Source organism: Methylocaldum sp. (genome assembly GCF_035627495.1).
In the GTDB taxonomy this organism is placed as follows: Bacteria; Pseudomonadota; Gammaproteobacteria; order Methylococcales; family Methylococcaceae; genus Methylocaldum.
The window spans coordinates 1-57,671 of sequence record NZ_DASPLO010000197.1 but is presented as its reverse complement, the minus strand read 5'-3'; the positions used below and the strand labels follow the sequence as shown (position 1 = coordinate 57,671).

Here is a 57,671-nt window from a genome sequence, read left to right as displayed (position 1 = left end):
CCGGCAGCCCACGGCGCCGCAGCCCGTGCAGCGGTACAACTGTCCTCGACAGGCATTGGCATACCCGCCGACTCGCGCACCATCGCAGATCGACATATCGTTTTTTAATTTTTCATAACTCGCCATAACAGTTCTCCCAAGACGAATAAAAAGACCAAAAACTCGCGCGGCCGCTCTCCGCTTCAGGTCGGGGAGCCGGAAGACAAAAATCCCGAGAGATCCACCTGGACCATCCCGTCTTCGATCCGCAGCGGATACTCTTCCAGCGCACAGCCCGGTGGGCTCAAGCCTTGGCCGGTACGTGCATCGAACACCCAGTTGTGAAGGACGCAAGTGAGAATCCGGCCGTTGAACCCGCCATATTTCAAATGGCCGTTCTGATGCGGGCAGGCGCCTTGAAAAGCCTTGAGTTCCCCGCCATCCGCCCAGACCAGCAATATCTCGTGGCCCTCCACGGTAAAAGGCACCATTTCGCCTTCCCCGAGGTTTTTGTATTTGCATACGGAGGTGTAATTCATCACCGCTACCTACCAGGGTACCGAGGCATCCACCAGATTGGCCTTGATCCCGGCCGCTTCGATGTCCGCCAGGGTTTTGTAATAAGTCCCCTCATGGATGAGCGCGCCCTGTTTGGAAAGCACCGCCACGTAGCGGGCCACGGTGTCGACCTCGCAGCGGTAGCCGCCGCCCGGCTCCTCGGTCCGGCGGGCATTGCCGGCCCAATCCACAAAAAAACCCGTCGCAACCGTCATGCTCTTGTTCTCCCAGAGTTAAATTGCCAAAGCCGCCCGCAACACCCGCGCGAAGTGCGCGCTTTCGCGCTGCGCGCCGTCGCGGATCTGATGGCGGCAACTGGTCCCATTGGCGATCAGCAGTGTTTCCGGATCGGCCTCCCGCACCTTCGGCAACAGCGCGAGCTCGGCCATTCGCATGGATATGTCGTAGTGCTCGGCCTCCAGACCGAAGGCGCCGGCCATGCCGCAGCAGCTCGATTCGATGAACTCGACCCGGAGTTCCGGCACCAGGCCCAGCACCTTCCGCATCGCTTTCAAGGCGCCGAAGGCTTTTTGGTGGCAATGCCCATGCACCATCGCCTGGGCGCCGGGCATGGATTTAAAAGCGAGGTCCAGGCGCTCGGCGTCATGCTCGCGGGCCAGAAACTCTTCCAGCAGGACCGCCGCCTTGGCGATCTTATCGACTTTCTCGCCCAGCCCGAGGGCGTAATACTCGTCGCGCAGCATGAGGAGACACGAGGGTTCCAGCCCCACCACGGGCACACCGCGTTCCACGTAGGGCCACAGCGTATCGACCATGCGCCGACCTTCGGCCCGCGCCTCCGGAATCAATCCGTGGGAAAGGAAAGTCCGCCCGCAGCACAACGGACGTTCACCCGCCGCGGGGCGGGCGATGTGTATCCGGTAGCCTCCCGCCAGCAGTATTTCCAGCGCTGCCTCTGCGGTTTCCGTATCGAAATGGTTGGAGAAGGTATCCACCAGCAGGACGATCTCGCGTCCCTCCGCAGCGCCGACGACTTCCCCCGGCGCGGAAGAAAGAAAACTGCGGGTGGCGCTCCGCGGCAACGAGCGCTTGGCCGAAATGCCCAGCCAACGCTCGGTCAGCCGGGCCAAAAGCGGCACGCGTTCCCGGAGACGCAACACCCCGTTCAGGCCCGCGAGCCGGTGCGCGAAGCGTGGCAGATGGGCCAAGAGACGCTCACGCAAGGGCGCTCCGCCCAGCGCGGCCCAGCGTTGAGCGAGCGCTTCGATGCGCAGGAGCGCCATGTCCACGCCGTTGGGGCATTCGCGCTTACAGCCCTTGCAGCCCACGCACAAATCCATCGCCGCTTCCAGTTCGGGGCCGACAAAGGGTTTTGAACCAAAATCGCCGTTAAGGGCGGCCTTGAGAGTGGCGGCGCGGTGTTGCGTCGAGTGGGCTACGTCCTCTGTGGCGCGAAAGCTCGGGCACATCACGCCCTTGTCGGTGCGTTGGCACTGACGGTTGCCGATGCAAACCGCCGCTGCCTTGCCGTAGGCGCCGCCCGTGGCGGGCACAGCCGCGTAGGCGTCGCCGGCACCGTAGCTGTCATAGACCGACCAGTCGAGTTGAGTATCCATATACGCTGAATTAGCATCGATACGCTTTGCCAAGCAATAACGATGCCCATCCTTGATGGTAACGCATCAGCTTGTTTTACAAAGACAAACTGGATGTCGTTAACGGCTGGCTGGGTATTTCGCTATGTCAGGTTTGCGACAAAAGCTACGTGGAGTCGGAGCATGGCGAGTTGAAGCCGATGAATTGTGTCGGGTAGGTACGTGCCGATCGGCGAGGACGATGTCTGGAGCCGTGCCACACGGATTGAGTGGCGATTCGCTGAATCCAAAGCCAGGGTTTCGGACCGAGTCGATCAGGCGGACGAGGCACCCCGACGAGAGAGCCCGCCATGACCGTTCAGTGGACAGGGATCTGTCCGACAAATTTCGGGAGCGCGCTATTGCTCCGGTGAACTTTGAGAACGGATAGGAGAGGTTTAAAGCTTTTTGATCTCGATATTGTATTTCTGAAGGGCATAGTGCATCTGCCGCGTCGTCATCCCGAGTAGCCGCGCTGCCTTGGCTTGTACCCAACCGCACTCCTCCATGGCCGAAATCAGCCGTTCACGCGTGGATTTCAATTCCGGCGCCCCGCCTCCAGCTTGCGAACCGTGACCGAAGTCGACTTCGGCGGAAGGTATCGGTGGCGCGACCGTTACGGGAACCGGACTCGAAATCTGAGAAACCGGTTTCAGGGCCAGCGAAAAACACATGTTTTTCTGGCAGGGCAGATTGATGTCCCGAATCGTCTTGCCGCGGGACATGGCCGCGGTCCGCTCCACGCAGTTTTCCAGCTCCCGGACGTTGCCGGGCCAATAGCACTCCGCGAGGATATGCATCGCCTCCGGCGACAGCGTGAGTTGGCGTTGATTGGTGCGATTGAACCGTTCCAGAAAATGATTGGCCAAGGGAAAGATGTCGTCGCGCCGTTCGCGAAGCGGCGGCAGAAGGATGGATATCACATTGATCCGAAAATAGAGATCGGCCCGGTATTCGCCCTTAAGCACCGCGTCTTCGAGATTGCGGTTGGTCGCCACGATCAAGCGTACATCGACCTGTATCGGCTTATTGCCGCCCACCCGCTCGAATTCCCGTTCCTGCAGCACGCGCAGCAGTTTGACCTGGAAAGCCGGGGAAACATCGCCGATTTCATCGAGAAACAGCGTCCCGCCGTGCGCCAGCTCGAAACGACCCTTACGTTCCTGGGTCGCGCCGGTGAAGGAGCCCTTCTCATGGCCGAACAGTTCGGATTCGAGCAGCGTTTCGGACAAAGCGGCGCAATTGACCCGCACAAAAGGGCCCTCGCTGCGTGAACTCAGGTGGTGAATCGCGTGCGCGATCATTTCCTTGCCCGTCCCGGTTTCGCCGCGCAGCAGCACCGTGGAATGGACCGAGGCCGCTCGCTCCACTTCGGCGAACACCTCTTGCATACGCTGGCTTTGGCCGATGACGTTGACCAGTCCTTGACTGGGCTTCGCCACCTTTTGCAAGCGATGCTGCTCGATCATCCGCTGTTCGCGCTCCGCGGCAACGATCTGATGAAGCCTTACCGTCTGGCCGACCAGATTGGCCACCATTTTGAGCAGGCGGACATCGTATTCCAGATAACCATGATAGGTGGTCATGTCGCGATCGGCGCTGAGTACTCCGATAGTCTCACCCATAGCCTTGATCGGAATGCCCAGGAACGCGATCGTTTGCCCGCTCGAAAGATCGCGCGAACCCGTCCTGTTCAGGAATTGTGACTCTTCGGCGATATTCTGGACGACGATGGGAACCCCTGTTTTTATGACTTTTCCGATGATTCCTTCACCCTTTCGGAAATGTCCTCGCGAGATTTCATCCCGAGACAAGCCGCTTGCCCCAATGACATGCACGTCGGTATTGTCCTGCACCAAACTGATCATGCAGCGACGCATATGCATGTGGGATGAAAGGACGTTGAGTGCCTCCCGAAGGGTTTTATGAAGATCCAGGGATGAGCTTAGAATCTTGCTGATCTCGTAAATCGTGATCAGCTCCAAATTCCTTTGTTTTTCCAAAGGTTGAGTTAGCTTTCTTGCTGACATAGCTGGCCTCATATGGTGGGAGCCATTGCTAGCGTTTCCCTGACAGGCTTGGATACAGCTCTGATGAGCCTCCACTGGCAAATAACTAAGAAGTTGATCAAAGGTCCATTGCAAGATGTATGCCCGATTTCGGCTTTGGGAAGAAGAACCAAGCCCTCGCGTCCGACCTGTAACTGTTGACGAGGACCAGAGCGTTTTTCATCACGATTTAACGGCGTGGATCGGGACGCGTCTCGCACACCCAAAATGTAGTTTTCGTCCATCGAGCGCCGGGAACGGCTAACGCCTTATCCCGGCCTACCATCCATTCCCGTCGATGACCGGATCGGTCGTGGCCCGGAAACTTGCAAAAAAGCTTCTTCGATCAAGCTATGGGGAAAAAATGCATTCCGTATATCGGCGAAGGTGTCACCGTATCCGGATCTAGGGATATGGCCGAAAACAACGTTCCGATTCATGTTTCTGGTGTAGGGTGGGTTAGGCGCGCATCGCACCGAATCTAAAAAGTTCCTGTGGTGTTTCCGCGCGCCGTAACCCACCAGGCAAGACCGCGGAACCGGTGGGTTACGGCGCGCGGAGAGTCCTGCGGCCACGGCATGGTTCGTGGCAGTGCGCGCCTAACCCACCATCGATGGGTTTCGCTTCGCTCTACCCATCCTACAATCGTTTTCGAGTAGAACGGGATGTATTGGCGGCCAAATCCTAGGCATTGTCTCGACCTCATCCCCCTCTCTTCGTGACGTCAGTCGAGTCGGCGCTAAAACGGTCGGCCTTAACTATTTCCAATGCTTCGTAATGCGTACATAGAACGGTTATTTTCAGGGGGTGTCGTTGCGGCAACAAGATTTTCGAGAGTCTCGATGCGAGCCATCATGTCGGCCATAGTCTGATTTACGACATCCGGGATATGGTTATGGTCGAGATCGATTCCGTGCGGATTCATAGTCACGCCTTCCTTGGGCTGTATGACCCTGCCGGGAATGCCGACGACGGTCCGGTTTGGGGGCACATTTTTGACTACGACCGAATTGGCGCCTACGCGCACGTTGTCGCCGAGCGCAATGGGGCCGAGAATCTTGGCGCCGGCACCGACCAGAACACCATCGCCCAAGGTGGGGTGGCGTTTGCCCTTATTCCAGCTCGTACCTCCCAGCGTGACCCCATGGTAAAGCGTGACATCGTTGCCGATTTCCGCCGTCTCGCCGATGACCACCCCCGCTCCGTGATCGATGAAGAAGCGGCGGCCGATGGTTGCCCCGGGATGAATGTCGATATTGCTCCAAAGCCGTGTCAAAAAAGCCAGCAAGCGTGCCGCGTAATAAAACCCACGGAGCCACAAGCGGTGGTTCAGTCGGTGCATGAGAACGGCATGCAATCCGGGGTAAGTGGTCAATACTTCGAAGCGAGTGCGGGCAGCCGGATCGCGACCAAAAACGCAAGCCACATCCTCCCGCCATTCCGCGAATAGATTCTGCGCTGGAGGATGGGCGGCTGGTTGCGGCGACGGGGCCGATGCGGACTGAGTATCGGAATTTGAGGGATACTCGACTTTGCGGTCCAGGATGTTATGGCTAGCCCGATTAATCATTGTCCCGCTCCCTCTCTCGCTCGTGTGTCTTTAACGGCTTGGAAAAACACTGGCATGTTGCTCTTGGCCTTCACCACATTGATTATTCCGCATTCGAGTACAGTTATTTTGCGATCACTTCTATTGCTTATTGAGAAGCACGCGTCGTGCCATAGCCAAACTCGATAACACTTCTTTTTTATCAACGAGTTATGTGGCTATGCCAACCATGATTATTGGTGGCAAACACGACAAGTCCGTACTTTTTTGTGAGACTCCTTACAATCTCGACTGATGAATCCATTAGGGTGGCTAGCCGTTTTCATCACGATTTAGCGGCGTGGATTGGGACACCCCTCGTACACCCAAAATATAGGAATGTAGGCCGGAATAAGCCCTTCGACTGGGCTCAGGACAGGCTTCGCGTTTACGCCATTCCTGCTGTTCGCCGGGAACGGCTAGCGCCCCTTCGGCGGGGGCTCAGGACAGGCTCATCCCGGCCTACCCTCCGTGATCGAATGCGCCGTGCTCCAGGTAGCTGACCTAGGCGAGCCCTGAGAGGAGGGACCGAGGAATTGAAGCGGCGGGCGATCGAGATGTATGCCCGCGAGCTGTCGGTACGGGATATCGAAGACCGGTTTAATTCTGATTCTTGTCCTGCCAGCGTTGAACCTGAATCTTCCAATTACCGTCCGACTGTCGCTTGAAGACATTGTACAACAGCCCGTTGTAGTGAAATCTCATCGACTGGTTCAACTCGCCCAGCCTCTTCGTGTCCGTCAAAACAGTACTGGCGAGAACGGTATCGTCCTTCTCGAAATGGACTCCAACGATTCGGAGGCTGTAATTCCCTGTCTGGCTTTTAACGAGGGGTTGCCAAAAGTTACGAATATCCTCGCTGCTGCTGGAGAAAGCTCCATTCGGCTGGATCAGTATTGCGTTCTTGGCATATAGAGAAAGAATTTCCTCTACAGAGCCTCTCGCGATGGCGGCATTCCATTTTGCTATCTCTGTCTCGGCGATTTGCTGGACAGACCCCGAATCTCCGATTACTAAACCAGGAATGGTCAGCGAAGCCACCAACACGAGGATGGTTATCCTGAGTCTCATGGAAACACTCTTGTTTGATAAGGCTAAAAACCGTATGGAAGTATCCGGGGTGTTAGGTCAAGATCCCTCTTCCATAAGAATCCCTAGCATCTAGGCAAGCTTCGGACCACACCCCATCTGCATGAAAAGCAAGAGATTTTACGAAACCAAGAATGTCCGAACCGTAACAAATTGTCGGTTGTTTGTAAGACTTGCAACAATGCTGCCTCGCCTGGGGCATCCCTATTCCCCTGAATCAACACCCGATCCATGGCATCCACTTTTTCGAGCCTACCTCAGTTCACTACGGCGCGATGCTCCAAGAGGTTTTCCCCGGAATCGGCGGTTCGGGAACGATATAGAAAGGCAGTTCGTTGGAATTCGTCGTCTCCTCGACACGCGCTGCCGGAGGCTGGGGGATTTCCGATGAATCGGACTCTGGTTTGGCAATCGATTCGCTGTTCATAATGCTTGGCCTTTCTGCTAAGGGTTTTGATGCAACTGGCCAACGCGCCGGATCGGAAACGCCGGTAAATCGGTTTACCGTCTTGATGGCGCTATCGGTCAGGGTAACGGTGAAATACCTCCTGAGGCTGAGTGGTATGGTCTTTGTAATGACTCTTCGCAACCCTTGTGCCATCTTGATTAACGATTGCATGCCATTGACAACTAAAGAAAGTTTCATAGCAGCGTCAGTTCCGGCCAGGGCGGAATACTAACAACGCCGATGCGTTTTGTAGGCTTTGCGACAAATCTAAAGTGGGGTCATGCCGATCGTTGACGTTGAAATCCCGGAAGTCGGTTACCCCCTTTATTTTGGAAGCCAAAGCTGCTCGACGAACGATCGCAGTCTCTGCCGCCATATGCCCACCGGAAACGCTGAACACAAAATGTCGAACAAGCCCTCATGCCATATCCGTATCGCCACGGAATCGGACATCCCCGATCTGGTCGCATTGCTGCAGGATTTGTTCGCGATCGAAGCCGACTTCAATGGCGACCCGGTCAAACAGGAACGTGGTCTGCGCCTTTTGCTGGAAAGTCCCGGCGGCAAGATCTGGGTTGCGGAGGAGCGGGGACACATCGTCGGCTTGTGTACCCTGCAAATATTGATTTCTACCGCGGAAGGCGGTCCGGTCGGCTTAGTCGAAGACGTCGTGGTGGTATCCGACCGGCGCGGCTTCGGCATCGGTCGGCAACTGCTGGCGGCGCTGGAAATCTGGGCCGTACAGCATGGGTTGAGCCGACTGCAACTGTTGGCCGACCGCGAAAACCGCTCGGCGCTGGATTTTTACCAGCGGCTAGATTGGAGGGAGACGAAGTTGATCGCCTTGCGCAAAACCCGCCTAACCGATTCACCATAACGGCCATATGGGACACCCCGGCCGTTTGTCGCATTTGTGACATTCGCACGCACACTTGCAGCCATTGGCACATCGGCCGTCCTTCGGTACCGCTTAAATAGAACACGGCATTGCCATCCGATTTCCTTGATTACAAGGACATAGCAAAGGCAAAGCCAAATCCCACAACATTGGCCCGGTTTTTGGTTGTCTCAAGATAAATACGACAACTCCGCTTCATCAGAAAGGCGGATTCAGGATTTCTTCCACTTTAATCGAGGTTAAAACCATGGGGAAAATAGGCATCTTTTTCGGCAGCGACACCGGCAATACCCGTCGCGTCGCGAAATCCATTGCCAAGAAACTTGGGAACGACGCGGCCGATCCCGTCAACGTCAACAAGGCCAGCATCGACGATTTGCTGGGGTACAGCGCACTGATACTCGGAACGCCCACTCTCGGCGAGGGCGAGCTGCCCGGGCTTTCGTCCGGCGCAGAGGCGGAAAGCTGGGAGGAATTTCTCCCGCAACTGAAAGGCAAGGACCTGTCGGGAAAAGTCGTCGCGATATTCGGGCTCGGCGACCAGGAAGCGTACGGCCATGAATTCGTCGACGCGATGATCGAGATTTACACGGTAGTGACTGACGGAGGTGCGAAGGTCGTCGGGTTCTGGCCGACCGATAGTTACACTTTTGAAACTTCCAAGTCCATCGTTGATGGGGAATTCGTCGGCTTGGTCGTCGATCACGACAATCAAAGCGACTTGACCGACGAAAGGCTGGATACCTGGCTGAACATTGTCAAACCCGCATTGCTGGCGGCTTGAGACCATCGTCCTCTGTATCAACGGGTTAACCATGGCCATTCAAACCATCAAGGCATTTTCCGAACACGCGAATCCGACCGAGATCTCAAAGCCAAACTGCAGGTATGCGTGAAAGTCGGGGAACCTATAGGAATTCGGCTTCGAGATCGACGACGCGGAGCACTATCCACCGAACGAAACTCAGTTTGCCGCCGAACAATTTTTCGAGAAACCCGGAAAGGCGTTGTTGTGCGCCTGATGTTCTCTGCCAACCGGCCCCGAGCGATCGCGGGGCCGCTGGCTATAGCGTTTTTCAGTTTTGATGTACGGTCTGAGCAGCGTGAGGCGTTGTATAGAAAAGGAAGCCGCCATTGGCGGCGACTTAGTTTGGAGCGGGTCTCGCCCCGCAGGCGAGTTTCTTTCTTTTGCTTGCCCAAAAGAAAGAAACCAAAGAAAAGGGCACCCGGATGGCGCGCCCGAGCATCGCCGCCTGGAGCCGGGGGCGACAAAAGGCACCCTCCCTGTGCCTTTGTCGCCGCGCGCGATCCTTCGCGCGCCCCTCTGGGCTGATCCGGCTCCAGGCGGCGATGCTCGGGCGCGCCATACGGGGTAAGAGAAAACCCATACATCGGATTCGAAAATGGTCTAGTGGTATGTAGTCGCTCATCTCGGATTCATCAAGCCGCTTGACCGGACGTTTGCCACACCCCGTGCCAGTACCACCCTACTCCGTCATCCGTCTATTCGGCGCGGCTTTCTCCGGAAGACCAGGTGCTGGAGACGTGTCGCGGTGGCACATCCGCCCTACCCGTCTCCGTCTTTGTCGGTCTTGCCATAAAGCCGTACCGAAAACCCGGAGATATCGGTTCGGCCGAATGCCGGCGGATAGGATGCCAAGGCTCATAGAAGCTGTATTCAAACGTCACGAGCGACGTCGGGACAAGGCGCGAAAGGGCGAAAAACCGGAGTGTACAGAGGCGTACATGAGGATTTTGAGCCCTTGAGCAACGCCGGCATGGCGGCGCGCAGTAGTTTGAAAACAGCTTCTCAGGGCAATACACGGATGCGGCATATGTCTTGCTATGCCAATGAAAATTGCACCGAAGAGACGCACATGTCCAAACATCCTCCCAGCCACCCGTCATCCGAGCCATCCGCCGAACCCGCACCCACCGAGGATCGGATGCTCGCCCTATTCGCGGAAACCGTCGAACAGGCACCGGTGGCCATCTCCATCACGGACGACAGAGCCAATATTCTGTATGTGAACCAGGCATTCTCCCGTATCACCGGCTATGCACCGGAAGAGAGCATCGGACACAACGAATCCATGTTGTCCGACAAGAAAACGCCGAAAGCGGTGTATGAGGAGCTTTGGAGCCGTTTAAAAGCACAACAGACCTGGCAGGGCTATCTGCTCAACCGCCACAAGGACGGCCGCCGCTACTTGGCGGATCTGACCATCGCCCCCATTCTGAACGCCCGGCACGTGACCACCCATTACATCGGGATGCACCGCGATATCACCGACACGTACCGGCTGGAGCAACGGGTCAACCAACAAAAGGTGCTCATCGAAACCGTGGTCGATTCGATTCCCGTAGCGACCGTGCTCCTGGATGAGACCGACCGCGTGGTACTCGACAATCAGATGTACAAGACCTTGTCCAGCGATTTGGGCCTCAACGATCCGGCCCGGACATTCATCGACATCCTGCGGGAAGACATGGCGGAAGACTGGGAGCGGATGAAACAGAAACAATCCGGCTTCCATAACCGTGAAGTCCGATTCGATCGGGGCGGCCATCACGCGCCCCGTTGGTACGCCTGCGCCGGCACCTGGTTCAGCCAGGAAGACGATCGTATCGAAGCGTTCTTTCACGAAAACCGCCATACCTATCTGCTGCTGACCCTGACGGACATCACCCAGCAGAAGAAGCATGGCGAGGAAATCCGCGTCAACGCCCTTAAAGCGCTGATGGCGGAGGAGGAGAAAATTCAGCGCATTCGCGAAACCCTCTCGGGCGCCATTCATCACATCCAAGGCCCCATCAATTTGCTCAACGCGGCCACGACCATGTTGACGCGGCGGGGACCGGATCCGCGAAACAGCGCTCTCGCCGACATCCTGGACCAGATTCGACGGGCCGGCGAACAGTCCATCGCCCTCATGAAAAAATGCATCCCGGAAAACAACACATCGGCCATGACGCCGGTCAACCTGAACCAGCTTCTGCACGAAACCATCGTGCTGCTAACCGAACGCCTCCTGGCCAGCGGCATCGTCGTCGACTGGAAACCGACCCCGGTTCTGCCCGCTTTGATGGGACAGGAGTGCCATCTGCGCACTATGTTCAAGCAAATCATTGAAAATGCCATCGAGGCGATGAACCAAAGCGGCATCGTCACGCGTGAACTGCGCATTTCCACCTGGTCCGACGATCATTTGCTGCATGTCTCTATCGAGGATACCGGTCCCGGCATTCCCGACGAGCTGCGCATCAAGGTCTTCGAGCCGTTTTTCTCGACCAAGAACGATGGCCACGCGGGGCATTCCGGCACAGGCTTGACCATGGCCCAGGAAGTCATCAATCACCACCTCGGTCTTATCCGGATCGACCCGAGCTATCGTGACGGCTGCCGAGTGCGTATCCAGTTCAACATCCACAACACGCCGTTCGCACCGATGAGGCCGTCCGACCATGGATGAACGTACCCAACTGATCGAACGCGAGCTGGACGCCCTCTACCAGGTCAGCCAGGTCCTCAACCGCCCCTCGGGGCTGAAGGCTAAACTGGAAGGCATTCTGGAGATATTGCAGGAGCGCGCCGACATGCGCTCCGGAATGCTGGCTTTGCGGGAACAGGAGAGTGACGCGCTGGAGGTCTGCTGCGTGCTGCGCAGCGACGGCGTCGAAACCCGGAAACCGGTTCGCTACGAGCCGGGGGAAGGACTCATGGGCACCATTCTGGACGCGGGTTGCACTATTGTGGTGGAACGCATTGCCGACGAGCCCCGTTTCCTGGGCAGGCTGGGCCTGTACGATCCGGCACTGCCGTTTATCGGATCGCCCATCCGGGTCGGTGAAGACGAATTGGTCGGCGTATTAGCGGCGCAGCCCGTGGATTCGAAATTGCTCGGCACGCGCGCCCGCTTTCTGGAAATGGTCGCCAACCTGATCGCCCAAAGCGTGGGTCTTCTGCGCAGCATGGAGCAAAAGCAGCTTGATCTGGCCGCGGAGCGCGACCAATTGAAACAAAGCCTCCGCCGGAATTACGGCTTCGACAACATCGTCGGCCGCACTCCCGCCATGCTGCGGGTTTTCGAACTGGTCCGGCAGGTCGCGAAATGGAACACCACCGTGCTGATACGCGGCGAGTCCGGCACCGGCAAGGAGGCGATCGCCAACGCCATCCATTACAACTCGGCCTGCGCCGGCGGTCCCTTCGTCAAGCTCAATTGCGCCGCGCTCCCGGACAATCTGCTGGAATCGGAGCTGTTCGGCCATGAAAAAGGCGCATTTTCCGGCGCCATCAGCCAGCGCAAGGGGCGCTTCGAACTGGCCAACCAAGGCACGATCTTCCTGGACGAAATCGGCGAAACGTCCCCCACGTTCCAGGCCAAACTGCTGCGCATCATCCAGGAAGGAGAATTCGACCGGGTGGGGGGCTCCCAGACGCTCAAGGTGCAGGTCCGCGTCATCGCCGCCACCAATCGCAATCTGGAGGAAGAAGTCGAAGCCGGCCGTTTCCGGGAAGATCTCTACTATCGCCTCAACGTGATGCCGATCTTCATGCCGGCGCTGCGGGAGCGGCTCGAAGACATTCCCGAACTCGCGCAGTTCCTGCTCACGCGCATCTCCCAACAGCAGGGCGGCCGGCCGCTGGAAATAAAGGAAAGCGGCATCCGGCTACTGATGCGTCATGATTGGCCGGGCAATGTCCGGGAACTGGAAAACACCCTGGAGCGTGCGGCCATCATGAGTCCCGACGGGGTCATCGACCGCGAGATCATCGCCATGACCGGATTGGAAGACGAAATTTCGGTTGCCGGACCGTCCGGACAAAAGCCGGAATTCAATCTCGACGGGATGGACGAAAGAGAGCAGGTCATCGCCGCCCTGGAACAAACCGGCTGGGTGCAAGCCAAGGCCGCCCGGTTGTTGAACATGACGCCACGCCAAATCGCCTACCGCGTACGAATCCTCAATATCAAGATGAAGCGGATTTAACGGCGTACCATCAAGCCGTACCGCATCCCTTTTGCAAGCCCCGGACTCGGGGCTTTTTTATATCGGTCAGTCCAAGTTCTTTCCAATCCTGAAACGAGCCGAAAGGATGAGGACGAGCAGAGCCTCATCAAGACGCAGGAAACCGCACGGTCGGTTAGAGTATTTTCCGGTTCGGAGTAGCGCCCCCGCGCAGCTTGTAGGCCGGGATAAGGCGCCAGCCGTTCCCGGCGAACCGCGGGAATGCCGGAAACGCTGACGCTTATTCCAGCCTACAACTCCTATGTGAACTTGTCTCGTAAACTGGGATAAGACGGTAGCGTCGTAGGGCGGGTTAGCGTACTCGCGTAACCCGCCTTTTCGCGGTGTGCGGCGGGTTACGGCGGAGTACCGCCTAACCCGCCCTACCGTGCTCTCCGCGCCGGAATAGTCGATGCCGATGTAGCGGGCGAAGGCCGGGACCACGCTACCATTCAAGCCGCTTCCTCCGTGGCTAAGGTCAACGTCGGGGCCAGCTCCTCATGCAGCACGGCTTCGAGCAGGCGGCTGCGGGTGGGGGACATAAGAATCAGGTTGCCGGATATAGGGACAAGAAATCTTCCGGCGTAATGGCCGGAACAGGCGAGCCCGCAAAATCGCGGCCATTGCGGGTAATGATATAAGCCGCACCGCACGCCAGCGCTGCGGAGGCTTGCAGGGCGTCTTCAAAATCGGACATGGGCCACTCCAGGGCACGCAATGCATCATCGTGGCTAGTGGTTGCAACCCGCGCCCAACTCAGCAAATCCGCGATGAACGCGCGGGCTTGGTCTGCCGATTGCTGACGCTCGATCAAATAAGCCAAGGTCGCCGCCGAATGCCAAGCCAACCACGCCTCGTTGGTCTTGCCGCAACTGGCGATCAAGGCCGACGAAGCCGGTTCGCCGGGGCGCTGGCACGCCACGTCGAGAAAAATGTTGATGTCGAGCAGCAGGCGCATGACGGTCTCAGCGCAAGTGCTTTTTCAACAGGTGAGCCAAGCGCGCTTCGTCGTCGGCTTCCGGCATATCCCGCAAGCTTCCGCGCCAGCGCGACAACCATTGACTGGCGGCGGCAGGTTGCTCTGCTTCCGAAGCCAGAGCCTTTTCCAATACCTCCCGCACCAAGGTCGATGGATGCACGCGTCGCCTCGCGCTCGCCGCGCGCAAAGCGGCATCCAGTTCCTCGGGAATTTCCAGCGTCAGCGTGCTCATGGCGTGATCCTGTCGATACGAAGATTAGATTGGATCATACCGCTAAACACCGGTTCCGCTCTACGCCAGTGCCCCATGCAGCACGGCTTCGAGCAGGCGGCGGCTGTCGGCTTCGGTGGCGGTGAGTTGGGCTTCCAGTTGGTCGCACAGGGCCATCAGTTCATCGACCTTGGCGACGATGCGGTGTTGTTCGGGAAGCGGAGGAATGGGGATGGGCAATGAGAAAAGGTCCTCAGTCAGTAACTTACAGGTGCCATGCGTCGATCGCAGGACAAGCCGGAGGATCTCCGGTTTAAGCCCTTTGGTAAGCAACATGAGCATTCGGATTAGCTCGGGCCGGAACGGTACGATAGCTTTCATGTCCTGGTTGATGGTTACCGGAACAGCGGTTATTGCCGTCGGAAATGAATGGGCCAGAATCATTCCGCGCACCACCATCAAGAGAGAACCGGTCGGAATAAGTCGGGTGGCAGAATTCTCAACCGCCGTTTCCGAAATATGGTCCTGAGTATCCTCAATTACATCGACTTTCATATCTTTGGGACTAACCCAAGGAATCGACCCATTCCAAAACTCGGGGTCCGCTTTGCTCGGAGTTCCGCCTCCTAGCACTTCACCGATCAAGCCAAATGAAGACCAAGCCCAACCGGATGGTAATGCCCACGGCTCAATATCCGGACAGAATTGGCGATCGCCCAGTAGTTCCCCCGCCCATTCGTCATTTGGGTTTTGTGGGACGACGCGCCCGCAGACAGCAAGGTTGAGTATGGTCTGGCGAAGCTGTTTGATGTGCTCGGGGCGGGTGGTGAGGCACGGGAGGTTTTGCAGAAAAACCGACTCACGCCAAGGCGCCAAGGCGCCAAGGTTTTCCTGATCCGCTTCTTTATCTTTCTTGGCGTCTTGGTGCCTTGGCGTGAGACCTTCCGGGTCTTGCAACTGGTGCAGGCTGGCAACCACCAGCCGGTCGCGCCGCGCTTCGCGCTCGTTCCGCGCCGCTTCCAACTGGTCGCACAGCGCCATCAGTTCATCGACCTTGGCGACGATGCGGTGTTGTTCCGCGAGGGGTGGGAGGGGGAATGGCGATCTGGAGAAATACTCGGCTGGTACTCGCTTCTGCCCGGCGGTACCAGTCATTTTTGGAATGCCAGAATCGATGAAGTGGGGGCATTTCAAGAAAAGTAGCAAGTAGTCGGCATTTACGAGAACGGGCCGGACAATATGCAACTCCGTGGTTCCAGCCCCTATGCCGCCGGTCAGGTGACGAAATACTGTGGACTTGCCGTTCTCGAAGCACGGCGTGATCTTAGCCAGACCAACATCACCCTCAGCGAAATGGGTGTAACCGCTCTTGATTTCGCCCCAAGGTCTTACTTCGTGCTGGTTAGGAACACCATATTCAGCGGAGATCATCGGCATCGGAACGAATGATGCGAGCAGATCATCGGCAGCCGTGTTACGGGGGTTAATGAAACCTATTTCGGCTAATTGGCTCCACCGCCAATTACCTGGAACCACAAAAGGCATATCACGCCCAGTTGTAAAGTCGTCACGAAATTCCGAATTACCTTTTTCTCCTTTCTTGGCGTCTTGGCGCCTTGGCGTGAGACCCAACCGCACCTTCTCAGCCTGAATCCGCTTCAACAACTCCTCCGCCGGCTCGTCATTCAGATCTTGCTCCACCAGCTTCCCCCGCACCGCCAGATCGAGAATGAAGCGGCGCAGACGGGGAATGGCATCCGGCGCTTCGCTGATGCGGTCGAAATGCCGCAAAAGAATTTCAGCATTCATCGCAGCAGCGCCTCGGCCAGGATGTTCTTCAACTGGTCGCGCAGGGCGGCGGTTTGTGCCTCGGCGGCTTCCAGTCGGGCCAGCAGTTCCTGCGGGTCGCCGTGGTCGTCGGCGACGGTGTGCGGGTTCTTGAAGTCGAGGTTGTAATTGCGCGCCTTGATCTCGACTATGCCGACCTTCCATGCCTGCTCGGTGGCCTGCCGGTCCTGGCGCCCTGCCCCGCCCCACCAGTCGATGCAGCCCTTCAGGTGCTCGAACCTGATCGGCCTGGTCATGGAATAAGCTTTCTGGCCTTCGGGCACGCGGTGCTCGTAAAACCAGACTTCCCGCGTCGGCTCGCCCTTCTCGAAGAACAGCAGGTTGGTGCCGATGGAGGCATAGGGTTTGAAGACGCTGTTCGGCAGGCGCACGATGGTGTGCAGGTTGCACTCTTGCAGTAGTTGTTCCTTGAGCCGGGTTTTCACGCCTTCGCCGAACAGTGAACCGTCTGGCAAGACGATAGCGGCGCGGCCACCGGGCTTCAGCAGGCGGATGAACAGCGCCAGGAACAGGTCGGCGGTTTCCTTGGTGCGGAAGTGGGCGGGAAAGTTGGACTCGATGCCGTCTTCCTCGCGCCCGCCGAAAGGCGGATTGGTGAGGATGATGTCCACCCGGTCGGATTGCGCGTAGCTGACGTAGGATCGCGCCAGGGTATTGTCGTGGCGCACGAAGCTGGGGTCTTCGATGCCGTGCAGCAGCATGTTGGTGACGCAGAGCATGTGCGGCAAGGGCTTCTTCTCGACGGCCTGCAAGGCTCCTTGCAAGGCTTGCTCGTCCTCGATCTTTTTCACGTAGCGGTCGCGCATGTGGCGGATGGCGCAGGTGAGAAATCCGCCTGTGCCGCAGGAGGGGTCGAACAGGGTTTCGCCGGGCTTGGGGTCGATGCGGTCGACCATGAAGGCGGTCACGGCGCGCGGGGTGTAATACTCGCCCGCGTTGCCGGCGCTTTGCAGGTCGTTGAGCAGTTGCTCGTAAATGTCGCCGAAGTGCTTGCGCTCGGCCAGGTTGTTGAAGTCGACCATGTTGATCTTGTTGACGACCTGCCGCATGAGCTGGCCGGACTTCATGTAGTTGTAGGCGTCCTCGAACACGCCGCGCACCACGCGGGCACGGTTGGCCGAGCGCCCGATGGCCGGCAGCTCCTTGAGCGACGGGAACAGATCGCCGTTGATGAACTCGATCAGCGGATTGCCGGTGATGCCTTCCGGATTAGCCGCCCAGGTGCGCCATTGCAGGCGCTCCGGGATGGGCGAGCGGTAGTTGTCCTGCATGACTTCCAGTTGCTGATCCTGGTCGTCGATGATCTTGAGGAAAAACATCCAGCAAAGCTGGGAAAGGCGCTGAGCGTCGCCATCGACGCCGACATCCTGGCGCATGATGTCTTGAATGGATTTGACGGTGTTTCTTGCGGACATGGAGAAGAGTTACTCACGCCAAGGCGCCAAGCGCGCCAAGGTAAACAAAAGAAAAGGTACGAATATAAGTTTTTAATTAATTGAAATTATTGCATTTCTAGTCTTTCTTGGTGTGCTTGGCGCCTTGGCGTGAGGCTCGATGCTCATCCCACTTCCTGATAAAGCGCGGCTTGCAGTTCGTGAACGGCGCTCTCGAAACCGGCCTTGCCGCCGAATTCTTTGATGAGCTGCCAGGGTGTACCCATTTCGTTAAAAGGCGGAATTTCCAACATGCGGACGTTGTCCAGGCCGGTAATGAGTCCATCGTCCTGATACTTGGCGAGCAGCGCTTCCATCACGGCGCGAACCTGTGGGCCGTACTTGGTGAACACGTCGCGTTTCTTGACGTTGTTGGCGCGTTTGCGGCGGGTGAGCGGCGGTTGATCGAAGGCGATGTGGCAGATCAGGTCGAAGGGGTCGAGGTCTTTGCCGGTTTCTTCCAGCAGAGGTTCGAGCAACAGCCCTTCCTCCGCCAACTCCTCGATAACGGCGTCCTTCCGCTCGGCGGATTTCCAACGGCGCAGGAATTGGTCGAGACTGGCGTAATGCTGGCGGATGGTCCGGCGCGAATAGTCGCGCAAGGACTCCGTGACCAGCTTGCCGTTTTCGTCGAGATATTCCACGCGCTCGGTAAGCACGATCACCGGTTTGCCTTTGATGCGGTACTTGCCGGGTGTCTCGACGACACCGGGCGGGAGATCTATATCCGGCGGCGGGTTGCCATCGACGATGACTTCGTCCTCACCGGGTTGCGGCGGGATCGGGTCTTCTCCTTCGCCGGTGGGTGGTACGTCGGCGGGCGGCGTCAATGGGTCATCCTCGGTCGGCTGGTAAATCTGCACCGGCTCGCCGTCGAACTCCGGATCGGCGAAGTGGTTGGTCGCTCTGCGGAAGTCGACCAGGGTGAAATAGTACTTCTTGGTGTCTTCATGCACCCGAGTGCCGCGCCCGACGATCTGCTTGAACTCCGTCATGGAGCCCACCTCCCGGTCCAGCACAATCAGCCGGCACGTTTGGGCATCCACCCCAGTGGAAAGCAAGCGCGAGGTGGTGACGATGACCGGATATTTCGCTTCGGGGTCGATGAAATTGTCGAGCTGCGCCTGGCCCTCGGCATCGTCGCCGGTGATGCGCATGATGTAACGGCTGTTCTGTTGGACGAGGTCGCTGTTTTCGTTAATCAAGGCCTGGCGCATGCGTGCGGCGTGTTCGGTATCCACGCAGAAAACGATGGTTTTCTGGAAACGGTCGCCGTCTTGCTTCAGATAGTCGGAGACCCAGCGCGCGACGCGCTGAGTGCGCTCGTCGATCACCAGAACGCGATCGAAGTCTTTCTGGTTGTAGTGGCGGTCTTCGATTTCGTGACCCATGAGGTCGGTTTCGCCTCGGCGGGGCCGATAGCCTTCCACGTCCACGTCCAGATGCACCTTGATGACTTTGTAAGGCGCCAGGAAGCCGTCGTGGATGCCTTGCTTGAGCGAGTAGGTGTAAACCGGTTCGCCGAAATAGTGGATGTTGGACACGTATTCGGTTTCTTTCGGTGTGGCGGTGAGGCCGATCTGGGTGGCGGCGGAAAAGTATTCCAGTATTTCGCGCCACGCAGAATCTTCGGCCGCGCTGCCCCGATGGCATTCGTCGATGACAATGAGATCGAAAAAGCCGGGCGAAAACTCGCGGAACAGCTTTTGCCGCTCTTCCGGGCCGGTAATGGCCTGATAAAGGCCGAGATAGATTTCATAGGAGGTATCGATACGCCGATGCCGGCTCAGAGCCGTGGTCAGCACCGTGGCAGTGCCGTCATCGCGCTCGATGGTCCTGGCGTTGGTGCTGAGTTTGGCCATGACCGAGCCGAAGGGACGGAAATCGTTGACCATGGTCTGGTTGATCAGCACATTGCGGTCCGCCAGAAACAGGATGCGTTTTTTTATTCCGGCCTTCCACAGCCGCCAGATGATCTGGAAGGCGGTGTAGGTTTTGCCGGTGCCGGTGGCCATGACCAGCAAAATGCGGTTCCGCCCCTTGGCAATGGCTTCCACCGTCGCGTTGATGGCGTTGCGCTGGTAGTAGCGTGGCTCCTTGCCGCTGCCGTCGTCGTAAAAAGGTTGCAGAACGATCTTTTCTTGCTCGGAAGCCAGGCCCTTCCATTGCCGGTAGGTCGACCACAAGAGGTCTGGTCCGGGAAAGGCGTCCATGCCTAGATTGGCTTCACCTTTGGCCAAGAGGCCCGTTCGGTCGTGGAAAACAAAGCCTTTGCCGTTGCTGGAAAACACGAAAGGCACTTGCAGCGTGGAAGCGTAGTCCAGCGCCTGCTGCATGCCGTGGCCTTCGCTGAACGTACTCTTCTTGGCTTCTATCAGGGCGATGGGGATATGTTGATAGTACAGAACGAAATCCGCCTTTTTTGGCTTGCCCCGGCTGACCAGCTTGCCGCGTACGATGATACGGCCCTTGGTAAACGATACCTGACGGCGGATTTGGCTCTCTTCATCCCACCCCGCCTTTTGCAGGGCGGGGGTGATGTATTTGACGCTGATGTCGTCTTCGCTGAGGTTGTCCATGTGCATTAGCTTTGAATGGATTGGCGCCCCGGACATGCTCACGCCGGTCCAGCCGTCGGATTGATAACCGATAGGTTTGCGCAATTTTAGGTTGGCTTATCCCTGTCCTGGAATAATTCACTCTGTTCTGGAATCTTGACGCCGTTGCGCCCGCAGTAGTCCCGGATCATCACCTCGATCATATTGGCCAGACTGCGCCGTTCCCCGCTCCGCCATCGCCTTCAATCCTTGTTTTACGGCGGGTTCGATCCGCCCGTGATGGTTTCGGTCTTGATTGCCGTCATTTTCATATTTGGCGCCGAAGCGAGCGTTCTTATCATTGGGGAACGACTCAAAACTACCCTAACCGGACCTTCGATAGCAATTTCTACAAGCTGAAGCCGCTTCAGGTCCGCATTAGCAACCACATGTAGAGCACCGTGGCTAGGAGGCTCAGCACCGTGCGCACCGCATGGAACCTCCCCCAGTTCTCGAGCAGCGTGCGAGTCTCGGCGGAACCGAGATCGCGGCCTGGAGCCAGGAGCTTATGATTCGTGGGCATGATGACGATGAAGGTGAAAGGCACCACCACCCCGATGAGCACGGCGGCAACAAACCACGCAGCGCCTGCCCCCATGAACCACACCCCCGTACCGCACAGAAAGCTGAGCAGCGCCAAGGGGGCTTGCATCCAGGTGGCGCGCTTGTAGCTCGGAGCCCACTGCATTGCGGCGGCGCGCGTATCGAGCCCCAGGCGCGCAGGGTGCTCGACGAGATTGATATAGAGCGCCGCTCCAGCAAAGAGCGCGGCGCAGAAGGTCGCGAGGAATTGAAACGCCTGAAGCATCATGTCTCCTTTTGGCCGGTTTGTGCCTGCCGATATACCCCGAACGGGTTAATTTTTGCGATTCACACGGTCTTGGGGGCAATTCCGTTAAGTTAAGCCGTCATGCCGGCATCCAGGACATATTGATGTGATACGCCGACTTTGACGTCCATGGCTTTCTGACCCCGGCAATCCATGCCGCGGTAACGGTGTGGTTTCTTAACGATACGGCATTGGGTGAATATCCCGTAATCCTTACCCTGCGCGCCGCTCTCAAAACCGAAGCGAGGCCGCGACGCGCACCATGCGCGGCTCCACGGGGTGGCGCATGAGGCCGGGATTGCCGGGGTCGTCCCCGCCGGGACAGGCCTCGCCCCGCAGGCAGGAGTTGTAGTAGTAGGCGATGTCGCTGCTCTTGGAGTCGAAGGCGTTGAACAGGTCGACCTCGACCTTGTAATCCCGGTATTGGTAGCCGCCGCCGAAATTCACCAGCGTGGTGTCGCCGGCCCAGGCGGTGTTGTCCTCGGTTAGCGCAACCTGGCCGAAATGGCGCAGGCGAGCAGTGAAGAAGAAGCCTTGTGGCAGGTTGATGAGGGCGCCGGCGGTGATGACCCGTCCCACCGAGTTGGGGATGTTGTTGGCCCGGCGGGGAACATGGGTATAGCTCGCCGAGGTGAAAGCCAGGTCGGCGTCCAGTGTCAGCCAGTCGGTGGGCTGGTAGTAATTGGTCCATTCCACGCCGTAGCGCTCGCTGCGGCCGGTCGGTTCGGTGGTGCCCGCGTCGCCCACGAAGACCAGTTCCGAATTCATTTGCAGCCACCAGAGGGCCAGGGTGGTGTTGAGGCCCCGGAGGTACTGGCTGCGCAGCCCGATTTCCCCGCCGCGCGACCACACCAGCGGGTTGACGGCCGCCACGGCGTCTCCGGAGTTGGGATCGATGCGCTGCACCGTGCCGCGGGCGTCGTTGGAATGGTGGCCATAGCCCAGGTTGAGGAAGTACTCGGTGTCCAGCCAGGGACCGAACACCAGGCTGAGCTTGGGGCTTAGCATCGCCGCGTCCGCGTGCCCCGAGTTGCGGTCATCGCTGATGGCATCGACGTTGAAGTCGAAGAAGTCGCCGCGCAGGCCGGCGATGGTACGAAATTTCTCCAGCCAATGCGTCTGGTGCTTGATGAATACACCCACGCTGGTTTCGCCGACATCGTCACGGCGGATGTTGTCCAGCGTGTCCCGCGCCTGCGTGTGATTCAGCGCCAGCCCCAGGATCTCGTCGTGGCGCACCTGCAGGCCCAGGGTATTGTCGACATCCAGCCCGAACCAGCGGTCGTAGTGGGTGAACTCCGCGTTGCCGCCGACGATCACCCGACGCTCCTTTTGCAGAATCTGGTCGCCGCGCGGGTCGATATAACCGGAGAAGTTGGAATAAAGCTCCAGGTCCGAATACACGGCGTAAACGCTGGCGTCGGTCTTGTACGAATCCCCCCGGTTCCAGAAGTTGGTCGCCAGGCTGTAGCGGTTCGAGTCGCCGCCGTCGGTGGGATCCATCGTGCCGTATAGCCCTAAGCTGCCGTCACGGATGGCGCGGTCGGGAATCTGATTCGTCGCCGTCCAGGTGGAATGGTAGGCCTTGCCGTTGATCGACATGCCCCAGTCGTGCTCGTCGAGGGTGTAGCGCAGCATGCCGTTGTACTTGTGGAGATCCTCCGGCTCCTTCCAGACGCCGTCGTAGAAATGGGTTTCCCCGGCGTACAGCAGCTCGCCCGGCCCGACCTGGTTCGAATTGGCGAACACCGTGCGGTAATAGCCGAACTCCCCGCCGGTGAACTTCAGGAGTCCCTGGGGCAGCTTGTGCATCGTGTGCATGCGGGCATAGCCCGCCGAGGAGAAGTCGCCGGCATCCGCGTAGTACGGCCCCTTGCCGTATTCCACCTTGTCGACCAGTTCCGGGATGATGCTGTTCAAATCCAGATAACCCTGGCCGTGGGCGTGCGTGGGCATATTCATTGGCACGCCGTCGACCGTCACGGAAAAATCGGTGCCGTGATCGAGATTGAAGCCGCGCAGGAAATACTGATTGGCCTTGCCGGAGCCGCTGTGCTGGGTCGCCAAGGCGCCCGGCACGACCTCGACCAGCTCGCCGACGCGCGCCAGGGGGCGGTACTTGAACTCGGGCTGCCCGACCAAGCCCTGGGAGGCGGAGCCCGCGATTCCTGTCAAATCGGTGGCGCGGCCTTCGACTTCCAAGGTATCGAGGGAGGTGGTTTCCTCCGTCTCCTGGCCGGTTGGTTGCGGATGGGGGCAAACGGCGCCCGCCCATATTTGCGATAAGACAATGAATCCCCAGATGGAACGCATGGCGCGCCGGCTAGATTGGGGGCAAGCGGAATAAATCCGCATCCTCGAGGCTAAAAACATTTAACGTCTATGAAGCGAGCCGAAAAATCAGAACTAGGCGTTCAGGAATCACTGATTCGATCCTTCGACGGGCTAACGATGAACGGTACCATATTGATTCCATTCGTGATGAGCTTGTCGAACGTTCTCCAGAGCGCAGGCGAAGGGCATGGATGGAATCAACTTGTTCAGAGCCCCCTCAGTTCATTTCCGCCAGTACCGAGCTCCTGAGATTTTCAAAAACGTGCGTATGTCTGCGCGACTCCGGCAGCCCGTCGATTTCCTTGAGCGCAGCAGTGAAGGTCTGCCGGGATTCGTCGGTGCGGGCCTGCGCCTTGAGGATTTTGCCCTTTTCGTAAAGCAGGAAGGGAACGCGCTGGCGGGTCGCGAGCATTTGGTCGACCCGGCGCAACGCCGAATCGTATTGCTTTTGCTCCATCTCCAGCGTCAGCGCCCGTTCGTTCAGGGCGTGCAGGGGACCGAGCCGCGCGATGCCGTCGTTCAGCACTGCGATGGCCTTGTCCGTGTTGCCCGCCGTGTGAAAGGCGTTGGCGGCATAAAGCACATGGTCAGGTTCTAATTCCTGGGAAACGCTGATGGCTCTCAGGTAAGCCTCGCCCGCGTCGAACGGCTTACCCGATGCCGACAAGATATCGCCGGTGAGCACATGGCCGCGCACCCTGGCGGCATCGTTCGTCACCTGCCGGAGAAATTTCCCCGCGGACTCTAACGCGGCATTCTGTTGATTGAGCAGGAGCTGCGCCCGGGCGAGGTGGTAGAGCACTTCGATCCGTTTGGGAGCGAGCTTGCGCGCCTTGACGAAATCGTCGAGCGCATCGTCGGCGTGCCCCTCGTCGAGCAATAATTGGCCGCGCTTTATCAGCCGGGTAACGTCTTTGGGATGATGGGCAATCTCGTGATCCAGCTGGTGGATGCGTTCGTGTACGTTGCCGTGGGCCAGCGAAACGTTGGCGTATCCCAGCAACACGGTAAAAAGCAGTGCTTGCTTGCGCATGACATTCCTCTACACAAAAAAGCGCCGGGCACCCGGCCGTCAAGCACGGGTGCCCGGCGTATGGGCGTTTATTGATAGGTGACGGTGAGTTTCGGCCGTTGCGCTTGGGTGCCGTACTCCGATGAGCGCAGATCGACACCGTCGCTGGTACCGCCGTCCACGATCATGAAGCCGTTGTTGGCAGCCGAACCGTTGACCCAGCCCTGCACCAGCGAGAGGCCGGCGCTGTTGAGCTGGATGGTGTAGCTGCCGGTCCCCGACGGCAGGAAGGAACCGATCAGCACGCCCTGGTTATTCAGCGGATTGACGCTGTTCCAGGTGGCGCCGCCTTCGGTCCAGGCCGTGTTCACCGCGTAAAGATTGTAGGTGCCTTTACTGAGGTTGGAGACCCGCAGCGTGACGGTAGCGTTGGTCACGGTGGCCGTCGACGGAATCGAGGAGACAGCCCACTTCATCAAACCGATCAAACGGCCGTTGGTGCCGTCGGCGCCATCGGCGAGCACGGTCGTGGCATTGCCGTAGTTGGTGGTGGCCTTGCCGCTGGCGACATGGGTGTCTTGCGTGCCGGCGTAAGCGTTCAGGCCGTCCTGCAACTGTACGGTTTGCGGCGCGCCGCCGGGCGTGTACATGCCGGCGTCCACGTTGGCGATGGTGCTGCCCGCGGCTGCGCTGAACACAGCCGTTTTGCCGTCGGCCGGATTCGCGTCGCTGTCGATGCCGTCGTTCGCGCCCTGGTTCTGCGGCGAGATGGTGCGCGTACCCGGAATGAATTGCACGTAGTAGTTACCTGCCGCCACACTGGAGAATTGGTAGGCACCATTCGCGTTGGTGGACTGCGAGGCGACCAGGGTGTTGGTGTCGGTGTAGAGCTTCACCTGGATACCTTGCAGGAAGCTCTCGCCCGTTTCACGGATGCCGTCCGCGTCGACGTCCTGCCACACCACGCCGCTCACGTTGGCCAGCTGCGGCGGTGGTGTTCCTCCCTTGGTCATGGTGAAGTAATCGCGCACCGTGCCGTTGTTGTTGAGGAACTTGGCGTCGAGCGTCAGGCCGTTCACGTCCAGCACCATCGAACCCAGTTCGTTCAACGAAATGTACATGGCCGGATGATTCAGCGTACCGCCGCTGATCTGCCCCGAACTGCCCGCCACCGCGTAGACTGCGCCGGCGTGCGATACGCCGACAGCCGATTTGTTGTAAGCGCCGGTACCATCGGTGCGACCGCTGCCGGCCTGCACGACATGGCTCGCATCGCTGAAGGTCGTGGACGAACCGTAATGGCCGTCGATGAACTTCGAGCGTTCGTAGGAATGGCTGTGGCCGGTCAAGACCAGATCGACGCCGTAGCTCTCCAGGATTGGCAACGCGTTCTGGCGCATGTCGATCAGCGCGGTCTCGGTGTCGGAATTGTGCGAACCCTTGGAGTATGGCGGGTGATGCCAGAAGGCGATGTTCCAGTCGGCGTTGGTCGCCTGCAAATCGGCTTCCAGCCAGTTCAACATCGGACTGCCCACCGCCCGGCTCACGTCCTGCGAGTTCAGCACGATGAAATGGATGTTGCCGTAGTTAAACGAATAGTACGCTTCCGTGCCCGACGCCACGCCGCCTGCCTCGCCGTTCTTGGGTAGCGAAAAAATATTGTAGTAAGGGCCGGTTTGTGTCGCCGAACTCGCCGAGCCGGCATCGTGGTTGCCCAGCGTGGGCCACGTCACGGACTGGCGGAGCATGTCGGGATAGATGTTGAACATCTTGGACTGATATTCGGCGTCGGTGCCGCTGCTATAGGCATTGTCGCCGAGTTGCAGCCACAGATGGGTGGGATTGGTGCCGGTGAAGTTTCGATAGGCGTTATACACGGCGGTCTGGCTGGACGAGCCGGTGCCGGCGTCGCCGATCACCCAGATGCGCGTCGCTTGCTGCGTGCCTGCAACAGGCGCGGTGATGAAATGGGTGTTGCTGTCGCCGCCTGAAAGGGTCTGCGTGGTGGAGCCGATCGAGTAATAGTATTTGGTCTGCGGATTGAGTCCGCTCACCTGCACAACGTGCTCCGTGGTCGAGGCAGTGTTATCGAACGTGAGCGTCAAATTCGTCGGGCTGGTGCCGACACGCACGCGGCTGTCGGAGGCCGTGTCCGAACGCCAGCGCACGATCAGGCCGCTGGATGTGCCTGTCTGCAAATAAGGGCCTCGCGTGAGTGCTAGTGCGCTGGCCTCCTCGGCCAGCGATGCCGACATCAGTACGGCAAGACTCAATGCGAAAACGCGGAAAATGCGTGATTGATTCATTGAAAACTCCCTGGTTGGTTGTTATGCCGTCGCGATAGTACGCAGCACGGATAACGAAACTGTGACAGGGAGATTAACGATCAATGAAAATCACTAAGTGGGTCGCGGTATTCCCGCAACTGCCCCGTCCGATGGGCTTTAGCAAAGCCTATTTGACCCTGCATTTTCCGCACAAAATTTTCATCACCCAAAAAATACTGGATTTTTCAGCCGCCCCCAGACCGAAGGCAAGCCCACGCCAGCCCAGACAAAATCCAAGCAGTTCATCATGGCCTGAGCTGCGTTTGAGCCGAACTTCGGCTGTCGACCCAAATCAGCCTGTCGTCTCACGCATCACGAACGTCAGAAATTCCGTGTAGATCGGCCGTTCAGATAAACGACGTATTGTTAAGGCGATAGGCGGAGTGGTAGAAACTTTACGGAAGCTACGCAGAAAGGACTCAATCGATAGTCTGGCTTTGCGGATTAACACTGAGCTTGAATCGTGAATAAGGAATAATAGGAAACGGACCATCGATTCACCGGATCTGGTACCGGGGAACGTCGACGGAGAGCGGGACGGGCGCAGTATCGAAGGGATTTGGGCAAGGAACCGGGTCGCAGTCTACCGGAAACCGTGGTCTGCCCCATTACGCAGAAGGAGTACGCGTGTGCCATATTGTTACCGAACAACTCGCAATTTGCCGTTTCTGACGGACTTCTCGACAAAGGACCGTCAGTTGGCGGAAACAGCATTCAGCCAGCAGGAGGAACGGCGACGCAAAACCGATGAATCGCGCGGTCAAAAGGCGGATGAAATCGTCGAAGATTTCCGCCGTCAATTGCACGATCTATTGGGAGCGAATAACTTAGCGGTACTGCGGGAGGCTATGAAGCGCGAACGCATCGCCTTTCGTGACCTCTGGCAGCCTCCGGTGGATTTGCATCGTGAATACAGAAAGGAGAACTGGGCGCGCAAAGAGAGACTTAATGCGCTTCTTCTAGAGCTCGGAACAAGCGCCGAGCAGCTGAGACAGCTCGGCAGCGAGTCCAATGAAAAGCTGCGGGGCATACTCTCCGCTGCCGACGGCAAGGTGGCACCCGGCTACAACCTGCCAAAAAACCTCGACAAATGGACAAGCTTGTCTCCACTGCACGTATTTCCGCTGCCCTGGGGGACGCTCGCGCCAGCCGACGATCCGTCCGACCCTCATCGGTGGTTCTTGTTCAGGCCGCCGTTTTTCGGGTTCCTCTTCGATTTCGATCATCGAGCCAGCGATAACTTTCGGGTCGACCGACAGCTCTTTCTAGACCCGTCCTCCGGCCTGGTAGGCAACGAGATCACCATGGATTGCGGCTCTGCCGATGATCACGACTACGCTGAGGCCACCGCCGAGGCTCAAATAGCATTTGGATTCGAGGCGCCCACAACCGGTCGTGTGGAAGTCCTCATCGATGCTCAGAGCACGATAGGCACCCACGATCTCAGCATGGTGGATGAGTGGTACTGGTCGGACGCAGGGACCGGTCAAGACAACTACCTCATGATGAATGTGCTTCACTCGAACGTTCCGGAACCCTCGCTAGCGCTGATGTCCCATTTTTATGCGGAGTTCGACGGTGATGACTCGACACACCACAGGGAGAACCTGACCCGCGGTCAGCATTACTTTGCCCAGTTGTTCAGTGCCGGGCCTGTGCTGGGCGGGGAGCATGTTGTCATTACCGTTGGAACCCGAACTTTCGATATTTCGGGTGTAGACGATGTAGAAGTGCACAGTAGGTCCAACTTTCAATGGTTCATCAATTCCGTGGAGGTTCGCATCGCGCCTTGAATGGGGTATGGAAATGATGGGCTGCCTGGATCAACTCGTTGCATAAAGGTTTATTCCCCGCACTCCGGGAAGGAGGCTACGATGCCGTTCATCCGCAATCTTTGGGTCGCGACCCTCACCAGCAATTCTTCCGACGCCGGTACCGAGAGCGAAACTGTCTTCATCATGAATCAGGAAGGGTTGGACGTTGTCCACCGAGACATGGAGCTGTTCCGAAGCGTAGCCACCGGCGGCGGCAGTTTCACCATCCTGGACGTCGCCGAATCCCAGATCCTCCCGGAAAATTATTACCTGCGCATCGGTATACGGGGGTCCGACGCCTGGCGCCCCGAGGTCATCGTCGCCTGGTGCGAGCGCTTCACCAGCGGCAACATCGTACCTCTCGGCTACGAGGAGCAATCGGACATCACGCTCAGCACCGACGCATCCGAAGGGCGCATCTCGCTTCCCCTGCGGCCAGTGGTCCCTGGTGTCATACGGACTGAGATCCAACGGGTCCTGCTGTTCACTATCACCCACTTTTCCGACTTCGCCACGGACAGCCCCGTCCACGTCCGCATCCGCCGCGGTGACGAACTTGTCGTAGACCACACGATCCCCGATACTCCCCAGCCCGATTTCGAAAGCGGGCAGGGAAACCTCTATTTCCTGCCGGTGCTGGCGCCATTTACGAGGAGTCAGCTCACTGATGCCTCCGTCGAGCTGAGCATCGAAGGCGACGATGCCTGGCGGCCGATCGCCGTGGTGATGTTCGGACTGAACACAGCGTCAGGCAATCCCGGCCTTGTCGTACCGTTGGTGCACGTCTTTCCCTGGACGCTCGGCCTGCTCAGCACGGACCCGGACGAGGGTGCCCCGTCGGCGGTCCTCCCGCTGGCGCCGATCGATCCGTAGGAACCCAGCAACGTTCGCCCGCCCCACCGGGTGGCGGGGCCGTCGAGGCGAGTTGCGCCATCCATCAGCGGCACAAACTCGAACATTTGTGCGCTCCATCCCTCCGTCTACGCCCTCTCGACACATAAGTAGGTCGGAGAGTAGCAAGCAGCTATTCGTCGATGGGCGCTTGCGGCCGAAAACCTGCCATCTGCGCGGGATCGTTGCTAAGCCTATTTCGTATCCGCCGAAGGGTCGGCGGATTCAGGATGGGAAATGGGCCTGGTCGGCCGATTCGCGCGGGCTCGGCTCTTCCTGCCGGTCCGTCTCGAACAGATGCTCCAATTGCTGGGCCGACTCCCGTGTGCTGGCGATAATCTTGGCTTCATCGTCTTTTATCGCGTACTGGGCCGCCAGGGTGTTCTCGTCGTGCCGGCGAAACAGGCGCACCGCGTCGACGGCGTTTGTCCGGGTTTCTCCGAGGGCTTCCAGAACCGCCGTTGTCAGCTCCAGGCTGGAGACGTAGGTTTCCCGAATCAGGTAGCGGACGCCGAAATCCATCAACCGGAACGCGTGTTGTCGGTTGCGAGCCCTGGCGAAGACCTTCAGGTGGGGAAAATGGTCGCGCAGCAATTCCGCGACGCGCACCGAAGCCTCCACGTCATCGATGGCCAGCACAAAGACCTCGGCCCGATCCGCCCCGGCGGCGCGCAAGAGATCCAGGCGAGCGGCATCGCCGTAGAACACCTTGTTGCCGTAGCGGCGCACAAAGTCCACCTGGGTCTGGTTGGCATCGAGCGCCGTGAAGCGGATGCGCCGGGCCCGAAGGACACGGGCGACGATCTGCCCGAACCGACCGAAACCCGCGATGATGATCCGGTTTTCCCGTTCCTCGATGGGATCGAAGGGCCGTTCCGCCGCGGGCGAGAGCCAGGATTGGAGATGGGTGTCGTAGAAGGCGAGCAACAGCGGCCCCAGAATCATCGACAGGGTCACGGCGAGTATGAGCAGATCGGCCGTGGCCTCGTCGAGAATCCGCTGACGGGCGGCCAGCGTGAACAGCACGAAGGCGAATTCGCCGCCCGCGGGCAAGGTGAAACCCAGCCGAAACGCCGAATCCCCCGGATGGCGGGTCAACTTGCCCAAAGCCGATACGGCCAGAATCTTGATGAGCAGGAATCCGAGCGTCACCGCCAGGAGTGCGCCGGGCGTCCCCGTCACCAGGCCGAGATTGGCCGACATCCCCACCGCGATGAAGAACAGCCCGAGCAGCAATCCCTTGAAAGGCTCGATGTCGGCCTCCAGCTCATGGCGGAACTCCGAATCGGCCAGCAATACCCCTGCCAGGAACGCGCCCAAGGCCATGGACAGCCCGGCTTGGTTCACCAGCAAGGCCGTGGCGATGATGGTCAGCAGGGCCGCGGCCGTAAATGCCTCGGTGACCCCGGTCTTGGCCACCACCCGGAGCAGCGGCCGGAGGACGATCCGGCCCCCGATGACCACCCCCGCCAACGCCGCGACCAGCTTACCCAATGCCAGCCAGGGCGAGACGCCATTATCGGGCACCACGGAACCGGTCGACAAAATGGGTAAGACGGCGAGCGCGGGCAGCACGGCGAGGTCCTGAAACAGGAGGATTCCGAAGGCGGAGCGCCCGTGGGATGCCTTGAGCTGGCCGCGTTCCGCGAGCACTTGCAGCACCAGTGGGGTCGATGACAGGGACAGCCCGAAGCCCACCACCAGGGAAGCGACCGGCGGCAGACCGCCAAGGTAGGCCGCTCCCGCGAGCAGGAGCGTGCAGAGCCCTACCTCCGCGCCGCCGAGCCCGAACACCGTGCGCCGTAGCGCCAACAGGCGGGTCGGCTGAAGTTCCAGGCCGATGATGAACATCAGCAGCACGATGCCGAACTCCGCGGCGTGGAGGATATGGCCCACGTCCGTCACCAGCCGAAGACCCCAAGGCCCGATGGCCAGGCCGGCGGCCAGATAGCCCACGATGGAACTGAGCCGAAGCCAGCGGAACAGCGGTACCGCCACGACGGCAGCCGACAGAAAAAGGGCAATTTGAGCCAGCGAGATCATCGGGGTGACTTCCTGTGGCGAATCGGAGTGTAAGCGCGGCCGCCCGGGGGTTTCTCCCGATCGGCGCGGCGCCATGTGCCCATCTTACCCTGGCAACTGCAATCGGTATTGCCCCGGTGGCGCCCCACAAGTTTTCAGAAAAGTTCGTCAGGTGCCTTAGAGGCGCGAATCTGCCAGCCCGCGCCATGGAGGTTGACTCGAAAGCTGCCGCCGGGCTTGATCGAGTGGAAACGTCATTGAAGCGGCGGTCTTATCTTTAGGATCCCGTTCTGTCAACGAAGGCACTACCGAAATCCGCCCGAGATATAGAGCGTTTCGCCGGTGATCCACCCCGAATCGGCCGACACCAGAAACACGGCGGCGGGCGCGATGTCATTTGGCTGACCGATCCGACCGAGCGGCGTTTGCGATTCGACCTCCTTGCGGAAATCACTGCTGGATATTCCGGCGGCATGCACGCCTTCGGTTTCGACCATGCCCGGATTGATGGAATTGATGCGGATGTTCCGCGCCCCCAACTCCTTGGCTAGCGACTTGGTCACGGCGTCGACGGCGGCCTTGCTCGCACTGTACACCGACGTGTTCGGCGGAGCCGACGTAGCGGCCACCGAACTGATATTCACGATGTTGCCGCCGGCGGGGCCGAAATGCTTGACCGCTTCCTGCGTCGCGAGAATCAGGCCCAGCACGTTGAGGTTAAACATTTTGTGGAAGTGCTCGGCCGTCACGTTCTCCAGCGGTGCAAACTCGTAGATGCCGGCGTTGTTCACGAGGATGTCGAGCGGGCCGAAGGCTTTCTTGGCCTCGGCGAAAAGGCGTCGGATGTCCGCCTCCTTCGCGATGTCGGCCTGCACCGCAATCGCCTTTCCGCCTTTGCCGATGATCTCGGCAACGACATGATCGGCTCCCTCCTTGCTGGAGGCATAGTTGACGACAACCGCTGCACCTTCAGCAGCCAAGTATTGCGCAATGGATGCGCCGATTCCCTTGGATGCACCGGTGACGACCGCAATTTTTCCCTGCAGCTTTCCCATGACGTAACTCCTGTCGTTCGTATCCATCAGTCCGCGGGCGGCCGAAGAGTCTGAACATCCAGCGGAAGAGCCGCCACGTCAGGCGCGCGAGTCGGTCACCAATCGCCGGTGCCGATGCGCCCGACAGCACCGTTAGAAACACATCCAGCGGAACGAGCAGAACCAGCAACGCGCTGACCGGATTGATGCGGACGGAATGGACCAGCCGCCAGGTACCGACGATCCGCTGAGCGGTGTCTTCCATGCCGGCTCTCCTAGGCGGAGATCTGCGTCGTTCCTGAACATCAAAAGGGGGGATTACTGATATTGCTTTCTTAACAAGCAGTAATACCTTATGACTTGAGCCTCTTGAATAAGTTTTCTCGCCAGAATCGGGGCAGCCGGCCTGTTAATTCGCCTTGTCACCCGCCCGTAGGGGGCACGGCGCGGGGAAGCGCAACTTCCGTCCAAAGGACCAAGGACCGCTTATGGCTCGCAGACCGGCAGCCGCACAATGAATTCGCTCCCCTTTCCTATCCCTTCGCTTCTGGCTTCGATCTGTCCCCCGTGCAGTTCCACGATACGCTTGACAATGGTCAAGCCCAGCCCCAAGCCGCCTTGGGCCCGGTCCAGGGTGCGCTCGGCTTGGGTGAAGGCCTTAAAAAGATGGGGCAGCAAAGTGCTGGGAATGCCTTCCCCCGTATCTCGCACGGAGATGACCACTTCCTCAGGCTCACGTGTCGCCTTCAGCCAGATCCGGCCGCCTTCCGGCGTGTACTTGGCGGCATTGTTGAGCAAGTTCGACACCGTCTGCGCCAGCCGGATGAGATCGCCTTCGACGTGCACCGGCTCCGGTGGCAGATGCACGGAGAATCGATGCCGGCGGGCCTCGATCAGCGGCCGGCTGGTCTCCACGGCCCGCTGCACGATGTCCGCCAGAGTGAGCGGCTCCTTCTTGAGTTCGATCTTGCCGCGGCTAATTCGGGAGACATCCAAAAGATCATCCACCAGCCGGACCAAATGGGTGACTTGGCGATCAATCAAATCCCGCACCCAGATCAATTTGGGATCTGCCATGCCTAGTTTGTGCATGATCTGCACGGCATTCCGGATCGGCATCAAGGGATTCCGAAGCTCATGGCCCAGCATGGCGAGAAACTCATCCTTGCGGCGGTCGGCTTCGCGCAGTGCCTCTTCGGCCTGCTGGCGCTCGGTGATGTCCTGCACGATGACGCCGATGCCGATGATCTCGCGATCCACCCGCACCGGATAATAGTTGGCCAGCCAGTGCCGCCGGACGCCCGGCTGCGCCTTCGTCTCGCCGGTCACGTCCACCTGCGTGACGGGCTCGCCGCGTTCCAGCACGCTTCGGTACAGCGACTCCACGGCGGGCCAGAGCTCCGGCACGATCTCTTGAAGGGAGCGGCCCAAATGGTCGGCTACCGGAAGACCGTGCATCTCGGCCAAGGCTTCATTGACGCGGACATAGCGGAGCTGGGGATCGAGGAATGCTAATCCGACCGGCGCCGCCATGTGGAGCGTGTCGAGCAAGGAGCGTTCGGCGGCCAGGGCGTGCTCGGCCTGCTTGCGCTCGGTGATGTCCAGGAAGGTACCGATGATCTGCCGGACGGTCCCGTCGGCCTCGCGGGCGAACACCGCATCGCGCGAAACGCACCAGATCCAGCGACCGTCCGCGGTTTTAAACCGATACTCGATCTCCAGGGTCTCGCCGTTGACGGTATCGAGAAGGGCTTTGAAGTGGGCGATGATGCGGCCTTGGTCGTCCGGATGAAACAGGGCGAAAAAGGCCGATCCAGCCAGGGCCTGGAGGTCCTCAAGCGTGTATCCCGTTAGCTGGGTGCACTGGGCATTGATGAAGACATCGCTCCCGGCCTTCACGTCGTAGATGTAGAGGCCGTTCAGGGAGGACATCAGGACCTTGTTCGCGAAGGCTTCCCGTTCCTTGAGCTGCCGCTCGGCCGCTTTGCGCTCGGTGATGTCGCGGGCAATCGTGGAGGCGCCAATGACCCGGCCCTGCTCATCTTGAAAGGGGGAGACGGTGAGCGAGACGGCGATCCGGCGGCCGTCTTTCCCGAGGCGCTCCGTCTCATAATGCTCGATGCGCTGACCCTGGCCGATCCGGCGAAGAATCTCCCGCTCCTCCGCCTGCCGCTCGGGGGGGATGATGAAGGTCATGGGACGGCCGATGGCCTCGTCGGCGGTATAGCCGAACAGCCGCTCCGCGCCGGCATTCCAGCTGGTGATGATCCCCTCCAAGGTCTTGCCGAGGATGGCATCGTCCGAGGATTCCACAATGGCCGCCCATTGGCGCCGCAAGGCGTCCGCGCGCTTCCGCTCGGTGAGCTCGGTCAGAGCCGTCAAATACCGAATCCGTCCGTTTTCGTGGCCGCGGGTTTCCTGGCTGGCAAGTTGGACAGCCAGGCGGGTCCCCGCTGGGGTGAGGAGGGTCAGTTCCGCCACGGCTTGGCCCTGTTGTCGGCAGTCTTGGAGGTGCGCCAGAAATTTGGATTGATCTTCCGGAGCCACCCAGGGGAGCAAAGGCGAACCCACCAGATGTACGCGCTCTCGGCCGAGCAGGGTCGCCCCGGCCCGATTGATGTCTCGGATTACCCCTTGGGAGTCCAGGTTCAGATAGCCGATCGGCGCGGCTTCATAGAGCTCGGCATAGCGGTCGCGGGACTGTTTGAGCGCCTCTTGGGTCAGCCGAAGTTCGCGGTTCTGGGACTCTAATTCCAGCGCATGCGCCTGGAGTTCATGGATCAGCCGCGCCAGCTCGTTCTGGCACGGCTGATCATCGCTACCGTCCCGGCACGCGGCCAGCCTCTGGAGAAGCTCGGTTTCCGATAAATCTTTCATTGTGGTCACTGTGGGATGGCCCACCTCCTCTTGCGTAACCTCACGGGGCATCCCAGCCACTTCAGCCGTCCCTAGCGGGTGCAGTTCTCCCCCTAGGAGGTGGCGGACTGCAAAGTTCCCCTTAGACTCGTTTCAAGGCCAGGGTTGCACCCGATACCACGGACTGAATTGAAAAATTTGAGTTTCACAAGAGACATTTTCGGAATGCTCCCAGGATTAACCTGGGCGGGACGGGCAGCAGCCCGCGTGATCGGGTTCCACCCTGAAGAATCCGAGTCACGTTGATCTGATCCTTATCCGTGTCCCCTTTTCGGATTGCTTCCGAAAGAGCGCCCAACGTTCTGTACGAGGTCTTGTCGAAAATCAATCGGACTCAGAATCGGAAGTAACAACTCGCACGTCGTTCAATACATTCCGATTTGGCTAAAAAGGGCGTTTATTTTTCCTATGCGCTTATCCACCCTACACAAATTAACTTAATGGCATAGACGAAGATTTGTGGAAACGGTGCAATCGGCGCTAATCCTAATCACCTCGATTCCGCTGCACTTCATCGAGGATTACTTCGCGGTCAGGAAAAAATCCTGCATTGCCGCTTGTGTGGATCATCGGCGTCAGATTGCCGACGAACTGGCGGGCGCTTTGCTCCCAGGAATAGCTCAGCGCATGGCGGCGGCAGTCGGCGGGATTGAGCTTGAGGGCGTTCAGCGCCGCTTGTTTGAGGTCGCCGGCGAGAACACCGACCGGTGCGTTGCCGATAATATTTTTCGGACCCGTTTCCGGATAGGCGGCGACCGGGATGCCCGAGGCGAGCGCTTCCAGAATCACCAGGCCGAACGTATCGGTGCGGCTTGGGAAGACCATGACGTCCGCAGCGGCTATCGAGCGTGCCTGTGCCTCGCCGGTTTGATAGCCCAAAAACCGCGCCATCGGATATTTTTGCTCCAGTTCGGGACGCTGCGGTCCGTCGCCGATGACATACTTGGTGCCCGGCAAGTCCAGTTTCAGAAAATCCTCCACGTTTTTCTCGATGGCCACGCGGCCGAGATATATAAAAATAGGACGTGGAGCGCGCAAGAAGTCTTTCTCCCTGGGCCGGTATAACTCTGTATCGACGCCGCGCGACCAAATGACCAGGCGGTTGTTGAAGCCTTTGCCGGACAATTCCCGACGCAGCGACTCGGTGGACACCATGATGCGCGTGCTCTCGCTGTGGAACCAGCGCAAGTAACTGTAACTGATCCACAAGGGCAGACCGACGCGCATTTTAAAATATTCCGGAAACCGGCTATGGAACGCGGTGGTGAAGTTGTAGCCTCTTTCCAGGCAGTAGCGCCGAGCGGCGAAGCCGATCGAGCCTTCCGTCGCGAGATGGATGGCGTCCGGCTTAAAAGCTCTGATATTCGGCCGAAGGCGCGGGCCGCACAAGAAAGCCAAACCGACCGCCGGATAGCCTGGGCAGGGCCAGGTACGATAACGATCCGGCGTGAACAGTTCGACCGTGTGCCCAAGTCTGTACAGGGCCTCCGTTGTGCGAGTCAGTGTCGTTACGATCCCGTTGATTTGCGGATGCCATGCATCGCTGATCAATGCAATTCTCATATCGGCCGCTCCTTAAATTATTATTTTTGGTTGAGGCGGGTTTAATGTTTTAACCGGCGTTCCGTTCGTCGATTCGCGCGCGCAGTTTTCGGTGACAAGCCTCGTCGATAGGGAAGTTCCAAAGCAAAGGAAACGCCAGCACCATGATTAGACAGGGCAGCCAGCCGTAAATATGCATCAACGCCGAGATCGAAGACGGCGTATGACTGGCTGCCGTCGGAACAAATCCGAACATCGCGGGAAGTCCCGTACCCATCATCACGCCAAGGGCAACAGCCAGTTTGATCGCCATGCCCCATAGCGCGAAAAACAAGCCTGTGCGCTGTTTGCCGGTGTCCAGCGTGTCCTGATCGACCACGTCGGCGGCGATCGAATTCGACAGGAAAAAAATTGCCGCGAAACTGCCGCCGCGCAGCGCAATCAAGGCGCTGTACGACACGATATCACCGGCGCCGACCCAAGGCATCGGCAGGCTCCAGACGCCGACCCAGAGTGCGGCCAATGTCACGGCGCGGTGCTTTCCGATACGATCGGAGAGCCGCATCCATAACGGCATGGCGGCCAGGGAGGCGACGGTTTCGCCTAGAATCAACGGAGCGAACAGTTCGGGCCGGCCGATCACATGCGTCAGCACGAGTTTATGCAGGGTCGCTTGGATCATCAATCCGGAGCCGAACAAAATGATGGCGAGCACGGTTCTGAGGAAGGCCCGGTTACTGAACAGCGAAAGCATCGCGGACCAGCCTATCAGAACCTGTCCGGCCAGCTTTTCGGGCGGCCGTTCAGAGACCAGCCTGAGCGTGACCGCGACCAATGGCGGCAGGCTGACGACGACCATTAATGCTATCGCGAACATTTCTTCTTTGCCGCTTTGCCGGTTCGTGATTCCCATCAATAGCAGAACGGCGAGGAACATAAATTGGCCGGCAGCGCCGAATCCTTCGCGCCAGGCGGCAATGCGGGAACGTTCCGCATAGCCGGTCGACAGCTCGGCGCCCCAGGCTTTGTAAGGCAAATCGAATACCGAGTATCCGATCGACAGCAGGCAGGCCCAGATCATCAGGTAGGTGAGTGAAACTTGACCGGCCGGAACGAATAGCATCCAGGTCGCCAGCATGATGATCGGGGTTCCCGCGGCCAACCAGGGCTTTCGTCTGCCCCAGCGGGTATGCAGGCGGTCACTGACGACGCCGATCAAGGGATCGGAAATCACATCGACGATGCGCGAGACAGCGATCATCGCCCCCACGCCAGCCAACGGCAATCCCAGCTCACTGGAGTAAAAAGCCGGTATAAACAGCGCCATCGGCAAGGTCATGACCGCATCGGTCAGATGCGGCAGTGCGTACAGCATCATCGTCTTTCTGGACAGAGGCTGATGGGCTGTGGGGGTGCGGTGATCTGTCATGGTAAACGCGTTAGGTAACGTTGCTCGTTTCAAGTCTCTAGCTTGGGAGAGCTGTTTCGAAATCTTTAGCTTCCATAATTGGTTCGTGAAGCCGGGACTTCACGGATACGGCCCCCAAACCGGAGTGTGGGCGCCGGGAAATAGGGCCTGATCAGAACTTCCTTTATTAATCCGCCCCTTAAATACGTTCGCCTTGAGCTTGTCGAAGGGCTGGCCCCGCTGGTTCGACTTCGGACGCTTCGCGTTCTGCGCTCAACGCGAACGGGACTCGTGAATTTTATGGCCACCTTAATAGACGAATGTTGGAATGTTAGACCTAACCCAGGCCGCACACATCTATGAGCGGACGAAGGCCGAATTCAAAATTCAGGGTCATGGGGGAACGCCGGAGGATTTGGCTCGGACAACTGCGAAGATATACTTCGAACCCCGGCCTGCTCCGGATGAACAGTAGCATCGACTCCCGCTATTGGGTACGGCGGCAAGCAATCGCTTTGCCGGGTCGACCTGTACATCGCCCCAGGTCCATGCTGTTGATGGACGAACGTCCAGAACGGTACCCGTCATTACCCTTTAAGTCCCAAAGGGAAAGAGTTCGCGATCAGACCAACCACCGCCAACACGCTACCTGCCTCAGTTCGACAGCAACAGCACTTCGGGAAGCCTTATTGGCGAACGACGGCTTCTGTAAACTCCGACCGGCAACTTTGGGCACTAAGCGTCCTTTGCCCAACCGCCACTCAGCGGGACTCATCATTTTGGATGACATCGAGGTCCGAGTATCCTTTGGGAGTGATCTCGGTAACCTCATTCAAGACTGGCTGCGTAAGTGTGAATGGTTCTAATCAAGTCCCGCCAGCCCAGCGCCCCCGAAAGATCATCCACATCGACATGGATGCCTTCTATGCGGCGGTGGAGCAGCGGGACTTTCCAGAACTCCGGGGCAAACCCGTGGTGGTCGGCGGTGCCCCGAACTCGCGCGGGGTGGTGGCGACGTGCAGCTATGAGGCGCGGGCGTTCGGTATCCGCTCGGCCATGTCCGCGGCTAAGGCTTACCGGCTGTGTTCCAAAGCGGTGTTCCTCCGACCCCGGTTCGAAGTGTATCGGGCGGTCTCGACCGACATTCGCGCCATCTTCCAGGACGTCACGGATCAAGTCGAAGCCATTTCCCTGGACGAAGCCTATCTGGATGTCACGGCTAGCTCGCTTTTCCAAGGCTCTGCCACGCGGATGGCCGAGGAGATCAAGCGCCGCATCCGGGAATTGACTCACCTCACCGCCTCCGCAGGGGTCTCTTACAACAAGTTCCTCGCCAAGATTGCCTCCGACCGCCACAAACCCGACGGACTTTGCCTGATTCCGCCGGAGCAGGGGCGAACCGTCATTGCGGAACTGCCTATTGGCGCTTTCCACGGCATCGGCAAAGCCACCGAAGCGAAGATGCTCGCACTCGGCATCCACTGTGGCCGTGACTTGGAGCGCCTGCCGCTGGCCACATTGACACAGCAGTTCGGCAAGGCCGGCGCGTACTACTACCGGATCGCCCGCGGCATCGACGAGCGGCCGGTCATCCCCAATCGTCCCAGGAAATCCTGGGGTGCGGAAACGACCTTTCCCGCCGACCTGTCGGACAAAACCGAAATGCGCGAGCACCTGGCCAAACTGGCCGAGGGTGTCCTGAAGAAACTCGCCCGGCACGGACTCCAGGCCAGCGCGCTGACCGTTAAGGTCAAATACGACGACTTCGAACAGGTCACCCGCGCCCGAACCTTGGGCCGCCCCATCTGCGAGACCCGCGATGTCCTCCCCCATCTCGCCGAACTCCTCGACCGCACCGAAGCCGGCAGCCGTAAGGTCCGGCTGCTAGGCGTCAGCTTTTCAATCCTGGAAAATGCGCAGCGTCCGGTAACGGGACAATTGGACCTGTTCACGCAGGGCTAACCCTATACGAAGCCCGCGAAGATCAGCCTCTGCCCTAAGCGAAAGGGCGCTTGCCCGCCAAAAGCAGACGCTCTGGAAAACAAAGTGATTAGCGCCCGCCCCTATGATCCATTGATATGGAGAACGGCTGAGAAATAAGAAACCGAGTCATTGAAACCGCGATATTGCCGTGACATCATAGATGCTTGCAGCAGAAGCCTATCTCGCTGCGGGGGCTTTCCTAGTTCGTCAGCCGATATGACGGTCATCGAAGGACCACTTGGGCATCGAGTCGTTTTGCGCGTGCCTTCTCGCCTGTAGCTAACATAAACTGCCTACTCCTCTTGATTCCGAAATCGCCTTGAATGGACCATCGTGTTCCGTCAGAAAAAGCGGGAGGTGGATAAGTCGAGTATCGAAGCACATTGATCTGGCTCGATGCTTTACTAAGCCTTATTCCACGATGCAGCGATGACAGCGATGACAGCGATGACAGCGATGTCCTTCTCAATCGGCAACACCAGTTGCTGCCTTAAAAAATAATGCCAAAAAAATGGATTTGGACGCTCGCCATCGGCGTGCTTGCCGCAGCCGGCGGAATTTTCTGGTGGCGCGAGGGGCCTGTCGCCGTCACCGTCGTGGCACCGACGCGCGGTCCGGCAGTGGAGGCGATTTACGCGACCGGCACCGTGGAACCATCGGTCATGCTGCCGATCGCGCCGCGGCAGGCCGGGCACTTGATCGAACTCAATGTCGACGAGGGGAGCCGAGTGCGCAAGGGACAGGTACTTGCCCGCCTCGACGATTCGGATTTGAGTAATATCGTCAAGGAACTGGCCGCGCGTGCGCGGTTCGCGCGCACACACTATCAGCGCTTGCAGGAACTGGTGCATCGCAACGTCTTGGCCAAAGTCGAACTGGACCGGGCGCGCTCGGATCTGGAAGCGGCCGAGGCGGCGCTGAAGCGCGCCAGTGCCCAGCGCGACTTCATGATCCTCACGGCGCCCGCCGACGGCCTGATCATCCGGCGCGACGGGGAGGTTGGTCAGTTTATTCCCGTAGGGCAAGCCGTGTTCTATCTTTCCTGCTGCGCGCCCTTGCGCGTCACCGCCGAGGTGGATGAAGAAGACATTCCGCGGGTGCAGGTGGGGCAGAAGGCGCTACTGCACGCCGACGCCCTGCCAAACCAAGTGTTTGACGGCGAAGTGCAAGAAATCACGCCCAAGGGCGACCCGATCGCACGCAGTTATCGGGTTCGCATCCGGCTCGCCGACCCGGAGAAGTTGCAAGTGGGCATGACGGTCGATGCCAACCTAATCGTTTCCGAACGGAAAAACGCCCTGCTGATACCGTCCACCGCCGTTCAGAACGGTGTCGTATGGGTCGTATCGGACGGGAGGCTCCGCCGGCAGCCGGTACGCACCGGAGTGGCCGGCGCCGTTCGTACCGAAATCATCGAGGGACTCTCGCCGGATACCCAGGTCGTGAAGACGCCTTCGGAAAACCTTCGCGAGGGCCGCGCCGCCCGTATCCACTCGTCATCTCCCGCGCCGGTGTCCTGATGCGCATCCAGCTCCAGGTGGCACTGACGCACCTTACCGGCCGCAAGCGCCAGACCCTCGTATCGCTCACCGGGGTCATCCTCGGTGTCGCCTTCTTCCTGGCGGTGTCGTCCCTGATGCGCGGTTCCGAGAAGGACTTCATCAAGCGTCTCATCGACAACAGCCCGCATATAACGGTCTACGACGAATACCGCTTACCCCGGACGCAGCCGGCGGAGCTGCGCTGGGCGAGCGGCGCGGTGTGGGTCAGCAACGTCAAGCCGCAGACGGAGACGCGCGGCATCCGCGGTTACCGCGAGAAGCTCGAGTTCATCGAGTCCTTGCCCGGGCTGCGGGTTGCGCCGGTACTTGTCGGCTCGGCCGTGCTCGTCTTCGCCGGCCGGCAGGAAAGCGTCACCCTCTCAGGCGTGGTGCCGGACAAGATGAAAACGGTGTCCACGATCCAGGAGAAGATGATCGAAGGCTCGCTCGACGCGCTCGCGGCCAACCCGAACGGAATCGTGATCGGCATGGGGCTGGCGCAGAAATTCAACCTCGGCCTGGGCCGCAACGTGAACGTGGTGGCCGCGAGCGGCGCCAGCCGCCCGATGAAAGTGGTCGGCATCTTCCGCACCGGCAACGCGAATTATGACGAGACCCAGACGTTCACCTTGCTGAAGCGCGCGCAGGTGATGTTCGACCGGCCCAATCGGGTCAACCGCTTGATCATCCAGCTCGACGACCCCTACGCGGCCCGCGATGCCGCCCAGCGCATCGAAGCCGTCGCCGGCTACAAATCGGTGTCGTGGATCGAAGCCTCCGAGGACATCTTGAGCGTGCTGATCGTACGCAACATCATCATGTACAGCGTGGTGTCGGCGATCCTCATCGTGGCGTCCTTCGGCATATACAACACCCTGTCGACCATCGTGCTGGAAAAAACCCGCGATATCGCGATCTTGAAGTCCATGGGCTTTCACGCCCGCGACGTGCGGCTCATCTTCCTGCTCGAAGGGATCATCATCGGCGTCGTGGGCAGCGTATTCGGCCTGGCCTTGGGAGCCGGACTCATGAAGGTACTCTCGACGATCGAGTTCAGGCCGCCGGGAGTCACGGAAAAAGTGCAGATGCCGATTTGGTGGGGGCCGGAACAATTCGCCCTCGCCACCGCCTTTGCACTCGTCTCGTGCATTCTCGCCGCCTATCTCCCGGCGCGCCGCGCGGGCCGCGTGCATCCGGTGGAGATTCTGCGGGGCGCCGCATGACGGCGGTCCTGCGCGCCGAACACCTGGTGCGCACGCTGGCCGGGGAAGTGCCGGTGACTCTGGTGGACGACATCAACCTCGAGATCGAGCAGGGCGAGTTCGTCTGCATCATGGGGCCTTCCGGTTCCGGCAAGTCCTCGCTGCTCTATCTGCTCGGTCTGCTCGATGTCCCGACGTCGGGACGGGTGTGGCTCGACGGCGAGGATACTTCGGCGTACGGCGAGGACGAGTTGGCGAACCGCCGGCTGGAGAAACTGGGATTCGTATTTCAGTTCCATTTCCTGCTCGCCGAGTTCTCGGTGCTCGACAACGTTACGCTGCCGATGCGGCGGCTCGGCAAGCTCGGCGAGGCAGCCGCCCGTTCGCGCGGCATGGAGTTGCTGGCTCGGCTGGGCGTCGCCGATCAAAGCGCAAAATATCCGCACCAACTTTCGGGGGGCCAGCGCCAACGCGTCGCCATCGCTCGCGCGCTGGCCAACGACCCCCTGATCGTTCTGGCCGATGAGCCGACCGGCAATCTCGACTCGGTATCGGGCGGCACGGTGCGGCAGATTCTGCACGACCTGGCTCACCAGATGGGCAAGACGGTGGTCGCCGTGACGCACGACGCCTCGTTCGCCGCGGCCGCCGACCGGCGCATCGGCCTTGTTGACGGTAAAATCAACGCCGACTGGCAGCCGGCGTAGATTCGGTTGAGAAAGCGGAGGTGAATGATTGACTGAACCGGCAGATTGCAAATAGCCGCAAGGCTGCAGGCTGACCGGGAGGCGGCTAACATGACCACAGGAAACAAAACGCAGCACTTCCATAGACTCTACCTCGGACCCCATTGGCGTCGAATGGAAATTTATCTAGCAATCGTGGGGCGCGTCCGAAATTCGCGATGCTCTGTTTGGGTCTATTATTGCGGTTAATTCTTCGGGGAGGCGGGAGGGCCTTTTGCTTATATGAGCGAACTCGGCGGCGTACTGTTCAGGATCACGGTTTGGAGCACGGCCGCGGCAATGCTGGCGCTAAGTGCCATTTATACCGTCAAGGAAATCAAGACATCGGATTTCCAAGCGCGCTATTTCTCCTCGATTGACGAGCAGCTGCGCTTCCGGGTGGAGCCGGGAGGTAGCCCCGCCATCCGCTATCCGAGCGCCGGGCCATACGATGAGCGGCTCGGGTACACTGCCCTTCCGAGCTTTCAGCAGCGTCTCCGGAACCTCGGCTTCTCCATAACCGCGCAGGCACGGTTCTCGCCGGAGTTGCTGCGTGCGGTGGACAGGGGCTTTTACGCCACCTATTTCGAGAAGACCCAGGCCGGTCTCAAGATGCTCGATCGCGATGACGAAGTCCTGTTTGATAAGGCCTATCCCACACGGATCTATCCTGACTTCGACGCCATCCCGCCTTTGGTGATCAAAACGTTACTCTTCATCGAGAATCGGGAGTTGCTCGATGACCGTTACCCGCACCTCAATCCTGCGGTCGAGTGGGACCGCTTCGCACGGGCGGCCATGGAGCTAATCGCGCGTAAGCTCGGGGCCAACATCAACGTTGCCGGCGGCAGTACCCTCGCCACTCAGATGGAGAAATACCGCCATTCCCCCGGTGGCCGCACGGACTCCCCCGAGGAAAAGCTGCGGCAGATGAGCAGCGCCTCCCTGCGCGCTTACCTCTGGGGCCCCGACACCAGGAAGGCGCGGCGTGCCATCGCTCAGGCCTACCTGAATTCCATGCCGCTCGCCGCCGCACCGGAATCCGGCGAGGTACATGGACTCGGCGACGGTTTGTTGGCCTGGTTCGGATCGGATTTTGCTGCGGTGAACCACTTGCTCAGCGCCGCGAACATTTACACCGGCGAGGGAGTCACCGCGGAACAGGCGCTGGCCTATCGCCAGGTGCTGTGCCTCCTGCTGGCGCAACGTCGCCCTGCGTACTATCTCCTGGGAGGGCGTGCCGCCCTGGAGACGCTGGCCGACAGCCACCTGCGCGTGCTGGCCGCGCACGGGGTCATCCCAGCGGCACTACGCGATGCTGCGCTGCGAGTGCCAGGCGGTATGAGCGTGCCGCCCAGCCTCACGTCCACGGCCCCCTTCATCGATCGCAAGACCGAAAGCGTATTGCGCGCCCGGCTTGCCACTGCGTTAGGTGTGAGCCGGATTTACGACCTTGACCGGTTAGACCTGACCGCGCGGTCGACCATCGACCGGGGCATCCAGCAGGCGGTAGCCGAGGCTTTGCACAGGCTGCGCGATCCCGAGCAGGCGCGTGCCGCGGGCGTTTTGGGTTTCCGGCTCCTCAGCACCGACAATGACTTTGGCGAGATCATCTACAGCCTCGTCCTCTACGAACGCAGCAGCCAAGGAAACCTGCTGCGGGTGCAGGCCGACAACAATGAGCAGCCGCTCGATGTGAACGAGGGCATCCGGCTGGACCTCGGCTCGACCGCCAAGCTGCGCACCCTGGTGCATTACCTGGAGATCATTGCGGAACTCTATGACCAGTATGCCGGACAATCGAGTGAGACCTTGCGCAGGATGGAGATCCACCCACGCGATCACCTGTCGCGGTGGGTAATCGATCAGCTCCTTGCGAACCGCAAGATCGGGCTGTCAGCAGTACTGGAGGCGGCCCTGGAGCGCCGCTACTCGGCCAGCCCCGGGGAGGCCTTTTTCACGGGTGGCGGGCTCCACACCTTTGTCAATTTCAAGAAGGAAGATAATGGCCGGACGATGTCCCTGCGCGAGGCTCTGCAGGAATCGGTGAACTTGGTCTTCATCCGGCTCATGCGCGACGTCGTCTACCATCACCTGTATAAGCCCGAGGGCGTGGCACGCTGGATGGATGCGGAGGACAGCGGGAAGCGCCGGCAATATCTGGAGCACTTCGCGGACCAGGAAGGGAAAGCGTATCTGCGCCGCTTTTATGCCAAGTACCGGAACAAAACCCAGCAGGAAGCCCTGGACCTCCTTACCGGGAGTGTGCATCCCGTTCCCAAACGCCTAGCCACCGTATACCGCTCGGTCTATCCGCATCATGACGCCGCCGCTCTTCGGGACTATTTACAGGCACACCATGTAGGCCAGGGCCTCTCCGCCGAAGACATCACGGACCTTTATGAAAAATACTCCAAGGAGCGCTTCGACCTGCAGGATCGCGGGTATATCGCGCGTATCCACCCCCTTGAGCTTTGGTTGGTGAGCTATCTGGTCGAGCACCCGAACGCCACCCTCGGCGAGGTCATCGGTGCTAGCGCACAGGAGCGTCAACAGGTGTATCGCTGGCTATTCAAAACCAGCCGCCGCCAGGCGCAAGACAAGCGCATTCGAACCCTGCTCGAATACGAGGCTTTTGCCCAAATCCACCGGGCGTGGAAACGGCTCGGTTACCCCTTCGGGGGTCTGACGCCTTCCTATGCCAGCGCCATCGGCGCCTCGGGAGACCGTCCGGCCGCACTCGCCGAATTGATGGGCATCCTGTTGAACGATGGCACGCGCCTCCCGATGATGCGCTTCGACGCCCTGCACTTCGCAGCGGATACGCCTTACGAGACGCTCATGCAGCTGACGCAGGCACAAGGCAGACGGGTGTTGTCGCCGGAGGTGGCGGCAGCCGCGCGCAGTGCCCTGATCGACGTCGTCGAGCGCGGCACCGCGGCACGGGTCAAGGGCGTGTACAAGGACCCTACCGGTACGCCTCTCGTCATGGCCGGCAAGACCGGGACGGGAGATCATCAGCGCGAGATTTTCGGACCCGGCGGGCGGCTGATCGCAACCCAGGTCATTAGTCGCACTGCGACCTTTGCCTTCATGCTGGGTGATCGTCACTTCGGGACGGTGACCGCTTACGTGACTGGACCAGCAGCAGCACGCTATCGCTTCACGAGCGCCCTACCGGTGCAGGTGCTCAAATCCCTCGAGCCGACGCTGACGCCGCTGATCGCGCGAGCCTACTCCGGCCAACCGGAGCTTGGTCCGCACACCGTCACCGCGGCCACCGCGAAAGGCAATGGGCCGGCGCAGATTACACAACGCTAAGACTATCGTGGGGGGCATTACGATTTATAAAGAAGAAGATCGGACGGGCCTGCGGGGTGGATACCCTGCAGCGCATTGCCCGGTCACACTGTTCGTGATAGCCCTAATCGGAAACTTAGTTCTTATTCGTCTCACTTGAACTCATTGCCCCTCTGGGCGTCATGATAAATGAAGGACATCCATGTAATAATGACAGGATAAGTCGGGGGTTGAGAGGAATGGTGTCGAAGCGTATCGTATTCCAAGAATCATACTTGATCCTTTCGTCGCCCTTGGGCCGGTAGCTCAGCTGGGAGAGCGCTGCGTTCGCAATGCAGAGGTCGGGAGTTCGATCCTCCTCCGGTCCACCAAGCTTATAATTCAAGACATCTCAAAAAGAATCAAAACCCGCATGACGCAAGGCATGGCGGGTTTTTTGATGTCTCATACTGTCTTACAGCATTCCTTGACATACCGTCTTTCTTGTCGGTACTTTTGGCGGAACCCGCCCTACTCACCGGATCGAGTACCGTCATAATGCTCAGAGGCTCGACGTGGCGCGGGCTGGAACCTGCTCAAAACTGATCTAGGGGAAAACCATGCCGCTATCGGATACCGCCGTTCGCAACGCCAAAGCCAAAGACAAGCCTTACAAGCTGGCCGATGAAAAAGGGCTGTACCTGCTGGTTAAGCCGGCGGGAAAGTATTGGCGTTTCGATTACCGTTTCGAGAGGAAACGTAAGACGCTGGCATTTGGTGCGTACCCGGATGTCAGTCTCAAAGAAGCCCGCGGCAAGCGCGATGAGGCCCGCAGACGGATTGCCCAAGGTGTTGATCCTGGAGTAGAGAAGAAAGCAATCAAGACCGCTGAGTCCGAAACCTTCGAGGCTATCGCCCGCGAGTGGTTCATAAAGTTCGCGCCCAATTGGGCAGAAAGCCACTCGGATAAAATCATCCGGCGATTGGAACGAGATATCTTTCCGTGGCTCGGAAAACGGCTGATCCGAGAAATTACCGCGCCGGAACTGCTAGCTGTATTGCGCCGAATTGAAGGGCGAGCGCTGGAAACAGCGCATAGAGTTTTACAGAACTGCGGGCAGATTTTTCGTTACGCCATTGCGACCGGGCGGGCTGATCGCGACATTTCCGCCGACCTGAAAGGCGCACTTCCGCCCGCAAAGCTCGGACATTTCGCGGCCGTTACCGATCCGAGGAAGGTAGGCGAATTGTTGCGAGCGATCGACGCATTCGAAGGCACATTTCCGGTGAAGTGCGCCTTGCGGTTGGCTCCGCTGGTATTCGTTCGTCCCGGAGAGCTTCGTGCGGCGGAGTGGGCGCATATCGACCTGGACGCGGCAGAATGGAGTTACACCGTTACCAAGACCAAAACGCCGCATATTGTCCCACTGGCGACTCAAGCCGTTGAGATATTGCGTGAACTCCACCCTCTTACTGGACATGGACGGTTCGTGTTTCCGTCCGCTCGGACACCTAATGGCGATGCTCCCATATCAGATATGGCGTTACTCGCGGCGCTGCGGCGCATGGGATTTGGCAAAGACGAAATGAGCGTCCACGGCTTCCGGGCGATGGCGAGGACAGTACTTGATGAAGTCTTGGGCTTCCGCCCCGACTTCATCGAGCACCAGCTTGCTCATGCCGTGCGCGATCCGAACGGTAGAGCTTACAACCGGACGGCGCACTTGGTTGAACGCCGGAAGATGATGCAAGCGTGGGCGGATTACCTGGATGGGCTGAAACGTGGGGCGGACGTGGTGCCGATCAAGCGGGTTGGGTAATGCAGATTGTCTCAGAAAGTTGACAGTCGCCGCGCTGCCTACTATATTGTTTCACCATTGGAGCAGATTATCCTGCACCAACTCCCCATTAGGGGCAATGACACTGCAAATGCCGATGCCAATGAAAATGCCATTTTTCATCAACTTTTGGCCCGGCTGCGCGTAAATCCCTTCTTCCGGCTGGGCAAACCTCCTCAAGGAGACCCCAGCATCATGTCACAGCGACAAATCCTTCGTCCGAAACCGACATCCGCGTACGTCGACATCCCCTTGAGCACCCTTTATCGATGGGCTGCGGTCGGCAAGTTTCCACGACCAGTTAAATTGGCTGAGGGTGCACGGGCATCTGGTTGGATCAAAGCAGAAATCGACGACTTTCTTGCCGAGCGGATGGCAGAGCGGGATTCAGCCAGGAAAGCGGCCTAACAAAAACGCGGCGCACAAAAGGACTTGTGAGCCGCGCTAGACCCTAAAAAGATCAATCTGACGTACAAGATTATAGGGCCTCTAGCCGCTATCACAAAGCCTTTCGGCGCCCCAAACCTATTTGGGGTATATCTCAATGAAAACTACCACTATTCCGGCCGCGGCCGACGACCAAATCCAAGAAACCCCGCTCGAAGTCTTCAAGCGTCTGCTAGGCGGCACTGATCCAGCTTGCAAACACCTAAACCTGCTCCGGATTTGCTCATCTGGCAAAAAGCTGGCGCTCGTCCATAAGCTCGACTCCGAGGATGTGCTACGGGCAATCATGATGCACCGCGCCCAGGCTGCGGGACGCGCTAAAAACGAGACAACGCCGGCCGAGATCCGGGGAGTCTGGAAAACCGCAAAACCTATTGATCTAAAGTGGTTCTGCCGGTTTGTGAAAGCGTCTCCTGAGGACCAAGCTGTGCTTCTTGGCGAAGTGGAGTCCGTGCGCGGGGATGGCCCCTTGTGGCGCGCGATCCGCGACGAACTCCACGCTACGGAGATTGAGGACCGGGTTAAGCAAGATCGGGATTTCGAAAGAGTGCTGGCTTACCTTTTCAAGACTGAGCCACCGGCTAACCGAGCGGCAGAACACCCCTACGTTCTCAGGAAGCTGCGACACCCGGCGACAGGGGAAACGATCCCGCCGTACGGCGCGATCTGGTACCCGGAGGTCGAGAGCCGTTTGAAGATCGGAACGTATAACGCTGCTTACCGTTTTGGCCTAGAACCCTACAGTTGTCAACACATTTCAGCGGACGGCGACAAGAGACCCACCACGGGTGCAAGCAAGAAATGGAGCTTCATCGTTGTCGAGCCGGAAAATTTGCTGATCGAGTCGGTTGTTGCCGTTTGTGAGGGCTGGGCGACGGCGTGCACGGTGGCACACCTGCTAGGTGTTCGGGCAGTCGTAGCGTTCGACTGCGGTCAGTTGCCGCGGGTGGCCTATCTGGTGGCACATGGGGAATGCGGGTTTACCCCTGAGCGGGTGCTGATCGTAGCAGACGGCGTGGTAGCGGGTGAAACGGATCCGCTGAAAAAGGCACAGCAAGCCGCCCAAGTCACCATGGAATCGACGGTGGCCAACGCCGACGACGCTATTCCCGCCCTGGTCGTCTCGCCCAAGCACCCGGACGGCCAAGAGCATGACAACTTTGACTTCAACGACCTGTGGCACCTCGATCCCGAGGAGGCAAAACGGCAGCTCGCCGAGGCCGCCAGGGAATTGATGTGGATACCACGGGCTGCGGTTGCGGAGGCACTGACGGAGCTGGATATCGGCGCGGTGGTGGACGAGATCAACAGGCAATTTGCTTTCGTCCGTGACCTCAACGGCGTCATAGACCTGTCAGCGCCTGATCTGAAAATCCTTAAAAAACAGGAGTTTTTCGACTGGTTCGAAAATAAGCCGTACTGGATGACGGACGTCAGAGGCGGCCGTAAACCGTGCAACAGAGGTCAGCTTTGGTTCAGAAACCGGAAACGCCGAGAGTACTTGGATCTTGAATTTACACCAGGCGAGCGAGGCAACCCGGAAAACCTCAACCTGTGGCGCGGGTTTGCTGTTAAGCCGAAATCCGGGGACTGCGGCTTCTTCTGGGAGCTGACGTTCGAATCGATTTGCGCTGGAAATGACACCTTTTTCGACTACTCGAGGAAGTATTTGGCCCACGGGGTGCAAAAACCCTGGGAACTGCCAGGGGTAGCGGTGGTACTTCGAGGTGGCCAGGGCATTGGCAAAAACAGCTATGTGGACCATTACGGGCGGCTGTTTGGACCCCATTTCACAACGCTCTCGGACATGGGTCGGCTTCTCGGACGGTTTAATTCAGCGCTTGCCGGCAAAGTCGTCATCCACTTGGTGGAGGCCGTCTGGGGCGGAGACCGGGCGGCCGAAGGCAAGTTGAAATCCTTGATTACTGACGGCCGGCAAATGATCGAACGGAAGGGGCGGGAGCCGGTGGAAATCAGCAACTTCGCGCGGCTATTTCTTTCGTCGAATGAGCAATGGTGCGCCCCGGTGGGGTTGGATGACAGACGATACCTGATCCTTGATGCGAAGGACACATACCGTAACAACCATCAATTTTTCGATCAGCTGTACAAGCAGATGGCCGCGGGGGGAGTGGCCGCCCTACTCCACGAGCTGATGGAGGTTGACCTGACCGACTTCAACATTAGGAAGCTACCGGACGGCGCCAGCGCTTGGGACCTGAAAGTACGGTCGGCAGATTCGCCGATAAGGTGGTGGTTCGATACGTTGGTCCAGGGCACCATCCCAGGAGGCGAGACGGAGGGCACTTCGGCAGAAGAGATGGAAATCTGGCCTGCGACTGTGCAGAAAACCGCCGTGCAAGAAGTTTATCACAACTGGTGCAAACAACACGGCATTCGGCACCCAGCCAGCACAGAAACCTTGGGGCGGGCGTTAAAGGCCATGATGTCAACTCTAGGTGTTATCCAGCCGCGCATTGATGGTGGACGCAAGCGCTTGTACAAGCTGCCGCCGCTGGATCTATGCCGGGCGGATTTTGCCGCACACATCGGGGCAGAGATCCCATGGGACACGCTGGAGTGATCGGCTTGTGCCTATACCTTGTGCCGGCACAGGCGCTGGCACAAGGCACCTGTGCCGCTGAACCCCTTAACGCCAAAGGGGTTCAGGGGGATGGCACAGGTGGAACAGATGGAGCACGGGGGTAAATTTCCCTATAGAAAATTTTTTCATGCACTCACCGTTAATTTTATTTCTAACTCTACTACCTGTTCTACCTGTTCCACTTGTTCCACTTGTTCCACTTGTTCCACTTGTTCCACCTTCAAATATATATTGTAAATCAATAATATAAGTGGCACAGGTAGGGGCAAAAATGGCACAGGCGGCACAGGTTAGGAATCTATCCCTTGTAAATTAACGGGTTGCACCTATCCCCGAACATGGAGGTTCAAAATAGTGAAAAAAATCAACGATATCCACCGCAGAATTTTGTTTAGAGTGGCCGAGGGCACAATGAACAAGACCGCGATCGCGAAGGAAGTGGGCTGGCATCCGGGGAGCTTGAGCCGGTTTATTAGAAGCCCCGCGGCTCAAGAAGAACTCTCCCGTCTGCGGCAGGAGGCTGAACGAGAGCTGGCCCAAAGGCTGCCCAATCTGGTGCGTCAGGCGCTCGACGTCGTCGAATCGGCTCTGTCCCACAAACACCGCCCGTCGGAGCGGCTACGGGCAGCGCTGTTCGTTCTGGCCTTGGCCGACAAAGCGGTGAGCACCAAACCTCAACCTGACAGCGCCACCGTTATCGATCTGCCGGTCGAACCGCCGACCGAGCAATGAGCTAATTTTTTCAACCGCTGGACAAGGAGGTCCGCAATGAATGAAGAAACCCTTCGCTATCGCATCCTGATTCCAACGCCGGAAGGCATATATTGGGGATGGCTTTTGGCAATCGATAAAACCCCCGTCGAACTACGCCCCAGGAGGGTCGTGGCACCGTTTGTGATTCTGGATCGAGAAGTTTTTCCGACTGGAGACGGGAACACCGATCGGTATGTCTTTACGACAAGGGGGCGCGAAGGCATTGTCAGACGGCACGAGCTTATAGGCCGGGACTTCATTAGCGCGGCCAGGGTAAAACGAGCCCTGCCGTTAGGCTACTGGAGGGGCGATGTCCTATGCGCCACGAGCCTTGGGGAGTTTCTTAGGTGCTCTACCTTTCTCGAAGCCCAGCCGCTGAGAGAGTGGGTACAGAACCCCGGAGCACTCGCGCCACTTTTGCACATCCCGGCTTACAGAGAGATCGACGGCGTTCTCGTTTATGGCGTTTAATGAAATGTCGATAACCAGCGTCATCTACCTCCCCTCGTCCACCGCTGCGGTCCGAGGGGCAGGCCGGCTAAGAGTACAGCGCCGTCGCCCGCCTTGGTAACGCCCCGATCCGGCAACCACTCACCATGGACAGTGTCAGCGATCTCAATCACTGACGCTGTCCCAGCAATTCGATTAAGGAGAACATCGATGGAAAGCGAAGAATTTTTCTCATATGACGGCCTATTTTCATTCGGCCCCTCATACTCTGACTGCACATCAGATAGCCTGTTTTCGCTCGACGATTTCGTCAAAGACGATACTTCCGCACAAATCCAGTCAGAGGAAACGCCGTGATCCAGCTCGACCACATTATCCAAGAGAATGCGCTGGGTATCTGGGGCAACCCCCACCACGGCCTCTTGGTGGGCGGCAAGCTCTTGCTCCCCGAGACGGCTCAGATCATCAATAAGTTGGGCAACCTCTACCTGCCCGATGGGAAGCAAGTCTTCTGGTCCCCCGACTATTCCCGGTATTATCTTCCTCTGGCCACCCCGAGCAGTTTCACCTCCTTCTACATCAAAAAGCCCGGAATCGCGCCCGTCGTTCGAACCCCAGAGCAACTGGCCTGGGACCAAGACCACGGTTACGAATGGCGCAATGACTCCATCATCTATGGCGGCCACTTTTACGGAAAGTCTTTAGGCTCCCCCGACAAGCGCTTCCTGTTCTTCGGGACGGACGGTAGCCGCTGGCTGATTGATGTCAGCGGGATCACGATCACGAACGGAAACCAACTGGGTGGTTCGATCTCGGCCACCCGGTTCGGCGAATTCGGGACGGCGCCGGAGGTATTCACTACTCCCGTGTCGCTCAGTGATCTGGGGCAAGCCACGCCGACCTTGTTTTACTCCGGGATCATCGATTTGCAAAACGACGACCCGGCCACGAGGACGTTCAAGGCGACATCAGCCCTAGTGCTGGATACGACCTCCTCCGGGGACAAGGCGATCCTGGGGCTCTACGACACCCAGGCCCGGAGCGCTGCCGTCCCGTCCCTTGGTCGCTGGTCGGACTGGGATGGCTACAAGTACAACGCCATCGTCTTTTGGCCTTTAGGGTTTGTCGAACTCGCCCTGGAACACAATCCCAACGGGTCCCCGAAGATCACGGCGTCCTGTACGGTCTTGAAGACGCGGGAGCAGACGCTTGGCACCTATACGCACTCTATCGCTCCGCTAGAGTTGGTGACAACAGACAGCAGCGGGTACCCCGTGTACGGACGACCGACCGCCGACGATACGGTCATCATATCCGATCGCGTCCTAAGGATGGTTTACGACAAGTCGAACACTTTGGTCGAGACCAAACTGAGCCTCTCTCAAGTAATCACGGGCTCTACAGACTACGCTGTTTCGGGCAGCAGCGTTACCGGCTTTACCGGAAACACGTCTACCAGCGCTACGGTGACGATCTCGGTAGGCTCCCAGCAGAAAACGGTGACCTACACTGGGAGCAGCAACAGCACCTGGAACGGCTACAACATCACTTGGACGAACACCGTCTCTGCAGAGCAGTTCAACACTTCCTATTCCGCCGCTGGAGTCGCTCCTGCCGACTTCGTCTGGCATGAAGAAACGCAGACCGGAGAGACCTACTTACCCGGTACAACCTCTGTCGGGTTCTACATCGGTAGCGTTAGCGGACCTCCCGGGCGGATTGACTGGGATCGGTATCAGCTACCCGACAGAATTCTGGCCACTCTGTTAGATGCCTCGACCGCTCAAGTCGATGACATCGCCGCGGTCAAATTCCAGTTAGCCCTCTACGGAAACAAGGTGGCAGCCCACCTGGCCAAGGCCTATCGGGAAGAAGACGGCTCGGTGGATAACATCTTGTACTCGGACGTCTACTATCTGAAATCCGCCCTGAGCTATAACAGCCAGGTCAACCACGCGACCCCAAACACTATTTATCAAGAGTTCTTGGCTTACTCGTCGGCTCCTGCCGCTTATGGTGCCTTCAATCCTTACACTGAAACCGTTCACTGGCCGTATCCTGAGCCGATTTGGGCGGTTTAACCGCTCGAGCTACGGCGACAGTGCGCTTGTCGGTGTCGCTGTTGTTCTGTTCTCGCGGTTCGATTGATTGAGCGGTGTGGGCTGATCTACCGCGTCAGCAAGGCTCGTGCGACTTAAATGCGAATTAAGCGCTGTCTGGCCACCCTTTCAATAGGAACATGGCGGCGAGTCGGCCAAAGACGTGAACGAGGAGCCCTCGGTAGGAGCGGACCTTGCTGGCAACTTCGATCCCGGTTTTCTCTTGAATCCAGTGGAACAACGCTTCGATCGGTTGGCGAATCCGTGACACGGCCGTCGAGAACAGCCGGTCCGCGGCGTCGAAGTGCGCCTGCCCCGGGGTTTTTCGGACAGGCGTGTAGACGGTAAACGGGAGCGAGGCCTGACGCGAGAGATAGGCATAGGCTTTGTCGGCAAAGAGGTTCCGGTAGGCGAGCGCCGGTGCGACCTGTTCGAGAACCGGGCCGTCGTTCAGGCTCGCCGGGGTCACCCCGAGATACCGGGGCAACGGCAAGGTTCCCGACCGGTAATCGCCGATCGCATGGACTTTTACACCGTGGTAATAGAGATGCTTGGTCGGACAATACCCGCTATTCGCCACTTCGAGGGCGACCTTGGCGGTGAACCGCCGACTCTGCTGGGCCAGCACCACCGGGAAAGAATCGGCGACGCCGGTAGAGACCGCAGGGGCGCCAGCCGGACTGAGTTTGTCCAAGAGCGCGGGAAACACCTCCGCCAGTCGATTCAGACGCTGCACGTAAGCGGCATAGCTCGGCAGACGAGGAAACCAATCCCGCCAATAGCGGTCGGCATGATCATAGAGCGTCTTGATCTTGTGCTTGTGATCGATAATGCCAAAGACGTAAAGCGTGATGACCTCTTCGTCCGTAAAGCGGAGATCGGCATGGGGTGCAAAGCGTTGCACATGCACCCAGAGCTCTTGGCGGTAAAGGTCACACAGTCAGGTACAACGTGATGAGTTGGGATTGCCAGTCCATGGTCGTCTCTCGGTGGAGTGTTGCGGAATACTCCTTAGGAGACACCACTGGGCTGGCGCCTGCTCAGCTAGCTCTTAATTCGCATTTAAGACTAACCTTCGGCTAATGGCAGTATCGCTGCCGTCCCGCCCTAGCCTCGCTGATCACCCACGCATCGGTGCTCAACATACTCTCCATCCGCTTGTACCGCTCGCACTCTACCCTGTCATGTTCCAGCTCAGACAAGGTCCTCTGCATCCCAATGTCGGCTTGGTATTTTGAATATTCGCGCTGCACGTCCTCTTGCGTTTTCGGGGCCTGCCGCTTGATTTCGACGGGTTGGGAATTTGCGATCGGGCGATCGGTGTAGTGAACTTTACCTTCCACGTCCACCCATCGGTAGACGGTGTCGGCTTGTAAAACGGCAGGAGCTGCCGAAAAGGCAACAGCGGCAATTAGCTTGATCAACGAAAAAATTTTCATGCCTATTCTTATTATTACCTACTAGGAATGAGTAGTAAGGATTGCTTCGAGAAAGCTAGGATACTAAAGTCTATTTGCCAATAGTTGCAAATGTTGTCGCGGGCAAGTTACAGCAGTCAATCAGCCTAGTTTTACAAGCATGTAAGCTTTGGATTACACAACGATCAGCCTGTACTGAATTGAGGTGTGTTTTCCACTCAACTGCCTCATTCGTGTGACACGTTACGGCTTAATCAATGCAGACAATCTGGCACAAGCTACACTAGCCTTAAAACAAAGTCCCAAGCACATTGGGATCTATAGTCAGCTCTAGATAATCGCTTTAATCGTACAAAAGAACCGATGACACCAAAACAGCATCACTTTGGAGTAGCTACGCTCATTTTCGTGGCAGTGCTTGCGGCGCTGATCGGTTCTATTACAGCGATCGCTATAAGCAACTGGCAAAACAGGCACCCTAATACCTTAAAAGGTCAGAAGCTGGAACTCATCGATATCTCTGGAAACAGTCGTGCAGTTCTATCAACGAACACAGACGGTGGGGTAGATTTCGCGCTGCTGGATAAGGGAGGTAGAAAGCGTGCAATTCTTGGTTTAAAAGATAACGGAGAGTCTATATTCCAAGTTGTAAACGAGGAAGGTAACTCAGGAATCTTTGTTGCCGTTAACAGAAAAGGTGAGTCCTCCCTTGTCGCAATTGATCCATCAACGTCCAGAAGCATAGCAATCAAGGGAAAAACCGATGAAGTCGGAATGTAGAGTTATGCTCGAAAGTTGTGGATGAGGGGCTGAGGTAGGCGGCGTATTCTGGATGGTCTTCGAGGTCATCCATTCCTGTTGAGAGGAGCGAATACGCCATGAGTGAAGATAAGGTCATTCGGTTGAAGAGTCCAGGGA

45 protein-coding genes, 1 tRNA gene and 1 pseudogene (1 of these 47 running past the window's edge) are annotated in these 57,671 nt (G+C 58.6%); 22 read left to right on the top strand and 25 right to left on the bottom strand.

From position 1 onward, the window contains the following. The 8 genes from VEB01_RS19290 to VEB01_RS19255 all read right to left on the bottom strand — a co-directional run. Positions 1 to 126: the beginning of a hypothetical protein gene (locus VEB01_RS19290; RefSeq protein ID WP_324878310.1), read on the bottom strand. The gene continues 156 nt to the left of window position 1, outside the view; only the first 126 of its 282 coding nucleotides appear in the window; the start codon lies at positions 124 to 126; the stop codon falls past the left edge of the window. A gap of 56 nt (positions 127 to 182) precedes the next feature. After that, positions 183 to 518, bottom strand: a complete 336-nt coding sequence (locus VEB01_RS19285; RefSeq protein ID WP_324878308.1) for a Rieske 2Fe-2S domain-containing protein — start codon at positions 516 to 518, stop codon at positions 183 to 185. A gap of 9 nt (positions 519 to 527) precedes the next feature. Next, positions 528 to 752: a hypothetical protein gene (locus VEB01_RS19280; RefSeq protein WP_324878306.1), complete on the bottom strand. Its 225-nt coding sequence runs from the start codon at positions 750 to 752 to the stop codon at positions 528 to 530. A gap of 18 nt (positions 753 to 770) precedes the next feature. Then, complete coding sequence (locus tag VEB01_RS19275; RefSeq protein WP_324878304.1) at positions 771 to 2,114, bottom strand: (Fe-S)-binding protein; 1,344 nt, start codon at positions 2,112 to 2,114, stop codon at positions 771 to 773. Between the two features lie 416 nt (positions 2,115 to 2,530). Next, a complete protein-coding gene (gene nifA / locus VEB01_RS19270; protein ID WP_324878302.1) occupies positions 2,531 to 4,162 on the bottom strand; it encodes a nif-specific transcriptional activator NifA in 1,632 nt (543 codons plus the stop codon). Positions 4,163 to 4,934: 772 nt separating this feature from the next. Then, the gene (gene cysE / locus VEB01_RS19265) at positions 4,935 to 5,750 is read right to left on the bottom strand and encodes a serine O-acetyltransferase (protein ID WP_324878299.1); all 816 of its coding nucleotides are present in this window, start codon (positions 5,748 to 5,750) and stop codon (positions 4,935 to 4,937) included. 618 nt (positions 5,751 to 6,368) lie between these two features. Continuing rightward, positions 6,369 to 6,839, bottom strand: coding sequence for a YybH family protein (locus VEB01_RS19260; protein ID WP_324878297.1), 471 nt, complete (start codon positions 6,837 to 6,839; stop codon positions 6,369 to 6,371). A gap of 283 nt (positions 6,840 to 7,122) precedes the next feature. Continuing rightward, on the bottom strand, positions 7,123 to 7,503 hold the full coding sequence (locus tag VEB01_RS19255) for a hypothetical protein (RefSeq protein ID WP_324878296.1): 381 nt from the start codon (positions 7,501 to 7,503) through the stop codon (positions 7,123 to 7,125). Positions 7,504 to 7,708: 205 nt separating this feature from the next. Between VEB01_RS19255 and VEB01_RS19250 the strand changes: the two genes are divergently transcribed. The 4 genes from VEB01_RS19250 (at position 7,709) to nifA (VEB01_RS19235) (ending at position 13,198) form a co-directional block, all read left to right on the top strand. Further along, a complete protein-coding gene (locus VEB01_RS19250) occupies positions 7,709 to 8,182 on the top strand; it encodes a GNAT family N-acetyltransferase (RefSeq protein WP_324878294.1) in 474 nt (157 codons plus the stop codon). A gap of 268 nt (positions 8,183 to 8,450) precedes the next feature. Beyond that, entirely contained in the window at positions 8,451 to 8,987 is a 537-nt protein-coding gene (locus VEB01_RS19245) for a flavodoxin (protein WP_324878293.1), read from the top strand. A 1,093-nt stretch (positions 8,988 to 10,080) separates the two neighbouring features. Continuing rightward, positions 10,081 to 11,676, top strand: a complete 1,596-nt coding sequence (gene nifL / locus VEB01_RS19240) for a nitrogen fixation negative regulator NifL (protein WP_324878292.1) — start codon at positions 10,081 to 10,083, stop codon at positions 11,674 to 11,676. Next, positions 11,669 to 13,198 carry a nif-specific transcriptional activator NifA gene (gene nifA, locus VEB01_RS19235; RefSeq protein ID WP_324878290.1) on the top strand — a complete coding sequence of 510 codons (1,530 nt, stop codon included), beginning with the start codon at positions 11,669 to 11,671 and terminating at the stop codon, positions 13,196 to 13,198. The genes nifL and nifA (VEB01_RS19235) overlap by 8 nt, the downstream gene beginning before the upstream one ends. Positions 13,199 to 13,763: 565 nt before the next feature. On the opposite strand, the gene VEB01_RS19230 is transcribed toward nifA (VEB01_RS19235), so the two are convergent. The 9 genes from VEB01_RS19230 to VEB01_RS19190 all read right to left on the bottom strand — a co-directional run bounded on the left by VEB01_RS19230 (position 13,764) and on the right by VEB01_RS19190 (position 26,765). After that, positions 13,764 to 14,174 carry a PIN domain-containing protein gene (locus VEB01_RS19230; protein WP_324878289.1) on the bottom strand — a complete coding sequence of 137 codons (411 nt, stop codon included), beginning with the start codon at positions 14,172 to 14,174 and terminating at the stop codon, positions 13,764 to 13,766. A 7-nt stretch (positions 14,175 to 14,181) separates the two neighbouring features. Beyond that, entirely contained in the window at positions 14,182 to 14,427 is a 246-nt protein-coding gene (locus tag VEB01_RS19225) for a hypothetical protein (protein ID WP_324878287.1), read from the bottom strand. A gap of 60 nt (positions 14,428 to 14,487) precedes the next feature. Continuing rightward, on the bottom strand, positions 14,488 to 16,215 hold the full coding sequence (locus tag VEB01_RS19220; RefSeq protein ID WP_324878285.1) for a restriction endonuclease subunit S: 1,728 nt from the start codon (positions 16,213 to 16,215) through the stop codon (positions 14,488 to 14,490). After that, positions 16,212 to 17,669 (bottom strand): class I SAM-dependent DNA methyltransferase, encoded by a 1,458-nt coding sequence (locus VEB01_RS19215; RefSeq protein WP_324878283.1) that lies wholly within the window; start codon positions 17,667 to 17,669, stop codon positions 16,212 to 16,214. The genes VEB01_RS19220 and VEB01_RS19215 overlap by 4 nt, the downstream gene beginning before the upstream one ends. A gap of 143 nt (positions 17,670 to 17,812) precedes the next feature. Next, on the bottom strand, positions 17,813 to 20,272 hold the full coding sequence (gene hsdR / locus VEB01_RS19210; RefSeq protein WP_414675525.1) for an EcoAI/FtnUII family type I restriction enzme subunit R: 2,460 nt from the start codon (positions 20,270 to 20,272) through the stop codon (positions 17,813 to 17,815). A 379-nt stretch (positions 20,273 to 20,651) separates the two neighbouring features. Beyond that, a complete protein-coding gene (locus VEB01_RS19205) occupies positions 20,652 to 21,095 on the bottom strand; it encodes an anthrone oxygenase family protein (protein ID WP_324878279.1) in 444 nt (147 codons plus the stop codon). A 249-nt stretch (positions 21,096 to 21,344) separates the two neighbouring features. After that, complete coding sequence (locus VEB01_RS19200) at positions 21,345 to 23,426, bottom strand: TonB-dependent receptor (protein ID WP_324878278.1); 2,082 nt, start codon at positions 23,424 to 23,426, stop codon at positions 21,345 to 21,347. Positions 23,427 to 23,664: 238 nt separating this feature from the next. Further along, complete coding sequence (locus tag VEB01_RS19195) at positions 23,665 to 24,480, bottom strand: tetratricopeptide repeat protein (RefSeq protein WP_324878277.1); 816 nt, start codon at positions 24,478 to 24,480, stop codon at positions 23,665 to 23,667. A 68-nt stretch (positions 24,481 to 24,548) separates the two neighbouring features. After that, a complete protein-coding gene (locus VEB01_RS19190) occupies positions 24,549 to 26,765 on the bottom strand; it encodes a DNRLRE domain-containing protein (RefSeq protein WP_324878275.1) in 2,217 nt (738 codons plus the stop codon). 83 nt (positions 26,766 to 26,848) lie between these two features. Between VEB01_RS19190 and VEB01_RS19185 the strand changes: the two genes are divergently transcribed. The 3 genes from VEB01_RS19185 (at position 26,849) to VEB01_RS19175 (ending at position 29,473) form a co-directional block, all read left to right on the top strand. Then, on the top strand, positions 26,849 to 27,124 hold the full coding sequence (locus tag VEB01_RS19185) for a hypothetical protein (protein WP_324878272.1): 276 nt from the start codon (positions 26,849 to 26,851) through the stop codon (positions 27,122 to 27,124). Between the two features lie 291 nt (positions 27,125 to 27,415). Beyond that, on the top strand, positions 27,416 to 28,579 hold the full coding sequence (locus tag VEB01_RS19180; RefSeq protein ID WP_324878270.1) for a hypothetical protein: 1,164 nt from the start codon (positions 27,416 to 27,418) through the stop codon (positions 28,577 to 28,579). An 81-nt stretch (positions 28,580 to 28,660) separates the two neighbouring features. Beyond that, positions 28,661 to 29,473: a hypothetical protein gene (locus VEB01_RS19175; protein ID WP_324878268.1), complete on the top strand. Its 813-nt coding sequence runs from the start codon at positions 28,661 to 28,663 to the stop codon at positions 29,471 to 29,473. 243 nt (positions 29,474 to 29,716) lie between these two features. Here VEB01_RS19175 and VEB01_RS19170 read toward each other — a convergent pair whose 3' ends face one another. From VEB01_RS19170 to VEB01_RS19145, 6 genes are all read right to left on the bottom strand, one after another. Next, complete coding sequence (locus VEB01_RS19170) at positions 29,717 to 31,534, bottom strand: monovalent cation:proton antiporter-2 (CPA2) family protein (protein ID WP_324878266.1); 1,818 nt, start codon at positions 31,532 to 31,534, stop codon at positions 29,717 to 29,719. Positions 31,535 to 31,818: 284 nt separating this feature from the next. After that, a complete protein-coding gene (locus VEB01_RS19165) occupies positions 31,819 to 32,568 on the bottom strand; it encodes an SDR family NAD(P)-dependent oxidoreductase (protein WP_324878264.1) in 750 nt (249 codons plus the stop codon). Then, positions 32,483 to 32,812, bottom strand: coding sequence for a hypothetical protein (locus tag VEB01_RS19160; protein WP_324878263.1), 330 nt, complete (start codon positions 32,810 to 32,812; stop codon positions 32,483 to 32,485). Before VEB01_RS19160 ends, VEB01_RS19165 begins: the two co-directional genes overlap by 86 nt. A gap of 221 nt (positions 32,813 to 33,033) precedes the next feature. Then, positions 33,034 to 35,424, bottom strand: coding sequence for a PAS domain S-box protein (locus VEB01_RS19155; protein ID WP_324878354.1), 2,391 nt, complete (start codon positions 35,422 to 35,424; stop codon positions 33,034 to 33,036). A gap of 525 nt (positions 35,425 to 35,949) precedes the next feature. Continuing rightward, positions 35,950 to 37,026, bottom strand: a complete 1,077-nt coding sequence (locus tag VEB01_RS19150; RefSeq protein ID WP_324878261.1) for a glycosyltransferase family 4 protein — start codon at positions 37,024 to 37,026, stop codon at positions 35,950 to 35,952. Positions 37,027 to 37,075: 49 nt separating this feature from the next. After that, positions 37,076 to 38,434 (bottom strand): MFS transporter, encoded by a 1,359-nt coding sequence (locus VEB01_RS19145; protein WP_324878259.1) that lies wholly within the window; start codon positions 38,432 to 38,434, stop codon positions 37,076 to 37,078. A gap of 831 nt (positions 38,435 to 39,265) precedes the next feature. On the opposite strand from VEB01_RS19145, the gene dinB reads away from it, so the two are divergent. The 14 genes and pseudogenes from dinB to VEB01_RS19080 all read left to right on the top strand — a co-directional run bounded on the left by dinB (position 39,266) and on the right by VEB01_RS19080 (position 55,317). Beyond that, a complete protein-coding gene (gene dinB / locus VEB01_RS19140; RefSeq protein WP_324878257.1) occupies positions 39,266 to 40,375 on the top strand; it encodes a DNA polymerase IV in 1,110 nt (369 codons plus the stop codon). Between the two features lie 521 nt (positions 40,376 to 40,896). Then, entirely contained in the window at positions 40,897 to 41,916 is a 1,020-nt protein-coding gene (locus VEB01_RS19135; protein WP_324878255.1) for an efflux RND transporter periplasmic adaptor subunit, read from the top strand. Continuing rightward, positions 41,916 to 42,665: pseudogene (locus VEB01_RS23195) on the top strand (ABC transporter permease); the annotation flags it as partial. The gene VEB01_RS19135 and the pseudogene VEB01_RS23195, both read left to right, overlap by 1 nt. Before the next feature lie 90 nt (positions 42,666 to 42,755). Continuing rightward, positions 42,756 to 43,160 (top strand): ABC transporter permease, encoded by a 405-nt coding sequence (locus VEB01_RS23190; protein WP_414675524.1) that lies wholly within the window; start codon positions 42,756 to 42,758, stop codon positions 43,158 to 43,160. Continuing rightward, positions 43,157 to 43,846, top strand: a complete 690-nt coding sequence (locus VEB01_RS19125; RefSeq protein ID WP_324878251.1) for an ABC transporter ATP-binding protein — start codon at positions 43,157 to 43,159, stop codon at positions 43,844 to 43,846. Before VEB01_RS23190 ends, VEB01_RS19125 begins: the two co-directional genes overlap by 4 nt. A 261-nt stretch (positions 43,847 to 44,107) precedes the next feature. Beyond that, positions 44,108 to 47,185, top strand: coding sequence for a transglycosylase domain-containing protein (locus VEB01_RS19120; RefSeq protein ID WP_324878249.1), 3,078 nt, complete (start codon positions 44,108 to 44,110; stop codon positions 47,183 to 47,185). 274 nt (positions 47,186 to 47,459) lie between these two features. Continuing rightward, positions 47,460 to 47,535: transfer RNA gene (locus tag VEB01_RS19115), tRNA-Ala, on the top strand. Positions 47,536 to 47,763: 228 nt separating this feature from the next. Then, positions 47,764 to 48,963 carry a tyrosine-type recombinase/integrase gene (locus tag VEB01_RS19110; protein ID WP_324878247.1) on the top strand — a complete coding sequence of 400 codons (1,200 nt, stop codon included), beginning with the start codon at positions 47,764 to 47,766 and terminating at the stop codon, positions 48,961 to 48,963. A gap of 6 nt (positions 48,964 to 48,969) precedes the next feature. After that, complete coding sequence (locus VEB01_RS19105; RefSeq protein WP_324878245.1) at positions 48,970 to 49,389, top strand: helix-turn-helix transcriptional regulator; 420 nt, start codon at positions 48,970 to 48,972, stop codon at positions 49,387 to 49,389. Positions 49,390 to 49,525: 136 nt separating this feature from the next. Then, a complete protein-coding gene (locus VEB01_RS19100; RefSeq protein WP_324878243.1) occupies positions 49,526 to 52,012 on the top strand; it encodes a DUF5906 domain-containing protein in 2,487 nt (828 codons plus the stop codon). A 432-nt stretch (positions 52,013 to 52,444) separates the two neighbouring features. Further along, positions 52,445 to 52,765, top strand: coding sequence for a hypothetical protein (locus tag VEB01_RS19095; RefSeq protein ID WP_324878241.1), 321 nt, complete (start codon positions 52,445 to 52,447; stop codon positions 52,763 to 52,765). Between the two features lie 36 nt (positions 52,766 to 52,801). Next, entirely contained in the window at positions 52,802 to 53,257 is a 456-nt protein-coding gene (locus tag VEB01_RS19090; protein ID WP_324878239.1) for a hypothetical protein, read from the top strand. 189 nt (positions 53,258 to 53,446) lie between these two features. Further along, positions 53,447 to 53,593, top strand: coding sequence for a hypothetical protein (locus tag VEB01_RS19085; RefSeq protein WP_324878237.1), 147 nt, complete (start codon positions 53,447 to 53,449; stop codon positions 53,591 to 53,593). After that, entirely contained in the window at positions 53,590 to 55,317 is a 1,728-nt protein-coding gene (locus tag VEB01_RS19080) for a hypothetical protein (protein ID WP_324878236.1), read from the top strand. Before VEB01_RS19085 ends, VEB01_RS19080 begins: the two co-directional genes overlap by 4 nt. 124 nt (positions 55,318 to 55,441) lie before the next feature. On the opposite strand, the gene VEB01_RS19075 is transcribed toward VEB01_RS19080, so the two are convergent. Further along, positions 55,442 to 56,245 carry a transposase gene (locus VEB01_RS19075; protein WP_324878234.1) on the bottom strand — a complete coding sequence of 268 codons (804 nt, stop codon included), beginning with the start codon at positions 56,243 to 56,245 and terminating at the stop codon, positions 55,442 to 55,444. Between the two features lie 169 nt (positions 56,246 to 56,414). Next, positions 56,415 to 56,774, bottom strand: coding sequence for a DUF4124 domain-containing protein (locus tag VEB01_RS19070; protein ID WP_324878232.1), 360 nt, complete (start codon positions 56,772 to 56,774; stop codon positions 56,415 to 56,417). A 342-nt stretch (positions 56,775 to 57,116) separates the two neighbouring features. On the opposite strand from VEB01_RS19070, the gene VEB01_RS19065 reads away from it, so the two are divergent. Then, complete coding sequence (locus VEB01_RS19065) at positions 57,117 to 57,533, top strand: hypothetical protein (protein WP_324878230.1); 417 nt, start codon at positions 57,117 to 57,119, stop codon at positions 57,531 to 57,533. The last annotated feature ends 138 nt before the right edge of the window (positions 57,534 to 57,671 follow it).

Bases quoted from the DNA above. Each gene is read 5' to 3' on its own strand.
- VEB01_RS19120 (WP_324878249.1), top strand. From the start codon at position 44,108: ATGAGCGAACTCGGCGGCGTACTGTTCAGGATCACGGTTTGGAGCACG.
- VEB01_RS19165 (WP_324878264.1), bottom strand. From the start codon at position 32,568: ATGGGAAAGCTGCAGGGAAAAATTGCGGTCGTCACCGGTGCATCCAAG.
- cysE (WP_324878299.1), bottom strand. From the start codon at position 5,750: ATGATTAATCGGGCTAGCCATAACATCCTGGACCGCAAAGTCGAGTAT.
- VEB01_RS19110 (WP_324878247.1), top strand. From the start codon at position 47,764: ATGCCGCTATCGGATACCGCCGTTCGCAACGCCAAAGCCAAAGACAAG.
- VEB01_RS19275 (WP_324878304.1), bottom strand. From the start codon at position 2,114: ATGGATACTCAACTCGACTGGTCGGTCTATGACAGCTACGGTGCCGGC.
- VEB01_RS19220 (WP_324878285.1), bottom strand. From the start codon at position 16,215: ATGAATGCTGAAATTCTTTTGCGGCATTTCGACCGCATCAGCGAAGCG.
- nifA (WP_324878290.1), top strand. From the start codon at position 11,669: ATGGATGAACGTACCCAACTGATCGAACGCGAGCTGGACGCCCTCTAC.
- VEB01_RS19090 (WP_324878239.1), top strand. From the start codon at position 52,802: ATGAATGAAGAAACCCTTCGCTATCGCATCCTGATTCCAACGCCGGAA.
- VEB01_RS19170 (WP_324878266.1), bottom strand. From the start codon at position 31,534: ATGATCTCGCTGGCTCAAATTGCCCTTTTTCTGTCGGCTGCCGTCGTG.
- VEB01_RS19215 (WP_324878283.1), bottom strand. From the start codon at position 17,669: ATGTCCGCAAGAAACACCGTCAAATCCATTCAAGACATCATGCGCCAG.
- hsdR (WP_414675525.1), bottom strand. From the start codon at position 20,272: ATGCACATGGACAACCTCAGCGAAGACGACATCAGCGTCAAATACATC.
- VEB01_RS19225 (WP_324878287.1), bottom strand. From the start codon at position 14,427: ATGAGCACGCTGACGCTGGAAATTCCCGAGGAACTGGATGCCGCTTTG.
- VEB01_RS19095 (WP_324878241.1), top strand. From the start codon at position 52,445: ATGAACAAGACCGCGATCGCGAAGGAAGTGGGCTGGCATCCGGGGAGC.
- VEB01_RS19250 (WP_324878294.1), top strand. From the start codon at position 7,709: ATGTCGAACAAGCCCTCATGCCATATCCGTATCGCCACGGAATCGGAC.
- VEB01_RS19245 (WP_324878293.1), top strand. From the start codon at position 8,451: ATGGGGAAAATAGGCATCTTTTTCGGCAGCGACACCGGCAATACCCGT.
- VEB01_RS19205 (WP_324878279.1), bottom strand. From the start codon at position 21,095: ATGATGCTTCAGGCGTTTCAATTCCTCGCGACCTTCTGCGCCGCGCTC.
- VEB01_RS19280 (WP_324878306.1), bottom strand. From the start codon at position 752: ATGACGGTTGCGACGGGTTTTTTTGTGGATTGGGCCGGCAATGCCCGC.
- nifA (WP_324878302.1), bottom strand. From the start codon at position 4,162: ATGTCAGCAAGAAAGCTAACTCAACCTTTGGAAAAACAAAGGAATTTG.
- VEB01_RS19200 (WP_324878278.1), bottom strand. From the start codon at position 23,426: ATGCGTTCCATCTGGGGATTCATTGTCTTATCGCAAATATGGGCGGGC.
- VEB01_RS23190 (WP_414675524.1), top strand. From the start codon at position 42,756: ATGTACAGCGTGGTGTCGGCGATCCTCATCGTGGCGTCCTTCGGCATA.
- VEB01_RS19065 (WP_324878230.1), top strand. From the start codon at position 57,117: ATGACACCAAAACAGCATCACTTTGGAGTAGCTACGCTCATTTTCGTG.
- VEB01_RS19195 (WP_324878277.1), bottom strand. From the start codon at position 24,480: ATGCGCAAGCAAGCACTGCTTTTTACCGTGTTGCTGGGATACGCCAAC.
- VEB01_RS19260 (WP_324878297.1), bottom strand. From the start codon at position 6,839: ATGAGACTCAGGATAACCATCCTCGTGTTGGTGGCTTCGCTGACCATT.
- VEB01_RS19125 (WP_324878251.1), top strand. From the start codon at position 43,157: ATGACGGCGGTCCTGCGCGCCGAACACCTGGTGCGCACGCTGGCCGGG.
- VEB01_RS19145 (WP_324878259.1), bottom strand. From the start codon at position 38,434: ATGACAGATCACCGCACCCCCACAGCCCATCAGCCTCTGTCCAGAAAG.
- VEB01_RS19070 (WP_324878232.1), bottom strand. From the start codon at position 56,774: ATGAAAATTTTTTCGTTGATCAAGCTAATTGCCGCTGTTGCCTTTTCG.
- VEB01_RS19185 (WP_324878272.1), top strand. From the start codon at position 26,849: ATGAAAATCACTAAGTGGGTCGCGGTATTCCCGCAACTGCCCCGTCCG.
- VEB01_RS19135 (WP_324878255.1), top strand. From the start codon at position 40,897: ATGCCAAAAAAATGGATTTGGACGCTCGCCATCGGCGTGCTTGCCGCA.
- VEB01_RS19175 (WP_324878268.1), top strand. From the start codon at position 28,661: ATGCCGTTCATCCGCAATCTTTGGGTCGCGACCCTCACCAGCAATTCT.
- VEB01_RS19255 (WP_324878296.1), bottom strand. From the start codon at position 7,503: ATGAAACTTTCTTTAGTTGTCAATGGCATGCAATCGTTAATCAAGATG.
- VEB01_RS19230 (WP_324878289.1), bottom strand. From the start codon at position 14,174: ATGCGCCTGCTGCTCGACATCAACATTTTTCTCGACGTGGCGTGCCAG.
- VEB01_RS19285 (WP_324878308.1), bottom strand. From the start codon at position 518: ATGAATTACACCTCCGTATGCAAATACAAAAACCTCGGGGAAGGCGAA.
- VEB01_RS19150 (WP_324878261.1), bottom strand. From the start codon at position 37,026: ATGAGAATTGCATTGATCAGCGATGCATGGCATCCGCAAATCAACGGG.
- VEB01_RS19190 (WP_324878275.1), bottom strand. From the start codon at position 26,765: ATGAATCAATCACGCATTTTCCGCGTTTTCGCATTGAGTCTTGCCGTA.
- VEB01_RS19100 (WP_324878243.1), top strand. From the start codon at position 49,526: ATGAAAACTACCACTATTCCGGCCGCGGCCGACGACCAAATCCAAGAA.
- VEB01_RS19160 (WP_324878263.1), bottom strand. From the start codon at position 32,812: ATGGAAGACACCGCTCAGCGGATCGTCGGTACCTGGCGGCTGGTCCAT.
- VEB01_RS19155 (WP_324878354.1), bottom strand. From the start codon at position 35,424: ATGAAAGATTTATCGGAAACCGAGCTTCTCCAGAGGCTGGCCGCGTGC.
- VEB01_RS19085 (WP_324878237.1), top strand. From the start codon at position 53,447: ATGGAAAGCGAAGAATTTTTCTCATATGACGGCCTATTTTCATTCGGC.
- nifL (WP_324878292.1), top strand. From the start codon at position 10,081: ATGTCCAAACATCCTCCCAGCCACCCGTCATCCGAGCCATCCGCCGAA.